Genomic DNA, 57,671 nt, shown 5'->3' with positions numbered 1-57,671 from the left:
GCGTGGCGGCGGTGCGCCGGTGAAACCAGCGCAGGTAGTGGGTGAGCAGCCGCGCCAGCAGCCCCAGGCCATATTGGCCGGAATACTGTGGGAAGTTGGTGTGGAAACCGCTGACCACCGCCACCCCCAGGCGCCTTGCTGCGCGCAGCGCGCTGAGCCCCAGCGGGCCTTCGGTGGCGATGTACAGCACATCCGGGCGCTGCTTGCGCCAGCGGCGCAGCAAACTGTGCATCGACACCTCGCCCCACTGCAGGCCGGGGTAGCCGGGCAGCGCCCAGCCACGGCAGAGCAGCAGCTGCTGGTCGTTATCCACAGGCGCCTCGCCCGCCTGGCGCGGCCGCACGATCTCCACGTGATGGCCACGCTGGCGCAGCCCCTCGCTCAGGCGGCCAAGGGTATTGGCCACCCCGTTGATCTCGGGTGGGAAGGTCTCGCTGACCAGGGTGATGCGTAGGGCAGGTGTATTCATGACAAAAAGTTTCCGCCCGCTGCATTGCGCACAAGTGACAGCCATGTGACGGGCAGATGACGCCTGCTTTCCGGCAGTTTCAGCGGTGTGAATATTTCCTTTCAAGCTGCTCAAGAAGTGCTGCCAGGCAGCCGATGAAGATGCATTCGATCAGGTGATGCGCTCCGGGAGAGCGGTAATGTTCAACAGCAAGCTCAAGAAAGAAATCCAGCAACTGCGTGAAGACCTGTGGTCCGTGGAACAGGTCAAGAGCAGCCTGGACAGCGAAATGCTGGTGCTGCAGCTCGATCCCCAGGGGCGTATCGAGGAGGTCAACGGCAATTTCGAGAAAGAGATGCTGTACCGTGCCAAGCAGCTGATCGGGCGCAACATCGAAGACATCGTGCCCGCCCACGTGAAGAAGCTCGACTTCTACCAGCGCATGAAAAGCGCCATCACCCGTGGCGAGCACCTCAATGGCGCGTTTCGCCTGCTGCGCGGCAATGGCGAAGAGGCCTGGCTGCGCTCCATCCTGCAACCGGTGAAGACCAGTGACGGGCGCATCAAGCATTTTTCCATGCACTCCAGCGACCTGACCCGCACCATCGAAACCTCGCGCGAGCACGAGAGCCTGATCAAGGCGCTGATGCGCTCCACCGCGGTGATCGAGTTCAACCTCGAAGGCCAGGTGCTGACCGCCAACGAGCGCTTCCTGCAGTCGGTGGGCTACAGCCTGGAGCAGGTGCGCGGCAAGCACCACCGCCTATTCTGCGAACCGGAAGAAGCCAATTCGATGGCCTACCAGGCGTTCTGGGACAAGCTGCGCCGCGGCGAGTACGTGGCCGACCGTTTCAAGCGCGTCGATGCCCATGGCCGCACGGTGTGGCTGGAAGCGTCCTACAACCCGATCTTCGATGCCCATGACGTGCTGTACAAGGTGGTCAAGTTCGCCACCGTCATCACCGACCAGGTCAACCAGGAACAGGCCGTGGCCCAGGCGGCCGACATCGCCTACACCACCTCGCTGGAAACCGACGACAGCGCGCGCAAGGCCACCGATGTGGTGACCCAGACCGTGGAAGTGATGCGCGGCCTGGAAGGCTCGATGCAGGACGCCGCCGAAGGCATCCAGGCGCTGGACAAGCAGTCGAAAGTGATTGGCGCGATCATCAAGACCATCAGCGACATCGCCGGCCAGACCAACCTGCTGGCGCTCAACGCGGCCATCGAGGCCGCCCGCGCCGGCGAGCAGGGCCGTGGCTTTGCCGTGGTCGCCGACGAAGTGCGCCAGCTGGCTTCACGCACCAGCAGCGCCACCGAGGAAATCGCCAAGGTGGTGCAGCAGAACGAGCAGCTGGCCCAGGCCGCGGTGGACATCATCGACACCAGCAAGCGCCAGGCCGAACAAGGGCTGGCGCTGGCGGCGGATACCGGTGGGGTGATCGTCGAGATCCAGGAAGGGGCGAAGAAGGTGGTGGATGCGGTGGGGCAGTTTTCCAGTCAGCTGAATCACTGATCGGCCATCGAAGGGGGCAAGGTCAACAACGCTGACCTTCCGGGCAAACGGGTTTATCAGGTGCGTTCCCGCACCCAGAACAACGTAGCCCCGGCGACCGCTGCGGGCATCATCAGCACGTTCACCCCCGGAATCATCAGCGCCAGGTAGGTGATGCCGCCAAAGCCCAGCGACTGCCAGCGCTTCTGGCGCAGCCAGGCGAGCATGTCCTGCCAGCTCATCTTGTTGTTGTCCGCCGGGTAGTCGATGTACTGGATGGCCATCATCCACACCCCGAACATCAGCCACAGCGGCGCGGCGATCACATTGACCACCGGGATGAACGACAGGATGAACAGGCCGATGGCCCGTGGCAGGAAGTAGCCGAGCTTGCGCATCTCGCGGCTGAGGGTGCGCGGCACCATGGCTGCCAGCTCAGCCCAGCTGAAGGCCGGGAAGTTGTCCTGGCCACGCACCACCACCTCGACCTTCTCCGCCAGAAAGCCGTTGAACGGCGCGGCGATGATGTTGGCCACCAGGGTGAAGGTGAAGAACACCATCAGCACCAGCAAGGCGACGAACAGCGGCCAGAGGATATAGCTGAGAAAGCTCAGCCAGCTGGGCAGGGTCGGCATCAGGGCGTCGAGCCACAGGCTGAACTGGTGCCCGGCGAAGTACACCAGGCCGCCGAACAGCAGCAGGTTGATCGCCAGCGGCAGCAGCACGAACAACCGCAGACCGGGGCTGAGCACCAGTTTCAGGCCTTCGCGCAGGTACTGGGGGCCAGAGAGGACAGGGGCTTGCATCGACACGCTCCGAACAGAAGGGAAAACGCGCTGACCTTACCGAGTTTGCCGCTCCGACGAAAGGCAGGTGATCATGAAGAAACCACCTGTAACAAATGCCATAGAGCGGTTTTACCCTGATGAAAATCCTTATATAGACGATGCCTATGAGGTGGATTGTCGAAGGATATTTCCTTAATCTCTGCCACCTCGCTACAGTGCGCTCAACTTTCCGCTTTCTGGGCCTGCGCGTTGTAGCCTTCCCCAAGTGCTGTGTGGGCCCTTTTTAAATTTCCTGCTGGCGCACCCGGTATCCCGATGCCGGCCTCTGCGGCCCGCTCGACAGGAGTTCGACATGTCTGAAGTACGTCATTCGCGCGTCATCATCCTCGGTTCCGGCCCTGCCGGTTACAGCGCCGCGGTCTATGCTGCCCGCGCCAACCTCAAGCCGCTGCTGATCACCGGCATGCAGGCGGGCGGCCAGCTGACCACCACCACCGAAGTCGACAACTGGCCGGGCGACCCCCACGGCCTGACCGGCCCGGCACTGATGCAGCGCATGCAGGAACACGCCGAGCGTTTCGAGACCGAGATCGTCTTCGACCACATCAACGCCGTCGACCTGGCCAACAAGCCCTACACCCTGCAGGGTGACAGCGGCAGCTACACCTGCGACGCGCTGATCATCGCCACCGGCGCCAGCGCCCGCTACCTGGGCCTGCCATCGGAAGAAGCGTTCATGGGCAAGGGCGTTTCCGCCTGCGCCACCTGCGACGGCTTCTTCTACCGCAACAAGCCGGTGGCCGTGATCGGCGGCGGCAACACTGCCGTGGAAGAGGCGCTGTACCTGGCCAACATCGCCAGCAAAGTGACCCTGGTGCACCGCCGCGATACCTTCCGCGCCGAGAAGATCCTGGTCGACAAGCTGCACGCCCGTGTGGCCGAAGGCAAGATCGAGCTCAAGCTCAATGCCACCCTGGACGAAGTGCTGGGTGACAACATGGGCGTGACCGGTGCGCGCCTGAAGAACAACGACGGCAGCAGCGAAGAAATCAAGGTCGACGGCGTGTTCATCGCCATTGGCCACACCCCGAACACCTCGCTGTTCGAAGGCCAGCTGACCCTGAAGGACGGCTACCTGGTGGTCAACGGCGGCCGTGAAGGCAACGCCACCGCCACCAACGTCGAAGGCGTGTTCGCCGCAGGTGACGTAGCTGACCACGTTTACCGCCAGGCCATCACCTCGGCAGGCGCCGGCTGCATGGCGGCGCTGGATGTGGAGCGCTACCTGGACGGCCTGGCCAACGCCTCGTTCTGATCCAAGCCCCATGAAAAAACCGGCCCTCTGGCCGGTTTTTTCATGGGTGGATTCTGCTGTGCCTGTTCAAAGGCTCAAGCGCATCGACAGGTCCACTGCCTTCACATCCTTGGTCATGGCACCAATGGAGATGTAGTCCACACCGGTCTCGGCAATCACCCGCAGGGTGCTCTCGGTCACCCCGCCACTGGCTTCGAGCTTGGCCTTGCCCGCCGTGATGCGCACCGCCTCGCGCATTTCATCCAGGCTCAGCTCATCGAGCATGATGATGTCGGCCCCGGCCGCCAGCGCCTGGCGCAGTTCGTCCAGGCTTTCCACCTCGATTTCCACCGGCTTGCCCGGCGCGATGCGGTGCGCTGCGGCCACGGCCTCGGCCACGCCACCGCTGGCGGCGATGTGGTTTTCCTTGATCAGGAAGGCATCGAACAGGCCAATGCGGTGGTTGTCGCAACCGCCGCAGGTCACTGCGTACTTCTGCGCCAGGCGCAGGCCAGGCAGGGTCTTGCGGGTGTCGAGCAGGCGCACCTGGGTGCCGTCCACCATGTCGGCTAGAAACCGCGCCCGGGTGGCCACGCCCGACAACATCTGCAGGAAGTTCAGCGCACTGCGCTCGCCGCTGAGCAGCGAGCGTGCCGGGCCTTCGAGGTGGAACAGCGCCTGGTTGGCGCGGGCACGGTCGCCGTCGGCCACCTGCCAATGCACCGCCACCCGCGGGTCGAGCTGGCGGAACACCGCATCGACCCAGGCAGTGCCGGCAATCACGCAGTCTTCGCGGGTAATGATGGTGGCCTTGGCCAGGCGCTCGGCGGGGATCAGCTGCGCGGTGATGTCGCCACTGCCAATGTCCTCCAGCAGCGCGCGGCGCACGTTGGCTTCGATCTCGGCGGTCAGGTCGGCAAGGCGTAGGTTCGGCATGGTCGGCTCCACAAGCAAGATGCCGGCGATTATAGGGCAGGGGGCCGGCGTGTACAGCGGCCTTGCCACTGACCTTTGGTCAGGCCGTCTGAGCATTTGCGGCAAATGCAGGTCTTTAACCCCGCCTACGAAGTGATGCTGGCAGCTGTCAGCTTTTTTACCGATAATGGCGCCTACTATTTGGCGTCATAGCTTTGACGATGCTTCGCCCCATCGCACATTACCCAGCAAGGAGTTCGGGATGCAGAAAGAAGGCAAGGTGGTGCCCTTGGCGGCCGCCATCGATCGAGGGGCACGCACGCCTCTGCCTTGCCTTCCGGTGCTGCTCCTGCAGGTGCGCGACAAGGCTGCCCTGCAATTGCGCCAGGGCCTGCAAGCCTTGTTCGACAATGCCGACGACACCCTCTTCGAGATGGCCGACAAGGCGCTCGACCGCTACGACCAGAACCTCTACTTCGAAGCCATGCGCGACCTGCGCCTGAAGCGCAAGTGCATCGAGCGCGGCTTTCTCGACACCTTCTACGACACCTTCGCACGCATCGGCCAGGCCGACCCGCTGGGCGAGGCCGACAGCCTGGGCAACAAGGCGCAACGCGAACGTGAAGCGGCCGTCGAGGGCATGGTCGCGCGCGTGCTGTCGCGTGACGGGCTGGCCCTCGAGCAACTGGGCCTGCGCTTGCAGAGCCTGCTCGAGCGGCCCTTCGGCGAGCGCCGCAACCCGCTGGGGCCTGCCGCGCTGTGCGGCTACTTTCTCGATGCCGGGCGCAACCTGGGCGTTGGCCTGCGGGTCAAGCTGATCCTGCTCAAGCTGTTCGAGCGTTATGTGCTGCGCGACATCGACGTGCTGTATGGCGAGGCCAACCAGTTGCTGGCCGCCGCTGGCGTGCTGCCCGAACTCAAGCCGGCGCCGCGCCGGCGTGCCGACGACCGGCGCCTGGGTACGCGGCGCATCGCCGACAATCTGCCGGCCGACGAGGCCATCGGCGCAGACAGCGCCGGCCAGGCCTTCATCGCCTCGATGCAGGTGCTCCTGGCGCCGACACGCGGGCGCATCGCGCCGCGCCTGCAAGCCCATGCCAGCGCCCAGCCGATCAATACCGCCGACCTCCTGCGCCTGCTCTCGCACCTGCAGCGCTACGTGCCTGCCACGCTCGAAGAGGATGATTTCGAGCTGGGCCAGCAGCTCGAGCAGTTGCTGCTGCGGGTCAGCGTGCGCAGCGGCACGCGCCGGCGCATCGCTGGCGCCGATGAAGACATGATCAACCTGGTCGGCCTGCTGTTCGAGTACATCCAGGCCGACGACAACCTGCCGCCGAGCCTGCGCACGCTGCTCGCGCGCCTGCACATTCCGCTGCTCAAGGTGGCGCTGGTCGACCACGGCCTGTTCAGCCGCGCCAGCCACCCGGCGCGGCGCCTGCTCAACGAGATCGCCGCCGTGGCGATCGGCTGGGACACCGCTGGCGAAGGCCTGCGCGACAGCCTGCACGTGCGCGTCGAGCGCATCGTCCAGCGCCTGCTCGATGACGGCTCGCAAGCCCCGGCACTGTTCGCCGAGCTGCTGGAAGACTTCCTTGCCTTCAGCCACGACGAGCGCCGGCGCAACGAACTGCTCGAACAACGCACCCGCGATGCCGAAGAGGGCCGCGCCCGCACCTTGCAGGCCCGCCAGCAGGTGCAGCAGGCGCTCAACCAGCGCCTGCACGGGCGTGTGCTGCCCCAGGCGGTGGTGCAGATGCTGGTGCAGGCCTGGAGCCAGGTGTTGCTGCTCGCCCTGCTCAAGCAGGGCGAAGCCTCCCAGGAGTGGCGCAACGCCCTGGCGACCATGGATACGCTGCTCGCCAGCATCACCCCGCACCCCGAGCCCCAGGCCCTGCTGCAGCAGGTGCCCGGCCTGCTCAAGGCGCTGCGCGAAGGCCTGGCCGGGGTGGCACTGGATTCGGCGGCCACGCGCGAATTCTTCCTGCAACTGGAGCAACTGCACCTGCGTGCGTGCGCGCCTTCGCCCTGGCCGGCGGGCGATGCCGAGCCTGCATTGGCAGAGGTGCGGGTGGCCGAGGAAATCGTCCTGGCCATCGCCGAGGAGCCGGCCTGCGCGCCGCTGCGCCCGCTCGACGAACAGGCCGCGCAATCGCGCATGGTGCGGCGCCTGCGTATCGGCGCCTGGGTCGAGGTGCTGGATGATGACGAGCCGCTGCGCTGTAAGCTGGTGGCCCGCATCGACAGCAGCGACCGCCTGGTATTCGCCAACCGCACCGGCATGAAGGTGCGCGAATGGAATAGCGCCGGCCTGGCCCAGGCCCTGCGCCTGGGTGAAGTGCGCCTGCTGGATGACGGGCTGCTGTTCGAACGGGCGCTGGAGGCCGTGCTCGATGGCCTGCGCCAGCAGCAGGTGCACTGAAGGCTGGTAGCCCACCGGCATTACAATGATTCACATGCAAAGCGCAGCCTGCGCAGGGCATACTGCCGTTCTGTACCGGCGCTTTTCAGGATCTGCCCCATGCTATTGGACCGTGCCACTGGCTGGTTCCACGGAAACGGAATCACCCACTGCCCCTCGCCGAACTTCAATGCGCGCCCCGAAGGCGAAGCGATCTCCCTGCTGGTGATCCACAACATCAGCCTGCCGCCCGCCTGTTTCGGCAGCGGCAAGGTCCAGGAATTCTTCCAGAACCGCCTCGACCCCGACGAACATCCCTACTTTGCCAGCATCAGCCACCTGACGGTTTCGGCGCACCTGTTCGTCGAGCGCGACGGCGGCGTCACCCAGTTCGTGTCGCTGCTCGAACGTGCCTGGCATGCCGGGGTCTCACGCTTCGACGGGCGCGAGGGCTGCAACGACTTTTCCATCGGCATCGAGCTCGAAGGCACCGATGACTTGCCCTACACCGATGCCCAGTACGCCGTGCTGGCGCAACTGACCCAGCACATCCAGGCGGCCTGGCCGGCCATCGACCAGCGCCGCATCCAGGGCCACAGCGACATCGCCCCGGTGCGCAAGACCGACCCCGGCCCGGCATTCGATTGGCCGCGCTACCGCGCCGCTGTGACGGACAACGAGGACAAGGCATGAGTTTTCTGGTGTTGATGCTGGCGCTGTGGGTCGAGAAGTTCTCGGCCCTGCGCCATCAGGTGCAACGCGATGGCTTCTTCCTGGGTGAGCTGGTGCGCCTGGAGCGCAGCGGCAAGGTGCACCCCTGGTGGACCCTGGCCATTCTGGTGCTGGCCCCGGTGGCGCTGCTGGCATTGCTGCTGCACGTGCTCGACCCGGTTGCCTATGGCTTGCTGGCCCTGCCGGTGCACCTGCTGGTGCTGATCTACAGCCTCGGCCGTGGCGACTTCAAGGCCTCGCTCGGGCCGTTTCGCGATGCCTGGCGGCGCGGCGACGAGCAGGGCGCGCTGCACGTGGCCGAGCGCGACCTGGGGCTGGCGGCCGACGAGCCGCACAGCTTGCTGGTGCGGGTACAGGGCAACCTCTTGTGGCAGGCCTACCAGGGCTTTTTCGCGGTGATCTTCTGGTACTTCGTGCTCGGCCCGGGCGCTGCACTGGCCTATCGCCTGCTGGCGTTGACCGCCGAGCACAGCGGCCAACCGGCGCTCAAGGCCCGCGCCGAACAGCTGCGCCATGTGCTGGACTGGCTGCCGGTGCGGGTGCTGGCCCTGAGCTTCGCCCTGGTGGGCAACTTCCTGGCGGTCACCCGGGTCATGCTGCACGAGCTGCTCAACTGGCATATCAGCGCCGCGCACCTGGTGGCCAGGGTCGGGCGAATTGCCGACGACATTCCTGAGCAGGAAGAGAGCCAGCGCGGCCTGGGCCGGCTGGACAGCCTGTGGGACCTGCTGCTGCGCTGCGCCGTGCTGTGGTACGCCGGCTTTGCCTTGTGGACGGTGCTGGTCTGAGCCCTCCCGCGAGGGGCGCTTAACCTTAAGTTACAAACCTCCGGTTCGAACTGCGCTATACAGGGTGGCCTAGTGCTACCCCTTGTAGAACAACAAGAATCCTTGGAGGTGCCCGTGAAGCGTTCGCTCTACCCGGCCATTGCACTGATGAACCGGCTGAGCTTCGGCCAGAAGTTCAGCCTTGTCAGCGTCCTGTTCTTCCTGCCCATGCTTGGCACCAGCACCTACCTGGTCCTCGATGCCTATCGGCAATTCCAGTTCACCCGCGCCGAACTGCAGGGCATCGGCCCGCTGAGCAGCAGCCTGGCCCTGCGCGGCGACCTGGAAACCCTCGGCAACCTGGTGCAGATCAATGTGGTGCTCGGCCAGTCCGGCCAGGCTGTCGACCTGGAATTGCGCATCGCGGCCCTGCAGGACAAGGTCCAGGCACAGCTTGCCGCGTTGAAGGGCGGCGAGGCCGTGCCGCAGGCCAAACTCGAAGAACTGGCGGGCGCATTCATCGCCGCACGCAGCGAAACCTCCCTGCTGAGCAAGGCTGCGTTGTTCGACAAGCTGCTGGCCCAGGCCCAGGTGTTGAGCAGGCAGGTCGCCAACCAGTCGGGGCTGAGCCAGGACAGCCAGGCCTCGGTGCGCCAGCTGAGCGAGTTGATTGGCGTGGCAACGGCGCAAGTCACCCAGAGCCTGGGCGAGGGGCGTGCGCTGGGGGCCGCGGCGTTGGGCCGGGGGTTCATCGACTCCTCCGGCAGTGCCCGTTTCGAAGATTTGCTGCAACGCCTGGAACGCCTGGCCGTGGATTACGCCATGCGCCTGGACGACGCGCTGGCCGCCGACCCGGCCGCCAAGGCTGCCCTGGGCAGCGCGGCGCAGGCCAGCGAGGCGACCGTCAAGCAAGCGGCGGCCTTGTTCGAGGACCGCGTGGTGGTGGCTGAAACCCTGGATGCGCCCTGGCCCGCCTTCTACCAGCAGGTGAGCGAGCTGATGGCCCAGACCTACCGCCTCAATGAGGCAGTGGTTGGCCATCTGCAGGGGCAACTGCAACAGCGCCTGGGCGAGCAGCGCTGGCGCATGATTGCCCTGGTCACGCTGCTGGCGGGTGTGTTTGCCCTGATCGTCTACCTCTACAGCGGCTTCTACGTCTCCACCCGAGCCACCCTGCGCAAGCTGGGCGGCGCCATGGGCAAGGTGGCGGCGGGGGACATGACGGTCAGTTTCCACGCCCACAGCCGTGATGAACTGGGCGAGCTGGGCCGGGATTTCAGTGAAGCCGTGCAGCGTATCCGCGGCCTGATCGACCAGGTCGGCCGCACCGTGGTGGCGGTCGAGGAGCAGGCCGGGCAGGTGCTGGCGGTGTCGACGCGCAGCAACCAGGCGGTCAGCGGCCAGCGTGAGCAGATCGAGCAAGTGGCCACGGCGATGAACCAGATGAGCGCCACCGCCCAGGAAGTGGCGCGCAGCGCGGCGCTGGCCGCCGACGGCGCGCAGCAGGTCAACCATGAAAGCGCCAATGGCCGCAGCCTGGTGGAAAGCCAGCAGGGCAGCATTGGCCGCCTGGCCGGTGAAATCGACCAGACCGTGCTGGCGATCAACCAGCTGGCCACCGACAGCCAGGCGATCGGCCAGGTGCTGGAGGTGATCCGCAGCATTGCCGAGCAAACCAACCTGTTGGCCCTCAATGCCGCGATCGAGGCAGCCAGGGCGGGTGAACAGGGCCGGGGCTTTGCCGTGGTCGCCGACGAGGTACGCACCCTGGCCCGGCGGACCCAGGACTCGACGGCGCAGATCGCGCAGATGATCCAGCGCCTGCAGGAGGGTGTTTCTGCCGCTGTGCGGGCGATGGGCAGCAGCCATCAGATGGCGGCGGCAACGGTGGATGAAGCGCGCCAGGTGCAGCAGGCGCTGGGCAACATCCTGGGGGCGGTGGGTGGGATCGTCGAGCAGAACCAGCAGATTGCGGCGGCGGTCGAGCAGCAGACGGCGGTGGCCCATGATATCGACCGCAACATCGTGGCGATCAACCGGGCGGCCCAGGACACCACCCAGGGCGCCTGCCAGACCGAGGATGCCAGCCGGGCGCTGTCGCAGCAGGTGGTGGAATTGAAGCGGATGATCGGGGCGTTCAAGGTCTAGGTGGGGGCAGTGCCGGCCCTATCGCCGGCAAGCCGGCTCCCACAGGGTCAGGTGGGAGCCTCTACCAACCAAACAGCTCACAGGCATTCTTGCTGCTGGCTTCAGCCAGGGCCTCTACCTCGACCCCCATCAACTCGGCCAACGCCCCGGAAATTTCCGGCAAGTGCTCCGGGCTGTTGCGCTGCCCGGCAAACATCGCCGGGGCCATGTCCGGCGAGTCGGTCTCCAGCACCACGCTCTCCAGCGGCAAGCGCGCCAGGGTCTTGCGCAACCGCAGCGCCTGCGGCCAGGTCGCCGCGCCGCCCAGCCCTAGCCGAAAGCCCAGCTTGATGTACTCGCGGGCCTCTTCGTAACTGCCGGCAAAGGCATGGATGACCCCCGCCCGCGCCGGCTTGTAGCGCTTGAGCGTGGCGATCACCTGGGCATGGCTGCGGCGCACATGAAGCAGCGCCGGCAAGGCGAAGTCGCAGGCCATCTGCAGCTGCGCCTCGAACAGCGCCTGCTGGCGCTGCTTGTCGAGGTCTTCGAGGTAGTAGTCCAGGCCGAACTCGCCCACGGCGCACAGCCGCGGGTCGCCGTGCAGGCGCTCCAGCCATTGGCGCAGTTGCACCAGGTGCTCGGGACGATGCTGCTCCAGGTACACCGGGTGCAAGCCCAGCGCCGCCTGTACGCTCGGCTCGGCGCAGGCCAGGTCCCACACCCGCTGGAAATTGGCCTCGTGCACCCCCAGCACCACCATTCGCTGCACCCCGCGCGCCGCCGCGTTGGCCAAGAGGCGCGGGCGGTCGGCGTCGAAGTCGGGGAAGTCCAGGTGGGTGTGGGTGTCGATCAGGCGCATGTTGAGCCTGCAGTGATGCGTTGCTTGAAGGTGCGGCCAATGGCGTGCACGCCGGGCTCGTAGCGTTTTTCCTCGATCGCGGCCAGGGCCAGCTCCAGTGCGGTGGCGGCGATCAGGCCATGCTGCTGGGCCATGGCGTTGACCGGCAGCGGCAGGAAGTCGAGCAGCTGGTTGTCGCCGAAGGTGCCCAGTTGCAGCTGGCGCGAATCGGCCGGGCGCGCCTGCAGGGTGTCGAACACCCCTTGCAGCAGCACGTAGGAGGTGGTCACCAGGGCATCCGGCAGCCCGCCCAGCTCGTCGATCAGTTGCTGCATCAGGCGCTGGCCGCATTCGCGGCTGAACGCTTCGCCCTGGTAGCGCCGCACGTCACCGGCAAACCCTTGCAGGGCCTCGTCGAAACCACCGGCGCGGGCCTGGCTGACCGACAGCTCCGGGCGTGCGCCGATCAGGGCGATGCTGCGTGGGGCGGTGACGAGCAAGCTGTCGGCCAGCTGGCGGCTGGCATCGCGGTCGTCGCTGATGACCGAGCAGAAGTGCGCCGGGTCCAGGCGCCGGTCGATGGCGATCACTGGCAGGCCTTTGTCCTGCAGTTCGCGGTAGCTGTCGTCTTCGGGCGGCAGGCAGCTGGCGACGAACAGCGCATCGCAGCGCCGGGCGCGGAACAGTTGCTGCAATTGGCGCTCGCTGTCTGGCTGGTCGTCACTGCTGGCAATCAGCAACTGGTAGCCACGGGCGCGGGCGCCCTGTTCCAGCTGCTTGGCGATGCGGGCGTAGCTGGGGTTCTCCAGATCCGGGAGAATGAAGCCCAGGGTGCGGGTGTGCCGGCTGCGCAGGCCAGCGGCCTGCGGGTTGGGCGTGAAGCCGTGGGCCTCGACCACCGCGCGCACGCGCTCGACAGTGCTGTTGCTGATGCGCTGCTGTTCAGCCTTGCCATTGATGACGTAACTGGCAGTGGTCACGGACACACCGGCCAGACGGGCGATATCGCTGAGTTTCACCGAATTTTCCTTGTTATTACCGGGGCTGATCGTGGGACAGGACCGAGTAGTTTGACCCGGCCAGGCTGCCACGCGCAGACGACCATTGTCGCAATTGTCCGACAGGATGGGGCTTTTTCCCCGGAAGATTATCGAGTAACGTGTCCGCTTGGTCAGGTTAAACGTTTCAGCTAAAAATTTTCTGCCGCCGCTGCCGTTCATGCGCAGCCGTTGAACTGGCTGAAAGCGCGAATTTCACAACAATACCTCAGTACCCGGCATTTATCGCCAAGGGGCTGCAAAAGGAGAAGGTCATGCTCGAGCTCGCCAAAGAGCAGATAGCCATGGGCCAGACGGCTGTCGACAAAGCCGAGGCCCTGCGCCTGCTGGCGCAGCGGCTGGTGGCCGACGGCCTGGTCGCCGACGGCTATCTGCAAGGCCTGCAAGCCCGCGAGGCGCAGGGTTCCACCTTCCTTGGCCAGGGCATCGCCATCCCCCACGGCACCCCGCAGACCCGCGACCTGGTGTTCGCCACCGGGGTACGCCTGCTGCAGTTCCCCGAGGGCGTCGACTGGGGCGACGGCCAGCGGGTGTACCTGGCCATCGGCATCGCCGCCCGCTCCGACGAGCACCTGCGCCTGCTGCAACTGCTCACCCGCGCCCTGGGCGAAACCGACCTGGCCGAAGACTTGCGCCGGGCAAGCTCCGCCGAGGCGTTGCTCAAGCTGCTGCAAAGCGCACCGCAGGAACTGGCCCTGGACGCGCAGCTGGTCGGCCTGAACCTGCCCGCCGAGGACTTCGACGAACTGGCCTGGCGCGGCGCACGCCTGCTGCAACGCGCCGGTTGCGTCGACAGCGGCTTTGCCGCCGTGCTCCAGCAGGCCGAGCCGCTGCCCCTGGGCGAGGGCCTGTGGTGGCTGCACAGCGAGCGCCAGGTACGCCAGCCGGGCCTGGCCTTCGTCACCCCGCAGCAGCCGCTGCGCTACCGCGACCAGCCGCTGAACGGGCTGTTCTGCCTGGCCAGCCTCGGCGCTGCGCATCAGGCGCTGCTCGAGCGCCTGTGCGAAGTGCTGATCGAGGGCCGTGGGCAGACGCTGTACCAGGCCACCAGCAGCCGCGCCGTGCTCGAAGTGCTGGGCGGCGAGGCGCCGGCTGACTGGCCCAGTGCGCGCATCGCCCTGGCCAACCCCCATGGCCTGCATGCCCGCCCGGCGAAGATCCTGGCGCAACTGGCCAAGGGCTTCCAGGGCGAGATTCGCCTGCGCCTGGTGGACAGCGCGCAGCCGGCGGTGTCGGTCAAGAGCCTGAGCAAGCTGCTCAGCCTGGGGGCCAGGCGCGGGCAAGTGCTGGAGCTGAGCGCCGAGCCGTCCATCGCCAGCGACGCCTTGCCGGCGCTGCTGGCGGCCATCGAACAAGGCCTGGGCGAGGAGGTCGAGCCACTGCCGGCCACCGCAAGCCCAGCAGCGCCACTGCCGGCCGAAGCCCTGCAGGCCCCGGCCGCAGGCAGCCGCATCCAGGCGGTAGGCGCGGCACCGGGCATTGCCAGCGGGCCGGCGCATGTCTGCGTGGAACGTGAAATCGACTACCCCCTGCGCGGCGAATCGCCCACGCAGGAGCGGCACAAGCTGCAGCAGGCCTTGGAAGTGGTCGGTAGCGACCTGCAAGCGCTGGTGCAGCGCAGCGACAAGGCCATTGGCGAGATCTTCGTCACCCACCAGGAAATGCTCGCCGACCCGGCCCTGAGCGACGATGTCGAGCTGCGCCTGGCCCAGGGCGAGAGCGCGCCGGCGGCGTGGATGGCAGTGATCGAGGCGGCCGCGCGCCAGCAGGAGGCGTTGCATGACGCGTTGCTGGCCGAGCGTGCCGCCGACCTGCGCGATGTCGGCCGTCGCGTGCTGGCGCAGTTGTGTGGCGTGCAGGCCCAGGCCGAGCCCGAGCAACCTTATGTGCTGGTGATGGCCGAGGTAGGCCCTTCCGATGTGGCCCGGCTGGACCCGGCGCGGGTCGCCGGCATCGTCACCGCCCATGGCGGCGCCACGGCCCACAGCGCGATCGTCGCCCGGGCCCTGGGCATTCCGGCGGTGGTCGGCGCGGGGGCGGCGGTGCTGCAGCTTGCAGCCGGCACCCCGCTGCTGCTCGATGGCCAGCGCGGAACGCTCAGCGTGGCGCCGCCGGCCGCCGAGTTGCAGCGTGCGCTGGCCGAACGCGACCAGCGTGAACAACGCCTGCAAGCCGCCTGGGCCGAGCGCCACGCGCCGGCCGTCACCCGCGACGGCCACGCCGTCGAAGTGTTCGCCAACATCGGCCAGAGCAGCGGCATCGACAAGGTGGTGGAGCAGGGCGCCGAAGGTGTCGGCCTGCTGCGCACCGAACTGTTGTTCATGGCCCACCCCCAGGCGCCGGATGTGGCCACCCAGGAGGCCGAGTACCGCCGCGTGCTCGATGGCCTGGGTGGGCGGCCGCTGGTGGTGCGCACCCTCGATGTGGGCGGTGACAAACCCTTGCCCTATTGGCCGATCGCCGCCGAGGACAACCCGTTTCTCGGCGTGCGCGGGGTACGCCTGACCCTGCAGCGGCCGCAGATCATGGAAGACCAGCTGCGCGCCCTGCTGCGCGCCGCCGACCAGCGCCCGCTGCGGATCATGTTCCCCATGGTCGGCCAGGTGCACGAATGGCGCGAGGCGCGGGCGATGGTCGAACGCCTGCGCGCGGAAATCCCGGTCGCCGACCTGCAACTGGGCATCATGGTCGAGGTGCCGTCCGCGGCGTTGCTGGCGCCACAGCTTGCGCGCGAGGTGGACTTCTTCAGCATCGGCACCAACGACCTGACCCAGTACACCCTGGCCATCGACCGTGGCCACCCGAGCCTTTCGGCCCAGGCCGACGGCCTGCACCCGGCGGTGCTGAGCCTGATCGACGTGACCGTGCGCGCCGCCCATGCCCAGGGCAAGTGGGTGGGCGTGTGCGGCGAGCTGGCCGCCGACCCGCAGGCGGTGGCGGTGCTGTTGGGGTTGGATGTGGACGAGTTGAGCGTGGCGGCGCGCAGCATTGCCGAAGTCAAGGCACTGGTACGCCAGGCCGATCACCAGACGGCCCGCGCCCTGGCGCGCGAGGCCCTGCAACAAGACAGCGCCGCAGCGGTTCGCGCGCTGGTGGAGCGTTATTGAATGGCCAAGATCCTGACCCTGACCCTGAACCCGGCGCTGGACATCACCGTCAGCCTCGACACCCTGCGCCCCGGGCTGGTCAACCGCGCCCACGAGCAGCAGACCCATGCTGCCGGCAAGGGCCTGAACGTGGCCCAGGTGCTGGCCGACCTGGGGCACAGCGTGACCGTCGGTGGTTTCCTTGGCCAGGGCAACCTGCAGCCATTCGAGGCGTTGATCGAGCAGCGCGGGTTCGTCGACTGCTTCGTCCGCGTGCCGGGCGAAACCCGCAGCAACCTCAAGCTGGTGGAGGCCGATGGCCGCGTCACCGATATCAATGGGCAAGGCCCGCAGGTCGATGACGCTGCCTGCGCAGCGCTGCTGCGGCGCTTGCAAGCGATGGCGCCAGGGCATGACGCGGTGGTGGTGGCCGGCAGCCTGCCGCGTGGCATCAGCCCCGAGTGGTTCCGCCTGTTGCTTGAGCAACTGAAGGCGCTGGGCCTGAAAGTTGCCCTGGACAGCAGCGGCGAAGCCTTGCGCGCCGGGCTGCAGAGCGCGCCGTGGCTGGTCAAGCCGAACACCGAAGAGCTGGGCGAGGTACTGGGACTGACCGTGAGCAGCGACGCCGAACAGCGCGCCGCGGCCGAGCGGCTGCTGGCCAGTGGCGTGGAGCATGTGGTGGTGTCGGCGGGCGAGCAGGGTGTCAGCTGGTTTGCCGCAGGCCAGGCGCTGCACGCGCGGCCGCCGCAGGTGCGCGTGGCCAGTACCGTGGGCGCCGGCGATTCGCTGGTGGCGGGCATGGTCCACGGCCTGCTGCTGGGCGAACCCGCTTCTCAGACCCTGCGCCGTGCCACCGCCATCGCTGCCCTGGCGGTGACCCAGGTCGGCTTCGGCATTGCCGACCCGCAACACCTGGCGCGCCTGCAAGGCGCCGTGCAACTGACAGAACAACAAGAGGGTTGCCGATGAACATTGCCATTGTCACCGCCTGCCCCAACGGCCAGGTGTCCAGCGTGCTGAGTGCGCGCCTGCTGGCCGCCGCCGCCCAGCGCCGCGGCTGGAAAACCTGCGTCGAAGTGGTGGATGCCGAGCATCCCGAGCGCCAGCTCAGCGCCGCGCAGATTGCCGAGGCCGACTGGGTGCTGGTGGTCAGCACCGGCCAGATCGACCTGGGCCGCTTCAGCGGCAAGCGCGTGTACCAGAGCACGCCGGCCGAAGCGCTGGCCGACCGCGAAGGGTTTCTCGACCGCGCGGCAGTCAATGCGCAGGTGCTCGCCGGCGCGCCCACTAGCGCCCAACCGGTGGCGGCCGTGCGCCTGGTCGCCGTCACCGCCTGCCCGACCGGCGTGGCGCACACCTTCATGGCCGCCGAGGCCCTGCAACAGGCCGCGCAGCAACTGGGCTATGCGCTGACCGTCGAAACCCAAGGCTCGGTCGGTGCGCGCAACCCGCTCTCGGCGCAGGCCATCGCCGAAGCCGACGTGGTGCTGCTGGCCGCCGACATCGAAGTGCCCACAGCCCGCTTCGCCGGCAAGCGCATCTACCGCTGCGGCACCGGCATCGCGCTCAAGCAGGCGCGGGCAACCTTGGACAAGGCGTTGGCCGAAGCCCAGGTCGAAAGCGCAGGCGATGCCGCGCCGGCTGCGGCCAAGGCCGAGAAGGCCGGGGTCTACAAGCACCTGCTCACCGGCGTGTCGTTCATGCTGCCGATGGTGGTGGCCGGCGGCCTGCTGATCGCCTTGTCATTCGTGTTCGGTATCGAGGCCTACAAGGAGCCAGGCACCTTGCCCGCCGCGCTGATGCAGATTGGCGGCGAGGCGGCGTTCAAGCTGATGGTGCCGCTGCTGGCGGGCTACATCGCCTGGTCCATCGCCGACCGCCCGGGCCTGGCGCCGGGCATGATCGGCGGCTTGCTGGCGAGCACCCTGGGCGCCGGTTTCATCGGCGGCATCGTCGCCGGTTTTCTCGCCGGCTACAGCGCCAAGGCGATCGCCCGCTGGGCACGCCTGCCCAGCAGCCTCGACGCGCTCAAGCCGATTCTGATCATTCCGCTGCTGGCCAGCCTGTTCACCGGCCTGGTGATGATCTACGTGGTCGGCCAGCCGGTGGCGGCGATGCTCGAAGGGCTCACGCACTTTCTCGACAGCATGGGCACCACCAACGCCATTCTGCTCGGCCTGCTGCTGGGCGGCATGATGTGCGTCGACCTGGGCGGGCCGATCAACAAGGCGGCCTATGCCTTCTCGGTGGGGCTGCTGGCGTCGTCGAGCTATGCGCCGATGGCCGCGACCATGGCCGCCGGCATGGTGCCGCCGATCGGCCTGGGCATCGCCACCTTCCTGGCCCGGCGCAAGTTCGCCCAGAGCGAGCGCGAGGCGGGCAAGGCGGCGTTGGCGCTGGGCTTGTGCTTCATCTCGGAGGGGGCGATTCCGTTCGCGGCCAAGGACCCATTGCGGGTGATCCCGGCGAGCATTGCCGGCGGGGCGTTGACCGGGGCGCTGTCGATGTATTTCGGCTGCAAGCTGATGGCGCCGCATGGTGGGCTGTTCGTGTTGCTGATACCCAATGCGATCAACCACGCGTTGCTGTACCTGCTGGCGATCGTGGCGGGGAGCTTGCTGACGGCGGTGGTGTATGCCGTGATCAAGAAGAGCGAGCGGGTGGAGCTGGCAGTGGCGCCGGTGAAAGGCTGAGGGGCCTCATCGCCGGCAAGCCGGCTCCCACAGGTACAGCGCATGCCTGAAGGCCTGTGTTTGCTGACGGCAGTGGTGCCTGTGAAGGGTTGAGGGCCTCATCGCCGGCAAGCCGGCTCCCACAGGGTAAACACAGGCCTTGAAGCCTGTGCTGTACCTGTGGGAGCCGGCTTGCCGGCGATAGGGCCAGAGCTGGCACCCCTCACTTGCGATGCTTCTGCCGCAATGGCACCAGCAAGTCCCCCAGGCCGTTATGGTCGACCTCGTGCATCAACGCCAGCAACCCACCCAGTTCCCCCGCCGGAAAGCCCTTGCGCGCAAACCAGGCCAGGTAGTCACCCGGCAGGTCGGCAATGATCCGCCCCTGGTATTTGCCAAAAGGCATCGTGCGCGTGACCAGCAGTTCGAGGGTTTCCGGTTTCATGGGTAAGGCCTGCAGGGAAAGTGCGCCGACCATACTGCAATCTGCACGAGCGCCCAAGCGGCAATCATGCATAACGCCGTTTCACACATTCCTGCATTTGATAGTAACTAATTGATTTTAAACGATTTTATTTTTGCGCAAGGCTTGGCACGAAGGCTGCTCCTGATTACATGACTATCACCTGCCAAGGAGTTAAACCATGAGCAACCCCAACAAAGACGTGATCGACGTACTCAACGACCTGATCGAGTACAGCAAGGACGGCGAAAAGGGTTTCAAGACTTCGGCCGATGATGTGAAGAACCCGGAACTCAAGGCCTTCTTCGTGCAGCGCGCCGGTGAATGCTCCAGCGCCGCCGCCGAGCTGCAAAGCGAAGTTCGCCGCCTGGGAGGTGACCCGGAAACCTCCACCAGCATCAGCGGCGACATGCACCGCGGCTGGGTCAACCTCAAGTCGATGGTCACCGGCAAGGACGAAGAAGCGGTGCTCAACGAAGTCGAGCGCGGCGAGGACCACGCCCTCAAGGCCTACAAGGAAGCCCGCGAAAAACTGGTCAAACTGGGCCGCGCTGCCAGCGACCAGAGCTATGCACTGGTCGAGAAGCAACTGCAAGGCGTGCAACGCAACCACGACCAGGTCAAGGCGCTGCGCAACGCTGCCCGCGCCCGCTCCTAAGGGGTTGGCCCCTCTACTCGGTTGCGGCCTTTGGCCTTGGCCCGGTAGAGGGCTTCGTCCGCATCACCCAGCACCCGGGTCAGGTCGTGCTGGGTGCCGGGGATGAACACGCCGATGCCGATGCTGACCGTCACCGCACGGGCATCATCGGCAAACGGCGCCAACCCTTCCACGCTGGCGCGAATGCGCTCTGCCAGCAACAGCGCACCCGGCAGCTCGGTCTCCGGCAAGATCACCTGAAACTCCTCCCCCCCGTAGCGCGCCGCCAGGTCGGCGGGCCGGCGCAGGCACTGTTCGATGGCCTTGGCCACCTCCCGCAGCGCATGGTCGCCACCGGCATGCCCATGGCGCTGGTTGAACGCCTTGAAATGATCCACATCCACCATCATCACCGCCAGCGGCTTGCGGTTGCGCTGGGCGCGTGCCCATTCCAGGCGCAGCACCTGGTCCAGCCGGCGGCGGTTGGCAAGGCCGGTGAGGCTGTCGGTGGCGGCCAGGGTCGCCAGGCTCTGTTCGGCTTCATGACGGCGCTGTAGCTCGCGGCCCAGCAGCAAGGTCAGCCAGAGGATGCCCACGCACAGCACGCCAGTGGCCACGCTGACCAGTATCGCGGTGCGCCGCCACGACTCGAACACCTCGTCGGCCGAGTGCACCACCATCACGATCAACGGCAGGTCGGCCACCCGGGCGAAGGTGAACATGCGCTGGTCCCCGGTGGTGCTCGAACGTGCCGTGAAGCTGCCGCTGCGTTCGCCGAGCATGCGCTTGAAGTTGGGCCGCTCGCGGTAGTTGCTGCCGATCAGCGGGTCTTCTGGCCGGGTAGGTTGCCGGGCGAGCAGTTGGCCATTGGCGTTGAACAGGTTGATGCTGCTGTCGTCGCCGATATCCAGGCGCTGGAACAGTTCGTTGAAATAGGAAAGGCGCAAGGCGCCTGCGGCCAAGCCTGCGAACTCGCCGTTCGGGCCGGAAATGCGCCGGCTGAAGCTGATGCACCAGTCCAGGTCGCCCAACCGCGCCTTGAACGGCGGGCCCACCAGCAAACCGAGGTTGGGGTCGTTCAGGTGCGCCTTGAACACGCCGGTGTCGGCGAAGTTGGCCTTGCGCGGCACGATGCTGGTGGAGTCGCCCACCACATTGCCGGCCTTGTCCAGCCACAGCACATCGCCGCGCTTCTTGTCGACGAAGGCTTCGTTGAACAGCAGGCGTTGGCGCAGCGCACTGGGGATCTCGGGCAGCTCCTTGCGGTTGACCGCCCAGATCAGGCCCTGCAGGGACTGATCGTAGAGTTCGGCATTGCGCAGGATGTCGCTTTCGATCAGCTGCACGATGTTGTTCGAGGCGCGGATGGCCGATTGCTCGACGCTGTCACGCTCGCGGGCCAGCAGGTAGCTGACGATGGCCACGATCGCGAGCACGGCAAGGCAACTGCCCAGGTTGAGGATCAGCTCGGGGTGCGACCTGTAGAGTGCGAGACGCGGTAATCGAGTGGGCATGCGCGCTACTGCTGAGGCAGGGCCATTTGCGGCGGCGACATTCTAGGGGTGCAGGGATTGTCGAACAAGATTTGTCCGACGGAATCGTGCGTGGGAGCGGGCGAACCCGCTCCCGCAAGGGTCAGAAGATGTTCACCGGATAATCGACGATCACCCGCAGTTCGTCGTTGTCGCTGTTGCTGTCGATCGACGCATAGCCCTGGCTGCCGCGGTGGGTGGCATAGCGCACCAACACCGACAAGTCCTTGAAGTCGCCTTCCTGGAACACGTATTTCACGTCCAGGTCGCGCTCCCAGTGCATGGCGTTCTTGCCATCGGCGCGGTAGTAGTCGTAGTGGCTGGTGTCGCGGCTGGCCTTGGTCAGGTCCGCCTCGCCGCGCGAGTACGACACGGTGGTGCTCAGGCCTGGGATGCCGACGCCGGCGAAGTTGTAGCCGTACTGCAGCTTCCACGAACGCTCGTTCGGGGCGTTGAAGTCCGAGTACATGCGCGAGTTGTCCAGGTACACGCTGTCGCCCAGGTTGATGTAGTCGAACGGCGTGTTGCCGTTGACGCGCTGGTAGGCGGCGGTGACGCTGTGGTAACCGGCATTGACCGTGAAGTGCAGGCTGTAGGTGTTGTTGTCGATCTTGCCCAGCAGCGCCTGGCCGGTGTCCTGGGTGTGGTAGAAGTGCACGCCCGGGTTCAGGCTGACCAGGTCGTTGACCACGTAGGTGTAGTCGAAGTCGGCGTAGTACTGGTTCCAGATGTCCTTCAGCTCAGCGGCGTAAAGGTTGGCGGTGATGTTCTCGGTGCCGCTCCAGGACGCGCCGGCCCAGTTCAGGTGCTTGCTCTTGTCGTGCTCGTCCAGCGCACCGTAGTAGGTGTCGATGCGGCGATGGCCGCTCTGGTTGTACGGGTGGGTGAAGCTGACTTGGCCGCCTTCGAGCAGCAGCCCGTCGATGCTGGTATTGGTCAGGCTCACGCCGCGGAAGGTCTGCGGCAGCATGCGGGTTTCACCGCCGGCGATCACCGGGTTGGTGAGGAACAGGTCACCAGCCTTGAGCTCGGTGTCGAACGCCTTGAGCTTGACCGCAGCGCCGGCCGTGGAGAACGAGTGCGGGGCGGCGCCCAGTTCACCGTCGTCCTTGTAGTGCGACGGCAGGATGCTGGTGCCGGCATGGCCGCCACCGCCGTCGAGCTTCAGGCCCAGCATGGCATGGGCGTCGAGGCCGAAACCCACCACCCCAGGGGTGTAGCCGGACTCGAAACGGGCGACTGCGCCCTGGCCCCACTCGCGCTTGTCGCGCACACCACTGTTGAGGTTGTTGCGGTTGAAGTAGGCATTACGCAAATGCAGGTTGAACGTCGAGCCTTCGATAAAGCCATCAGCCTTGTCTTCATCTGCCTGGGCGGCGAACGGCATCGTTGCAGTCAATGCAATGAACAACGGGGTAAAACGAAACGCGGAAGGCACCGGTACTAGCTCCTTTGGTCGGGCGGTGGGGCAGTTTTTATTTTTTGAATGTGCAACTTTCTTGTTAGAGACGTAACAACCGGGCTGATCGTTAAAGCACATAAAAAAAGCCGCTGATTGGCAGCGGCTTTAAAAGGCTAACATATCGGCACCGGTGGTGCCCATGGCGTAGCCGAGGGAAATCTGGAGCAGCGGCGAACAGCAATCAGCTGTCCGCGTTGGCATCGCTTTGAACTTTGGAAGCGGTCTGTTCCGAGGCTTTTACGGCGTCTGCCTGGTGGGCGACAGCTTCGCGGGCATCTTGGTGAACAGCGGCAAGCTCGGCATTACGGGCGACGAAGGCCGGCGACTCTTCAGCCATGGCCAGGGGCGACAACAACAGGGAAGACAGAACGAAAACGCTGGCAATACCCATACTGTTGGACATTTTGAAACTACCTTCTTGCGGTGCAAGTGCTAATGAGGACAGGGCTAAAGTTAGTCGTTTAATGGCCCTGGAAACAGCGTCCGTGGTGATAAGCACTGTTGCGCAAAAGGTAACGATCATCTGGAAAAGCAATTAGACTTTCGCCCCAAACCCGCGTGTTTGAGCGCTTGGCAGGCGAATGCCGAAGGTGTTGGCGCCGGCTTCGCTCTGCACGAAAACATCGCCCCCATGCATCAGCGCAATGGCTTTGACGATGGCCAGGCCCAAGCCATGGTTGCCGCCGCCACTGTTGCTGCGCGCCGCATCCACCCGGTAGAAACGCTCGAACAGCAGCGGCAGGTGGGCATCGTCGATGGCCGGCCCCGGGTTGCTCACGGCGATGCTGGCCTGTTGCGCCCCGGCATCGATATGCACGCGGATCACCTGGTTGGGTGCGGTGTGTTGCACGGCATTGTTCAGCAGGTTGATCAGCGCCCGGCGCAGCTGGGCTTTTTCGATCGGCGCCTGGGCGTCGCCGCTGACCGACACGCTGACCTGGGCGTCTTCGAGGATGTAGTCCAGGTAGTCGAGGGTGGTGGCGACTTCCTCGGCCAGTGACGCCTGGGTCAGGGCGGTGGCCTTGCTGCCCTGGTCGGCGCTGGCGAGGAACAGCATGTCGTTGATGATGCTGCGCAGCCGCTCGAGCTCTTCGAGGTTCGATTGCAGCACTTCGAAGTAGTGCTCGGCGCTGCGCCCGCGGGTGAGCGCGACCTGGGTCTGGCCGATCAGGTTGGTCAGCGGCGAGCGCAATTCGTGGGCGACGTCGGCGTTGAACGCCTCCAGCCGCGAATAGGCCTGGCTGACCCTGTCGAGGGCGGCGTTGAAGGCGCCGGCGAACTGCGCCAGCTCCGGCGCCAGGTCGTGGGTTTGCAGGCGGCCGTCCAGGCGCGGCGGAGCCAGCGCCTGGGCTTCGTTGGACAGCGCCAGCAGCGGGCGCAGGCCGATCCGGGCGACCCAGTACCCCAGCACCGAAGCCAGCAGCACACCCAGCACCGCCAGCCCGACGATGGCCACCAGCAAGCTGTGCTGCGCCTGCCAGAAGGTTTCCGTGTCGATGCCAATCAGAAAGCGCAGCGGCGGGCGCTCGGCCACGGCCGGCAGTTCGCTGACCAGCACCTTGTACGGGTAGGGGCGCTCGGGCAGGCGCAGGTCGCGCATGCCTTGCGGGCCTTCGGCGAACGCGCGTACCAGCTCGCTGGGGTGGCCGTATTCGAAGGCCGGATTGCTGCTCACCACCCAGAAGCGGATGCGTTTGTCTTCTTCGCTGAGCAAGTTGAGCTTGTTGCTGATCTTGGCCCAGTGCTCGGGCGTGCCGAAGCGGTTGAGGGTGGATTCGAGCACGCTGTAGCGCGCATCGAGCTCGGCCGCCGGCAGCAGGTCGAGGCTGCGGTCGACCTGGCGATACAGCGCCGAGCCGATCAGCACGAACACCCCCAGCGCCACCAGGATGAACAGCGCCGACAGGCGCAGGGCGATGGAGTTAACCGGCACGGTTTTCCAGGACATAGCCCATGCCTCGGATGGTGTGCAGCAGCTTGTTGTCGAATGGCCCGTCGAGCTTGGCGCGCAGGCGTTTGATGGCGACCTCGACGACATTCGCGTCGCTGTCGAAGTTGATGTCCCAGACCAGCTCGGCGATGGCGGTCTTGGACAGGATCTCGCCCTGGCGCCGGGCCAGCACGCTGAGCAGCGAGAACTCCTTGGCGGTCAGGTCCAGGCGGGTGCCGGCGCGGCTGGCCTTGCGCGCCATGAGGTCGATCCACAGGTCGCCAACCTGCACCTGCAGCGGCTCGTGGCTGCTGCTGCGGCGGGTCAGGGCCTGCAGGCGGGCAACCAGTTCGAGGAACGAGAACGGCTTGCCCAGGTAGTCGTCGGCACCTTCGCGCAGGCCATGGATGCGGTCTTCGACGCGCTCGCGGGCGGTGAGCATGATTACCGGCGTCTGCTTGCGCGCGCGCAGGGCACGCAGCACGCCGTAGCCATCCAGGCCCGGCAGCATCACGTCGAGCACGATCACCGCGTAGTCGCCTTCAAGGGCCATGTGCAGCCCGTCGATGCCGTCGCGCGCAAGGTCGACGGTGAAGCCTTGCTCGCTCAGGCCGCGATGCAGGTAGTCGGCGGTTTTTTCTTCGTCTTCGATGATCAGCACACGCATGGTCTTGTCTCAGCTGGCACTTGGCGCGGCCGCAGCGGCCGCCTGGCGGCGATGGAACAGGCGCTCCAGGGCCAAGTATATGACCGGGGTGGTGAACAGCGTCAGCGCCTGGCTCACCAACAGGCCGCCGACCACGGCGATACCCAGCGGCTGGCGCAGCTCGGCGCCGGTGCCGAAGCCGAACATCAGCGGCACCGCGCCGAGCAGCGCGGCCAGGGTGGTCATGATGATCGGGCGAAAGCGCACCAGGCACGCCTGGCGGATCGCCTGCTCGGGCGTCATGCCCTGGTGGCGCTGGGCTTCGAGGGCGAAGTCGATGAGCAGGATGCCGTTCTTCTTGACGATGCCGATCAGCAGCACCACGCCGATCAGGCCCATGATGCTGAAGTCCTGCCCGCTGGCCCAGAGCAGGATGATCGCGCCCAGGCCCGCCGAGGGCAGCGTCGAGATGATGGTCAGCGGGTGGACGAAGCTTTCGTACAGCACGCCGAGGATGATGTACACCGCCACCAGCGCGGCGAGGATCAGGTACGGCTGGCTCGACAGCGAGCTCTGGAAGGCCTGGGCAGCGCCCTGGAAGTTGCCGGCGATGGAGTCGGGCATGCCCAGTTCGCGCTGGGTGCGTTCGAGGATCTGCACCGCATCGCCCAGGGCCACGCCGGGCGCCAGGTTGAACGACAGGTTGGCGGCCGGGAACAGGCCGTCATGGCTGATCGACAGCGGCCCGGTGCTGGGCGCTGCCACGTGGGCCAGGGCCGACAACGGCACCATCTCGTTGGTCAGCGGCGAGCGCAGGTAGAAGAAGTTGAGGCTTTCGGCCTTGCCGCGCTGGCGCGCATCGAGCTCGAGAATCACCTTGTACTGGTTGGTCTCGGTCTGGAATTCGCTGATCTGCCGCTGGCCGAAGGCGTCGTACAGCGCCTGGTCGACGTCGGTGGTGGTCAGGCCGAAGCGCGCTGCGGCCTGGCGGTCGATGTCGATGCGCGTGACGCTGGCGCCCAGCTGCAGGTCGTTGGACAGGTCGCGAAATGCCGGGTTTTCCTTCAGGCGCTCGGTCAGGCGCTGGGTCCACAGGTTCAGGGCCACGCCGTCGTTGCTCTTGAGCACGTACTGGTACTGGGTGCGCGATGGCCCGGAGCTGAGGTTGATGTCCTGGCCGGCGCGCAGGTACAGGACGATGCCGGGTACCTGGGCCAGTTTCGGGCGAATGCGGTCGATCCACTCGCTGGCCGACACGTCGCGCTCGCCACGGGGCTTGAGCGAAATCCAGAAGCGGCCGTTGGCGATGGTCTGGTTGCTGCCGGTGACCCCGACCGAGTGCGAATAGGCGCGCACGGCCGGGTCATCACCGATGATCTTCGCCACCGCCAGGTGTTTTTCGATCATCGAGGGGTAGGAAACGTCTGCCGCCGCCTCGGTGGTGCCGAGGATGAAGCCGGTGTCCTGCAGCGGGAAGAAGCCCTTGGGGATGCCGATATAGCCGACCACCGCCAGCGCTAGGGTGATGCCGAACACGCCGAGGGTCAGGCGCCGGTGGGCCAGGGCGCGGTCCAGGCCCTTTTCGTACCAGCCCAGCAGGCGCGCGCCGAAACCGCCGCCGTGCTCGCTGGGTGGGCGGCGCATGAACAGGGCGGCGAGGGTCGGCGCCAGGGTCAGCGACACCACTACCGAGATCAGGATGGTGGCCGTGGCGGTCAGGGCGAACTCCTTGAACAGGCGCCCGACCACACCGCCCATGAACAGCAGTGGAATGAACGCGGCGATCAGCGAGAAGCTGATCGACACCACGGTGAAGCCGATCTCGCCGGCGCCCTTGAGCGCCGCCGTGCGGCTATCGTCGCCGGCCTCCAGGTGACGGTGGATGTTCTCCACCACGACGATGGCGTCATCGACCACGAAGCCCACGGCGATGACGATGGCCACCAGGGTCAGGTTGTTGAGGCTGAAGCCCAGCACGTACATCAGCGCGCAGCTGGCGATCAGCGACACCCCGAGCACGCTGGAGACGATGAAGGTGGCCGACCACTGGCGCAGGAACAGCGCCATCACCCCGATCACCAGCGCCACGGCGATCATCAGCGTCAGTTCCACTTCATGCAGCGATGCGCGGATGGTCTGGGTGCGGTCCTGCAGCGCCGACACCTCGACCGAGGCCGGCAGCATCTCCTGCAGGCGGGGCAGGGCGTCGAGCACCCGGTCCACGGTGTCGACGATGTTGGCCCCCGGCTGGCGGAAGATCACCAGGTTCAGCCCCGGCTGGTCGCCGGACCAGGCCTTGACGTAGGCGTTCTCGGCGCCGTTGATCACCTTGGCCACGTCGGCCAGGTGCACTGGCGCGCCATTGCGGTAGCTGACGATCAGCTTGGCGTAGTCCTCGGGGTGGAACAGCTGGTCGTTGGCGGCGATGGTCGACACGCTGTGCTCGCCGTACAGCGCGCCCTTGGCCAGGTTCAGGCTGGTTTGCTGGATGGCCAGGCGCACGTCGGCCAGGGTCAGGCCGATGGCCGCGAGTTTCTCCGGCTGCGCCTGCACCCGGATCGCCGGGCGCAGTTGCCCGGTGATGTTGATCAGGCCGACCCCGTCGATCTGGCTGAGCTGGCGGGCCAGCAGGGTTTCGGCGTAGTCGCTGAGCTCGTTGCCGGGCATTTGCGCGGAGCTGACGGTGAGGATCAGCACCGGGCTGTCGGCCGGGTTGACCTTGCGCCAGGTCGGCGGGCTCGGCAGGTCCTGGGGCAGGCGCGCGGTGGCGGTGTTGATCGCCGCCTGCACTTCCTGGGCGGCGGTGTCGATGTTCTTGTCCAGGGTGAACTGCAGGATCAGCGTGGTCGAGCCCAGGGCGCTGCTGCTGGTCATCTGGGTCATGCCAGGGATGGCGCTGAACTGCACTTCCAACGGCGTTGCCACCGACGAGGCCATGGTCTCGGGGCTGGCACCGGGCAGCTGGGCGGTGACCTGGATGGTCGGGAAATCGGCCTCGGGCAGCGGCGCCACCGGCAGGCGGGGGAAGGCGATGGCACCCAGCAGCACCAGGGCGAATGTCAGCAGCAGGGTGGCGATGGGGTGGTCGATGCACCAGGCCGAGACGCCATTGCGGGTGTTCATGGCTGGCTCCTGCGGTCGGCCATCTCGGCCGGTGCCGGGGCGTCTGGGGTGATCTCGACGCGGGCGCCGGGCTTGAGCCGCGACTGGCCGTCGAGCACCAGGCGATCACCGGCCTTGACCCCGGCGACGATGTTCAGCGTGCTGTCCTGGTACAGCACCTTGACCGGCACGCTGGTGACCTTGTCGCCCTCCACGCGGTAGACGAAGTGGCCATCGATGCTGCGCTGCACCACCGGCGGCGGCACCACCAGGGCGTTTTCGTCCAGCGCCGTGCGCAGGCGCACGGTGACCAGCTGGCCCGGCCACAGGCGGCCGTCCTTGTTGTCGAACTCGGCTTTCACCCGCACCGTGCCGGTGTTGGCGGAGATCTGGTTGTCGATCAGTGCCAGGCGGCCTTCGCCCAGCAGGCTGCGCTCGCCGTCGGCGTCCATGTAGGCCTCGACGTGCGCAGGTGTTGGCGCCTTGAGCAGGGTTTGCAAGGTCGGCAGCATCTGTTGCGGCAGGGAGAACTCCACGGCGATCGGGTCGATCTGGGTCACGCTGAACAGGCCCTGGGCATCGCTGGTGCGCACCAGGTTGCCGGGGTCGACGTTGCGGATGCCGACGCGGCCTGTAACTGGCGAGCGGATCTGCGTGTAGGAAAGCTGCACCTGGGCGTTGGCAATGGCCGCCTGGTTGCCCTTGACCGTGGCCTGCAGCTGGTTGACCAGCGCCTGTTGCTGGTCGAGGGTCTGCTTGGACACGCCGTCATCGGTGCTCAGCAGCTTGTAGCGCTTGAGGTCGACCCCGGCCACCTGGATCTGTGCCTGGCTCTGGCCGAGCTGGGCGCGGGCCTGGTCGAGCGAGGCGCTGATGCTGCGATCGTCGAGGGTGGCGAGCAGGTCGCCTTCCTTGACCCATTGGCCTTCCTTGACCAGCACCTGGGTCAGGATGCCCTCGACCTGCGGGCGCACCTCGACGCTGTGCAGCGACAGCACCGAGCCGATGGCACTGGCATAGCGCGGCACGTCCTGCTGGGCGACGCTGACCACGCGGACCGGGATGGCGGCTTGCGCGCGGCTGGCAGGCGCTTCGTGCCGTTGGCCGTACCAGATGCCCAATGCGGCCAGGGCGAGCAGTGCCGTGGTGGCCAGGAGGAGAGAGCGGGAAGGACGTCGCATCGGCGCGGGCACCTTGGCCAAGAGGGGGGGGAAATGGTTGTCTGTACTGAAGCTTATAGCCCCTGAACCGGGTCGGCAGCGTGACGGCTGGCTGACAGCGCTGACAGTTTCGCAGGGTGGGGGTGTCAGCACCGGCCCTATCGCCGGCAAGCCGGCTCCCACAGGTACAGCGCAGTTCTCGACATCTGCGGCGTTACCTGTGGGAGCCGGCTTGCCGGCGATAGGGCCGGTACTGACTACCTAGAACCCGATGAAGGCGTAGTACACCGGTGTTTCGCTGGTGGTCTGCAGGCCCAGCGCATGCAGCTCCCCTGCCAAGCCTTCATCGCTCACATGCAAAGTCCACGCTGCACCGTCGCCCACCGCCACCTGCTGCAACGCCGCCGCGAACGCCGCCATCTCCGGCAAATAAGCGGTAAACCCATTGCCCTTGAGCGCACTGCAGGTCATCCCCAACGCCTGGCACACCGCCACCTTGGCCGCGATATCGTCACGGTCGGCCTGGCGCGAGGCCTGCACCAGGGCGGCCAGCTGCGGGTCGACCGGCTGCGTGCCGTGAATCAGCTCAGGGCCTTGTTCCCAGGCTTCGGGCGGGCAGTCCTTGTTCTCGGGCCGCAGTGGAATGTGCGGGTTGATTTCCACCGGGTAGATACGGCAAACCAGCGGCCGGGTTTCATAGATGGTGCACAGGTCGTTGTCATCGAGGTTGCGGCAACGCCCGGGGTTGAACGCGGCGAAGGTCACCGCCACGCGCACCTCGCCCGCACCGCAAGGCACCGGGTGCGAGCGGCGCAGCACATGCTCGCGCTGGTCGGCCGGCATGCCCGGGCCATCGGCCACGAACGCTTCGATCAACACCACAACCTGGCCGCCGGCGGCTGCCCACTGGCGCGACTCGGCCAGGGTCAGCGGCACGTGGTGGCCGGTGCAGCACTTGCCGCAGCCGGTACAGGCAAAACGCAGGTTCTCGTTCACTTGGCGTCAGGATTCCATTCGCTGACGAAGGCGCGTTGCTGGCGGCGGTCGTACAGGCACAGCTCGGTGCCGGTGCGCTGCTGCATGTGCTTCTGTGGGTAGACGCCTTCGACCAGCAGGGCGCTGAAGCCGACCTGGTCATCGAATTCGGCTGGCTTGCCACGGGCGTGGGCATCCTTGAACTGGCTGGCGGCCAGGCAGGCCTTGAGCATCTGCTGGCGCTGCTCGTTCCAGGCCTGGCTGGTGGAGGCCTGGGCAATGCCGCTGAACAGTGCGCAAGCAATCAGGAGGGAGCTGTAGGACTTCATGACGCGGTTCCGACGAATGATCCGAGGGGCGCGAATTATGCCCGAGTCATCCCCGGCCGTGGGCCGAGGAGTTTGTCGCTGAATATAACAACACGGTTGTTCAGCGCTCGGCAAACACCACGGTGCGCGCGGCGACCACCAGGCAGTCGGTGAGCTCGGGCGAGGAGAACTTGGTGAGGATGGCATTGGCCCCGGCCAGGCGGGCCTTCTCGCCACTCATCACGCTGTCCAGCGAGGTGTGCAGGAGGATGTACAGGTGCTGGAAGTCCGGCGTCTCGCGCAGGGTGCGGGTGAAGGCGTAGCCATCCATTTCCGACATTTCGATGTCGGAGACGATGATGTTGATTTCCTGCGCGGTGCCTTGCAGCTCCAGCAGCACGTTGATCGCATCCTTGGCACTGCGTGCGGTGTGGCACTCGATGCCGAGGTTGCGCAGGGTGTGCACCGACTGCTGCAGGGCCACCTGGCTGTCGTCCACCACCAGGATATTGGCGGCAGCCAGCAGGCTGGCGTCCTCCTCGCCGAGTTCGCCAGGGTGCGCCACGGGCTGGGGCGGGGCGATGGCGTGGATGACTTTCTCGATGTCCAGCACCTGCACCAGGTTGTCGTCCACCCGGGTCACACCGGTGATGTACGAGCGGTTGCCCGAGCCAAAGGGCGGCGGTTTGATGTCGGTGCTCAGGCAGTGGACGATGCGGCTCACCGCCTGCACGTGCAGGCCTTGGCGCGAGCGGCTGATCTCGGTGACGATCAGGCAGCCGCCGTCGGGGTCGGCCAGCGGGCGTTCGCCGATGGCGCGTGACAGGTCGATCACCGACAGCGAGTTGCCGCGCAAGGTGGCCACGCCTTTCACATGCGGGTGCGATTCGGGCAACTTGGTCAATGGCGGGCAGGGGATGATCTCGCTGACCTTGAGCAGGTTGATTGCCATCAGCTTGCCGCTGCGCAGGGTGAACAGCAGCAGCGACAGCGAGTCCGCGCGAGCGTTTTGCGTGGCCATGGGGACCTTCGTGGTGGGGAACAGGGGATAACGGGTTATCGGCCTGTTTGCCTGGGGCTTTAGCGTGGTCGAGCCGTTGAGGGCCCTATCGCCGGCAAGCCGGCTCCCACAGGTACCGAGCACACCCCAATCCCTGTGGGAGCCGGCTTGCCGGCGATGGCCGCGCAGCGGCCCTCAGCGCTCGCGCAGGGCCTCGCGGGCGCGGTTCAGCGGTTTGATCAGGTAGTCGAGGATGGTCTTCTCGCCGGTGCGGATATCCACCGTGGCAATCATCCCCGGGACGATGGCAAAGCGCTTGCCGGCCTTGTTCTGCAGGCTGTCCTGCTCGGTGCGGATGAACACCCGGTAATAGTAGATTTCCGGTTTCACCTCATCTTGCAGGGTGTCGGGCGATATCCCCACCACCTTGCCGTCCAGCCCGCCATACACCGAATAGTCATAGGCACTGATCTTCACCTTGGCCGCCTGGTCGGGGTGGATGAAGGCGATGTCCCGTGGCGCGATGCGGGTTTCGATCAGCAGCCGCTCGTCCATCGGCACGATCTTCATCACCTGCCCACCCGGCTGCACCACGCCGCCCAAGGTGTTGACCTCGATGTCCTTGACGATGCCGCGCACCGGCGAGCGCAAGGTCAGGCGCGACAGCGAATCGCTGCGCCCGCGGATCACCTCCGACAGGCTGTCGGCCTCGGCGCTGGCCTTGGCCAGCTCTTCGCGGGCGCGCACCAGGTAGTCGGAACGGGCTTCGTTGGCCTTGAGCTCCAGCTCCGAGCGCTGGCGGTTCAGGCGGATCACCTCGACCCGGCTGGAAGCGCCCATCTTGGCCAGGTTCTCGGTGATCTTCAGTTCGCTGCGCACCAGCCGCAGCGAGTCCTCGATGCCTGCCAGGGTCTGCTCCAGGCCACGCCGGCGGGTTTCGTAGAGGGCGGTTTCGGCGTCGATCAGCTCGGGGGAATCGCGCAGGCTCTCGGGGAAGCTCAGCGGCTTGCCGGTGACCTCGGCGCGCAGCCGCGCCACGCTGGCCTTGGCCGCCCGGTACTTGGCCTCGCTCTCGCCGACACTGGAGGCGGTCTTGGTCGGGTCGAGCTGGGCCAGCACCTGGCCGCGCTCGACCAAATCGCCCTCGGCCACGTTCATCTCGGCGACGATGCCGCCCTCGAACGACTGGATCACCTGCTCGCGCGAGCTGGGGATCACCTTGCCGGTGCCGGTGGACACCTCGGTCACCTCGAACCAGGCGGCCCAGCCGAGGAACGCCGCCAGCATCAGCGCGCAGAGCAGGATGACCCGCCCGGCGCGCAGCACCGCCTGGTCATCCTGGCCGTCCAGGTAGGACGCGGGGAGTTCGTGGTTGCTCATGCCTGGCCTCCTTGCAGTTTTGCCAGGGCGGCTTCGCGGCTGTCGTCGATGACGATGCGCCCGCCATCCAGCACGATGATCCGATCGACCCGCTGCAGCACGCTCAAGCGGTGGGTGGCGATCACCAGGGTACGGCCTTGGCAGAAGCGGTCGAGGTTGTCGAGCAGCTTGCGTTCGGTCATGTCGTCCAGCGAGGCGGTGGGCTCGTCCAGCAGCAATACCTGTGGCTGGCGCACCAGCAGGCGTGACAGCACCAGGGCCTGGCGCTGCCCGCCCGACAGGCCTATGCCACCTTCGAGGATCAGGTGGTCCAGGCCCTTGGGCAGGCGCCGGACGAAGTCCAGGGCGCCAGTGGCGGCCAGCGCTGCCACCAGCTCCTGGTCGCTGGCCTGGCCGGCGCCGAGGGTGAGGTTTTCCCGCAGGGTGCCGTGGAACAGCCGTGCGTACTGGGGCAGCAGGCCGACGTCGCGGCGCAGGTCGGCCGGGTCGAGGTGGGCCAGGGCAATGCCATCGAGGGTGACTTCGCCCTCCACCAGGTCCATGGCCCCGCCCAGGGCCTGCAGCAAGGTCGACTTGCCGGCGCCGTTGCGCCCGAGCACGGCGATGCGTTCGCCCGGCTGGATGTCGAGCTGGCTGATGTTCAGCACCGGTGGCGCTTCGGCGTCGTAGCGGAAGTTGGCCTGGCGCAGGCTGTACTCGCCGCGGATGGCCGGCAGGTGCACGCGGGCTTCGCCTTCGGGGTGGTCGACTGGCGACTGCATCAGCTTGTCCAGGCCCTGCAGTGCCACCTTGGCCTGCTGCCAGCGGGTCAGCACATGGGTGAGCTGGGCCAGCGGCGCCATCATCCGCGACGACAGCATCGAGGCGGCCACCAGGCTACCGGTGGTGAGGTCGCCGGCGATCACCATGGGCGCACCGATGACGATCACCACGGCGAACACCGCGCCCTGTACGTTCTGGGTCCAGGTCACCAGGCCGTTGGTCAGGGTGCGCAGGCGCAGGTTGGTGTGGGCGCAGGCGGCGTTGTACTGGTTCCACTGCCGCTCGAAACGCGCTTCGGCCTGCAGCGCCTTGATCTCGTCCAGGCCCTGGATGCTTTCCACCAGCATGGCATTGCGCAGCGACGACTCGCGCATCGAGGCGTTGGCCAGGCGCGCCAGCCGGCGTTGCGCGAGTAGCCCCGGCAGCACCATCGCCAGCAGCGCCACCAGCGGGATCAGCACCAGCACCCCGCCAATCAGCCAGAACACGAACAGGAACAGCAGGAAGAACGGCAGGTCGGCCAGGGCCGTGGCGGTGCTGGAGGTGATCAGGTCGCGGATCGACTCCAGCTCGCGCAACTGCGAGATGAACGAGCCGGTGGATTTCGGCCGCGCCGAGTTGCGCAGGCGCAGGGCATGGCCGTAGACCAGGTCCGACACGCGCAGGTCGGCGCGCTTGCCGAGCAGGTCGGTAACCTTCAGGCGCAGCAGGCGCATGCTGAAATCGAACACCAGCGCCAGCACCACGCCGCCGAACAGCACATACAAGGTGGGCAGCGATTCGGCCGGGATCACCCGGTCGTACACCTGCATGGAAAACAGCACGCCCGCCAGGGCCAGCACGTTGGCCACCAGCGAGGCGACCATCACCTGGCCGTAAGGGCGCAGGTCGCGCAGCACGATGCGGGCGAACCAGTGGCGGTCGTAGGGGGCGGTGTAGTCGTCGGTGCGCACATCGCGCAGCGGCCGCGCCGGGCGCATCAAGGCCACCCGGTTGATACGCCCTTCGAGTGCCGAGCGGGGCAGGCGCGAGGTCAGCCGCTGGTCGCCGGCGAACACCACGGCCAGCTCGTTTTCCTCGGTCACCGCTTCGACCACGGCCAGCTGGCCGTCGTCGAGCTCCAGCACCAGCGGCGTGCGCCATTGCTTCAGGGCCTTGGCGTCGAAGCGCACGAAGCGCAGCGCCAGGCCCGCCTGGCGTGCCATGTGGCGCAGGATCTCGTCCAGCGGGCGGGCATCTTCCACGGCCGCCAGGCGAATGCGCTGGGGCGAGACGTCCAGGCGGTAGTGATGGGCGACCTGCAGCATCACTTCGAGCCACGGCCCGAGGTCGGGCCGGTGGGCCACCGCCTGTTCGGGGGGCTGCTGCTGACTGGCCTGGCTCAGATTGACGGTATCGTTCATGGCTCGATTTCCACCCCTTGCAGGTTGCGCCCTTCCAGGCCCAGGGCGCTGCGCAGGGCGCCCGTGTTGTACAGGCAGTCGACATCCAGGCGCAGCAGGTCGGAGCGCGTGCCGGCGAGTTCGAAGCGTGACTGGTAGATTTCCTGCTCGGCGTTGAGCAGGTCGAGCAGCGGCCGCGTGCCCAGGTCCAGGTACTGCCGGCCGTAGAGCATGCGCGCCTCCTGGATGCTGACCTGGCGCGCTTCCAGCGAATTGAGCCGGCGGCCCAGCCCGGAGGTCTGCGCCATGGCTTCGGCCAGGCCGCGGCGCGCCTGCAGGCGGGCGGCGTCTTCGGCCGAGTCGGCAGCGGTCAGGGCATAGCCTGCGGCGCGGCTGCGGGCACTGATGGCGCCGCCCTGGTAGATCGGCACTTCCAGGTTCAGGTAGATGCCCGCCTGGGTGCGGTCGAGGCTGCGGTTGTCGCGGTCGTAGTCGTTGTCCAGGTAATGGTTGACCTGCGGTTGCAGCGACAGGGTCGGGTAGGCCTCGGCCTTGGCCTGGGCCAGCTCCGCCTTGGACTGCGCGCGCAGGGCCAGGGCCATGAGCACCGCGGGCAGGCGGTCGTCGCCGGCGCCTGGGCGCTTGCAGGCCTGGTTCAGCTCGGGCGGGGTTTCTTCGGCCAGGGCCGGTGGCGACACGCGCCCCAGCAGGGCGGCGAGGATCGAGCGCCAGCGCTGGTACTGCGCCTGGTATTCCTCCAGGGTGGCCCGGGCGCCTTCCACCCGCGATTCGGCCTGGACCACATCTGAGCGGGTGCTGGCGCCCATGTCGCTGCGCTGGCGGGCCATGCCGGCGATGTCGTCCACGCCGCGGATCTGATCGCGGGCGATGACCATCAGCTGCTCGTAGCGGCGGGTTTCGATCCAGGCGTAGGCGGTGTCACGCGCCAGGTCGTCGACCACCAGCAGGATGTTGGCCTGGGCCCGGGCAGCGGCGGCGTGGGCGGCGTCGACGGCGCTGTCGACCTTGCCGAAATCGTAGAGCATCTGTTTGAGCGAGAGGTTCAGCGCCTGGCTGTTGCGATCACCGCCGTAGCCGGTGTCGTAACCGGTGCGGATGCCGCCGGAAATCTGCGGGTAGTAACCGGCCTTGGCAACGTTGATGCCTTCGCCCTGCTTGTACAGGTTGCCGATGGCCTCGGCGATGCTCGGGTGCCACTGGGCGGCGGCCAGCACCGCCTCGGCCAGCCCCAGCCGGTCGCCCGGGCTGCCAGCAAGGCCGGACGGCGGGCGGGCAGGGATGGCGTCGGGGGCATCGCGCAACAGCGATGGGCCGATGCTGCGCAGTGCGGGGTCTATGTCATCGGCTGCGTGGGCAACCGGGTGCAGGTTCAGTACCAGGAGCCCGAAGGCTCCCGTCATCAGTGGAGACAGCAGACTGCGTCGCTTCACGAAATTCCCTTACTGCCTGTTCGTCCTTGCCGCCGGGCGTGGCGCCCGGCGGGTTACTGCGGCCTCAGACGACATGGATGCCGTTTTGTACCCACAGGTGGTGGCTTGGGTCCTCCTGGGCCGTGTATTGGTTATAGTCGATGCCGTCGGCCACCTGGTTGCCGGTAAGCGCCCAGTTGTCCGTGAGGTGCACCGAATCCTTGTCATCGCCCTTGATGATCAGCGTGTCCTTGCCGGTTTCGGTGATGGCCACCACGTCCGCCAGGTTGAGGGTCAGCGCGACCGAGCTGGTGTCGTTGAGGTCGATGACTTCGATGTTGTGCACCCGCCCGACCAGGTTGCCCAGGTCGATGCTGGTATCGCCGCCACCCCACAGCAGGGTATCGGTGCCGGTGCCGCCGTCGACGCTGGCGAACTGCTGGTCGACCACCACCAGGGTGTCGTCGCCGGCCCCGCCTTGCAGGGTGATGTGGCCACCCTGGCTGCCCACCAGGTGGTCGTTGCCGTCGGTACCGGCGATGACGTCGCTGGCTGCGGCCGCCGCGGCCAGGGCCACGCCGTCGTCGAGGCTGTCGGCGAGCATCGAGGTGGTGGCGGTGAAGCCGGCCGCGTTGTCCAGGTTGATGGTCAGGGTGGCGGTGTCGCTGGTGCCGTTGGGGTGGGTCAGCTCATAGGTGAAGGTGTCGTGCTGGCCGATCACCGCCGAGGTGAGCCCACTGTTGAGGGTGTAGGTGTAGCTGCCGTCGGCATGCACCAGCAGCGAGCCATAGGTGCCGGCCACGGTGATGCCGTTGTAGCCCGGGATGGCGTAGGTGTTGCCGGCCACCAGCACGCTCAGCACGGTGAGCGACGAGCCGAGGTTGTCGGCCCCGTTGGGGTCGGTGATCAGGTTGCCACTGACGGCGGTGTAGTTGCTGACCACGAACTCGGTGAGGTGCGTGGTGGTGGCATTGAGGCTGGTGGTAATCGAGCTGAGCAGCCCGATACCGCTGGCGCTGACGCGCACCTGGTAGCTGCCGGCGCCCTGGCCGGTGAAGGTGTAGCCAGCGCCACCACCGAGCAGGGTCAGCAGCGAGCTGCCCGGTACCGACTGCACCAGCACGTACTGGCCGCTGGCATTGAGCTTGTACAGGGCGATGGTGGTACTGCCGAGCAGGGTCAGCAGGTTGGTGGAGTTGACCACCACTTGCAGGTCGGCGCTGGTGTTGGCGGCGACGGTGGTGTCGTAGTTGGCCTGGCGCCCGCCGATCAGCGGCAGGCTGAGCGTACCCAGGGTGCTGCTGCTGCTGTCGACCCGGTTGGCCAGGGTGATGTGGGTGCTGTCGACATCGTTGACCGCATCCACCACCGTGGCCGGCGCGCCGAGGTTGTTGCTGTTCCAGATCTCCGTGGCTTGCGGGCTGTCGATGCGCACATAGAGGGTTGCGCTATCGGACAGGCCGTTGCTGTGCACCAGCTGGTAGCTGAACACATCCACCTTGCCGACACTCGATGGCGTGCCGTTGGGGGTATAGGTGTAGGTGCCGTCGGCGCGGATCACCAGGGTGCCGTACAGGCCTTGCACTTCGGTGGCGCTGCCGGCGTTGACGTAGCTGCCGTTCTTCAATACCTGCAGCACGGCGCCGTTGTCCGGCCCACGGGAGTCGGTGCTGCCATCCACGCCTGGGTCGCTGATGACGTTGCCGGTCAGCGGCGTGCCGGTGCCGGTGAACTGCGTCAGGCTGGTGGTATCGATGTCCAGCGTGGTGGTGACGTTGGTTACCAGGCCAATGCCGCCGCTGCCGACGGTGAGGCGGTAGTCGCCGGCCTGCAGCACGCCGATATCGACGCGGATGCCCTGGCCCAGCGGCAGCAGGATCAGGTCCAGCAGGCCCTGGCTGTTGCCGGTGGCCAGGGTCACCCAGACGCCGGCGGCATTTTTCACCTGCAAGGTGAAGGTGGCGTTGTTGAGCAGCGCCAGGGCGCTGTTGGTGGTCAGGGTCAGGGTCGGGTCCACCGTGGTGCCGGCGCCCACCGTCCAGGTGTAGGTCTTGGTGAAGCCGGACAGCAAGGTGGTGAAGCTGTCGTTGTAGGTCTGGTGGCCGACCACCGGCGCCAGGTTGACCGTGGCGGTGGCCAGGTTGTCGCTGGCGATCACCGGCAGGTTGGCATCGACGTCGGGCGCGGTGATGTTGACGTTGCCGGAGACGTTGTTGCGTGGGTCGGTGAGGGTAATCGACAGCACCTGGCCGTTGTCCTGGGCTGGGCTCAGGGTCACGGTGAAGGTGCCGTTGCCTTGCACGGTCGCGGTCTGCAGCACGGTGCCGCTGGCGCTGCGCACGGTGACGGTGGCACCCGGCTCGCCGGTGCCGGTGAGGGTGCTGCCGTCGGCGCTGATCACCAGGTTGCCGGCGACTGCAGGCGGGGTGAGGTCGGGTGCGGTCAGGGCCGTGCCGGTCGAGACGTTCCCCGCACCGTCGGTGAGGGTGACGCTCAGCGCCTGGTTGTCGATCTGCGCCGCGGCCAGGCTGACCACGAACAGGCCGTTGCTGCCCACGATGGCGGTGCCGAGTACGGTGCCGGCACTGTTGCGCACGGTGACCGTGCTGCCGATCTGGCCGGAGCCGGTCACCGTGGTGCCGTTGGCGTTGATCGCTGCCACGGGGGCGGCGGGCGGGGTGGTGTCCGGCGCGGTGATCGAGGCACTGCCGGACTGGTTGCCAGCGGCATCGGCCTGGCGCACGGTGAGCAGTTGGCCGTCGTTCTGCGGGCTGCTGAGGGTGATGCTGAAGCTGCCGTTGGCTTGCACCACGGCGGTGCCCAGCGAGCCACCCGGGCCGGTCACGGTGACGGTCGCGCCCGGCTCGCCGGTCCCGGTCAGTACGGCGCCGCCGCCGCTGAGGATGAGGTTGCTCGGCGGGATCGGTGCCTGCACATCCGGTGCCGTGAAGCTGGTGCTGCCGGACACGTTCTGCGCGGCATCGGCCTGGCTCACGCTCAGCACCTGGCCGTTGAGCTGGGCGCCGTTGAGGTTGATGCTGAAGGCACCGCCCGCATTCACAACCCCTGTGCCCAGCACATTGCCGCCGGCATCGCGCACGGTGACCGTGGCGCCGGCTTCACCGGTACCGGTCAGCACCAGGCCGTTGGCCGACAGCGCCGTGACCAGCGGGTTGGCTGGCGGCGTGATGTCGGTGGCCACCAGGAACACCGGCTGCGATTCGCTGCCGAGCAGCGCCTGTGCGGTCACGGAAAGGTGCTGGCCGTTGAGCTGGGCGCTGCCCAGCGTGACGGTGAAGGCGCCACCGATGCCGGCAGTGGTAATGCCGATCTGCACACCCGACGAATCATAGACACGGACCGTTGCGCCAAGGACGGCGACGCCCGTCACCGTCAGGCCATTGGCGGCCAGCAGCACGTTGGTGGGTGGCTCCGGTGCTGCCACTACTGGGGTCAGGAAGGGCGTATCCACCGATACGTTGGAGGCCGCATCGGTCTGGTTCACGGTCAAGCTGGCCAGTGCACCCGGTGGTGGGCTCAGGGTGACCGAGAAATTGCCGGCAGCGTCGACCAGGGCAGTACCGAGCGTGGTGCCGCCGAGGGTGACCTTGACTGTCGCACCGGCCTCGCCGCGGCCGGTCAGGGTGGTGTTGTCGTGGCTGATGGCGAGGTTGGTGACGGCGGCGGGTGGCGAGGTATCGGTGGTCTGGTAGCTGGCCGGCAGCGAGACGTTGCCGGAGGCGTCGGTGGACACCACGCTCAGCAACTGCCCGTTGTTCTGCGGCGGGTTCAGGACCACGGTGAACTCACCACCCACTGGCACCGTGACGGTACCGACCACGTTGTTGCTCGGGTCGCGCACGGTGATGATGCTACCGACCTCGGCGGTACCGCTGAGCAAGGTGCCAGCGCCGGTCAGGGTCAGGTTGCTGGGCTGTGGTGGCGGGACGAGGTCCGGCGCGGTCAGCTGGAACGGCGCGGATGGGTTGCCCGCGGCGTCCTGGGCGATCAGGGTCAGGGCCTGGCCATTGATCTGCGGTGTGCCGAGGTTGAGCACGAAGGTGCCGTCAGCATCGACCACGCCTTGGCCGACCACGTCGCCGCGGTTGTTCATCACCGTGATGCGAGCGCCCGCTTCAGCTCGACCGGTCAGCTGGGTGCCGCTGGCGTTGAGCGAGGCAAGCGTGACGGTCGGTGGCGTGATGTCGACCGCCGTGACGGTGCTGATCGTCGAGACGTTGCCACTGGCGTCGGTCAGGCTCACTTGCAGCAGTTCGCCATTGAGCTTCGGTGTGTTGAGGTTGACAACGAAGGTGCCATTGGCGCCAACCGTGGCGGTGCCGACTTCCACGGCGCCGAGGTACACACGCACGGTGCTGCCGGCCTCGCCGGTGCCGCTGAGCTGATCGCCGCCAGCGTTCAGGTGCAGCCCCACTGCCGCAGCAGGCGGCGTCAGGTCCGGGGCATCGACCGTGACCGGCAGGCTGATGTTGCCGGGTGGGTCGGCCTGCTGCACCGACAGCACCTGCTGGTTGATCTGCGGCGGCGTCAGCTGGACGCTGAAGCTGCCATCGGCGAGCACCACGGTGGTGCCCAGTACCGCGCCTGCGGCATTGGTCACGGTGACGGTCGCACCCACTTCCCCGCGCCCGGTGACCACGCTGCCATCGGCGTTGATCGCCACATTGGTGAGCAGGGCCGGCGGGGTGAAGTCTGGGGTCTGCAAGGTCGCTACGGCCGACACGTTGCCGGCCGCGTCGGTCTGGGTAAAGCTCAGGATCTCGGCGTTGCCCAGTGCCGGGCTGAGGATGATGGTGAAGTGGCCGCTGGCATCGACCAGCGCCGTGCCGATCGGGTTGCCGGCTGGATCGCGCACGGTCACCAGCGCGCCCACTTCGCCGCGGCCGGTGAGGGTAGCGCCGTCGCTGGAAATCGCCAGCGCCGTTACGGCGGCGGGTGGCGTGGTGTCTGCCGCGGTGATCGGGCTTGGCAGCGACTGGTTGCCGGCGGCGTCGGTCAACACCACCTGCACTTGCTGGCCGTTGGCCTGGGGCGAGCCGAGGCTGACCTGGAAGGTGCCGTCGCCACGGACCACCGCCGTGCCCAGCACGCTGCCATCGGCGGCCAGCACTTTCACCGTGCTGCCGGCCTCGCCGGTGCCGTTGAGCAGGCTGCCGCCGGCACTGAAGGCAAGGTTGGCGGCGGGTGCGGGTGGCACGTGGTCAGGGGCGATGAGGCTGATGCTGTTCGACTCGTTGCCCGCGGCGTCGGTCTGGCTGGCGCTGAGCCGCTCGCCGTTGATCTGCGGGGTGCTCAAGGTAATGCTGAAATTGCCGTTGGCATCGACCACGGCGGTGCCAAGGTCGGCGCCGCCTTCACCGATCACGGTGACGGTGGCGCCCGCTTCGCCGCGCCCGCTGAGGGTCAGGCCGTCGCTGCCCAGCACCAGGTTGGTGAGCGGTTGCGGTGGGGTGATGTCCGGTGCCTGCAAGGTGGCCGGCAGCGAGGCGCTGCCGTCTGGGCCGGTGGCACTGACGGAGAGCACTTCGCCGTTGGCCTGGGCACTGCCGAGGGTGACGCTGAAGGTGCCGTCGTTGCCGACCGGCGCCGTGCCCAGCAACACGCCGCCAGGGCCATAGGCACTCACCGTGCTGCCCGGTGCCGCGCTGCCGGTGACCACCAGGCCATTGGCCGACAGCACCAGGTTGTCAGGGGCATCCGGCGCCAGGTTGCCGGGCGCGGTGACCGATTGCGGTGGCGACACGTTCTGGGCCGCATCGGTCTGGGTCACGCTGAGGTTTTCACCGGCAGACGCGGCCGGCGAGAGGTTGACGCTGAAGCGGCCATCGCTGCCGACCGTGGCGGTGCCCAGGGAGCTGCCGTCGGGCGCGCGCACGGTGACCGTGGCACCGGCTTCACCGGTACCGGTCAGGGTCGTGCCATTGGCCGCCACGGCCAGGTTGGCGACGGCGGCGGGCGGGGTGGTGTCGGCAGCGGTGTAGGGTGCGCTGGCCGATACGTTGCCGGCGGCATCGGTGGCGGTGACCTGCAAGGTCTGGCCGTTGGTCTGGGCACTGTTGAGGGTGACCTGGAAGGTGCCGTTGGCGTTGGCCACGGCGCTGCCCAGCAGGTTGCCTGCGGCGTCGCGCACGTTGACCGTGCTGCCCGCTTCGGCCTGGCCGCTCAGTTGCAGGCCGCTGCCGGCCAGGGCCAGCGCGGTTGGCGCGGCCGGTGGGGTGAGGTCCGGGGCGGTGACGGCGACGGCGGCCGAGGTGTTGTTGCCGGCGTCGGTCTGGGTCACGCTCAGGTGCTGGGCATTGAGCTGGGCACTGGTGAGGGTGAGGGTGAAGCTGCCGTTGGCGGCCACCAGGCCAGTGCCGATGATGGTGCCGTCCGGGCCGCGCACGGTCACGGTGGCACCGGCTTCGCCCAGGCCGGTCATGGTCAGGCCGTTGTTGTTGAGCGCCACGTTGGTCAGCGCCGCTGGCGGCGTCAGGTCTGGGGTGCTCAGGGTGAAGGCAGGCGAGGTGTTGCCGGCGGCGTCCACCTGGCTCACGCCAATTGCCTGGCCGCTGTTCTGCGGTGGGTCGAAGCTCACCGTGAAGCGCCCGTCGGCGCCCACGCTGGCGCTGCCGACCACATTGCCGGCGGCATCGCGCACCTGCACGGTGGCGCCCACTTCGCCGCTGCCGGACAACTGCTTGCCATCGGCGCTGAGGGCAACGTCGCTGACCGCTGCCGGTGGCGTGCGGTCGGGAGTCGCCACGTTGGCCGGGCCGGAGGTGTTGCCGGCGGCATCGGTCAGGGTGACTTGCAGCGCGCTGCCAGTAGTTTGTGCATTGGGCAGGGTGATCTGGAACTGGCCGCTCTGGTTGACCGTGCCGGTGGCCAGGATCGCGCCGCTGGCATCGCGGATGGTGACCGTCGCGCCCGCTTCACCCTGGCCGCTGACCACGGTGGCGGCGTTGTTCAGGCTAAGGCCTGTGGCCGCGTTTGGCGCTTGCAGGTCGAACGCCTGCTGGGTTGCGGCGAGCGAGACGTTGCCGGCCGCGTCGGCCTGGGTCACGGTGAGGGTCTGGCCATTGGCCTGCGGGGGTACCAGGCTGACGCTGAACAGCCCGTTGCTGCCCACGGTCGCGGTCCCCAGCACAGTGCCCTGGGCATCCACCACGCGCACGGTGGCGCCTACTTCGCCATGGCCGGTGAGGGTGCTGCCGACGCGGTCGATGGTCAGTTGGGTCGGTGCGTCTGGTGCGGTGGTGTCCGCTGCCACCACGGTGGCGGGCACCGAGGGCTTGCCGCTGAGTGCGTCGCGGGCGGTGACCTGCAGGGTTTGCGCGTTGAGCTGGGCGTTGCTGAAGAACACGCGGAAGAAGCCATCGCTGCCGACCACGGCGGTACCCAGCGTGGTGCCACCAGAGGTCACGGTGATCAGCGAGCCCACGGTACCTTCGCCAGTGAGCAGGAAGCCGTCGGCACTGATCTGCAGGTCGCTTGGCGTGGCCACTTCGTTGCCAGCAGGGCCGTTGAGATCGGTAGAGGAGTCCAGGCCGGCCTTATCGGTGACCACGACCTGCACGGTATCGCTGGTGACCAGCGGCGGATCGACGGCGATCACGAAGGTGCCGTCCGGGCCTGCCGTGGCAGTGCCCAGCACGACGCCGCCCTTCTCCACGGTGACGGTGCTACCGGGCTCGGCGGTGCCGCCGACGGTCTTGCCATCTGCACTCACGGTGAGGTTGCTGGCGGGGGCAGGTGGGGTGGTGTCGGGGGCATTGATGGTTGTGGTGGTGTCGTTACCGGCGGCATCCGAAACCACCACGGTGACGCTCTGGCCATTGGTGAGTGGCGGCGTCAGCGTCACGCTGAAGCTGCCATCGGCGTCCACCGGTACATCGGCGGTGGTGCCGTTGGGGCTGGTGATGGTCACCGTGCTTGCACCCGGTGCGCTGCCGCTGACGGTGGTGCCGTCCGGGCTGACGGTCACATCCACCAGGGCCGGCGGTGTGTGATCGGGAGCAGTGGCTTGGCCAGCGGTGGAAACATTGTTGGCCGCATCGGTCAGGGTGATCTGCAGTTGCTGGCCATCCACCTGTGCAGGCGCCAGTGTCACGGTGAAGTTGCCACCGGCAGGGACCACCACGGTGCCCAGCAAATCGCCATTGGCATTGCGCACCTGCACGGTCGAGCCGACTTCGCCGGTACCGTGCAGCTGGGTGCCATCGGCGCTGACCTGCAGGCCGGTCGGGGTGGTGGGCGCGGTGGTGTCGGCGGCGGTGATGGTGGCGGATGGCGAGTTGTTGCCAGCGGCATCCTGCAGCACCACCGACAGCGCTTGGCCGTTGGCCTGGGCCGGTGTCAGGGTAATGCTGAAGGTGCCGTCCGGATCGACCGTGCCGCTTCCCAGCACTTGCCCGGCGGCGTTGCGAACGGTCACCGTGGCGCCGGCTTCACCCTGGCCGCCGAGCACTGAGCCGCCAGCGCTCAGGGCCAGGTCATGGGCAATTTCGGGTGCCTGCAGGTCGTTGGCGGTCAGGGTGCCGGCACCGGAGAGGTTGCCGGCGGCGTCTGCCTGGGTAACCGACAAGGTCTGGCCGTTCAGCTGCGCAGGGGTGAGGGTGACGTGGAAGCTGCCATCGGCCGCCACCACGGCGGTGCCCAGCAGCACGCCGCCGGTGCCGGTGACTTGCACCCGGGCGCCGGGTTCGCCGCTACCGGAAACGACCGTGCCGTCGGCCGACAGGCTCAGGCCGCCAGGGGTGCCGGGCGCCACGCTGTCCGGCGCGGTCAGCGCGGTAGACGCAGAGACGTTGCCGGTAGGGTCTTTCTGTTCAACGGTCAATGCCTGGCCGTTGGTCTGTGGTGTAGCGAGGGTAACGCTGAAGCTGCCGTCGCCTGCGACCTGCGCAGTGCCCAGCACGCTGCCGTCGGGGCCGCGCACGGTGACGGTGGCGTTCGGCTCGCCGGTGCCGGTGACGGTGGTGCCGCTGGCATTGATGAGTGGATCGACCACGGCTTGCGGCGGGGTGCTGTCCGGCGCTGTGAAGCTGACCGGGCCGGCGCTGTTGCCGAGGCTGTCGGTGGCGTCCACGCTCAGGCTTTCGCCATTGCGCTGGGGTTGGTTGAGGGTCACGTCGAAGCGCCCGTCGGCGCCCACCACGGCAGTGCCCAGCACGCTGCCATCGGCGGCGCGCACGGTGATGGTCGAGCCCACCTGGCCAACGCCTGTGAGGTGCAGGCCGGCCGTGTCGATGGCCAGCGCCGAGGGTTGCAGCGGGCCGTCCAGGTCGGGGGCGGTGAGGTTGGCGGTGGAGCTGTTGCCGGCGCCGTCAGTGAGGACAATGTCCAGCACCTGGCCGTCGGTCTGCGGCGACGTCAGGGTGAGGGTGAATACGCCGTTGGCGCCGACCACGGCGACGCCCAGGAAGTCGCCCTGGGCATTGCTGACGTGCACGGTGGCGCCGGGTTCGCCGCGGCCGGTGAGGGTTACCCCATCGGCGGCAAGCTGCAGGTTGGTGGCGGCATTGGGCGGGGTGATGTCGGGCGCCGTGGTCGGGGTCGGCAACGAGGTGCTGCCGCCGACGATGGCGACCACATCGAGCACTTCGCCGTTGGCCTGGGGTGGGTTGAGCACGATGCTGAAGCGGCCATCGGCGCCCGCCTGGACGCTGCCCAGCAGGTTGCCGGCGGCATCGTGTACTTCTACCAGGCTGTTGGCCGGGGCGCTGCCGCTGATGCTGGAGCCGTCGGCGGCCACGGTGAGGTCGGCAGGGCTTTGCGGCAGTGGGGTGATCGGCACGATGACGCTGGCGCCCACGGAGCTGTTGCCAGCGGCGTCGGTTTGCACCAGGACCAGGACCTCACCGGCACTGACAGGGCCGTCGAGGTCGATGTGGAAGGTGCCGTTGGCGTTTACCGTACCGGTGCCGAGGAGGTTGCCGTCGGTATCGCGCACTTCAACCTTGGCCCCCGCTTCGCCACGGCCGGCAAGCGCCACGCTGCCGGCGCCGACTACCACGTCGGTGACCAGCCCTGGCGGGGTGATGTCCGGGGCGGTGTAGCTCAGCGGCGCCGAGCTGTTGCCCGCCGCATCGATCACGCGGATGTCCAGGATCTCGCCATTGGCCTGGGCCGGGTTGAGGGTGAGGCTGAAGGTGCCGTCTGCAGCAACGATGGCGCTGCCGATCAGGGTGCCGTTGGCGTCACGTACCTCGACACGGGCGTTGCCTTCGGCGTTGCCCGCCAAGGTGAGGCCGTCGGTCAGGCTGAGGCCGCTGGGTTGGCCAGGGGCTATCAGGTCCGGGGCGGTCAGCGGGCTGGGGAGCGAGACATTGCCGGCGGCGTCGGTCAGGGTCACTTGCAGCGACGAGCCATTCACCACCGGGGCAGTCAGTTGCAGGTTGAAGCTGCCATCTGCCTGCACGGTACCGGTGCCTATCACCTGGCCCTGGTCGTCGAGCACCTTGACCGTGGCGCCGATTTCGCCCCGGCCCGACACGGTACGCCCATCGGCGCTGATCACCAGGTTGCTGGCCGGCGCAGGCGGGGTGGTGTCGCCACCGCCGGCGTCGATGTCCGGCGCGGTGACGTTGCCGGCCGTGGAGGTATTGCCGGCGCCATCGGTAGCGGTCACCTGCAGTTGCTCGCCATCGACCTGCGGCGGGGTGAGGGTGATGCTGAAGGCGCCATTGGCGCCCACTACGGTACTGCCCAGCACGGTGGTGCCGTCGGCAGCCAGCACGCGCACGGTGCTGCCCGGCTCGGCGCGGCCACTGACCACGCTGCCGTCGGCGCTGACCGTGAGGTCGGCCGGGGCGGCGGGGGCGGTGATGTCGGGTGCGGACACCGGCACCGGCAGCGAGGTGGCGTTGCCTTCGACCGCGACCACGTCGAGCAGTTGGCCGTTGGCTTGCGCCGGGCTCAGTGCGACGGTGAAGGTGCCGTCGGCACCCACTACGATGCTGCCGACCACGTTGCCGTTGGCGTCATGCACTTCCACCCGGCTGCCGACCGGGGCACTGCCGCTGATGCTGCTGCCGTCAGCGGCGATGACCAGGTTGCTCGGGCTGTCGGGGGTTGCTGCCAGCGGCACTTGGTAGTCCAGCACGGAGGAGCTGTTGCCGGCGCTGTCGATCTGCACCAGGTCCAGTTGCGCGCCCGGCTGCACGGCCGGGTCGAGGTCGATCAGGAAGGTGCCGTTGGCAGCGACCACGCCACTGCCGATCAGGTTGCCATCGGCATCACGCACCTCGACCGTGGCACCGGCTTCGCCACGGCCGGCCAGTTGCAAGCCGCCGCTGCCGACCACGATATTGCTGACCAGGCCCGGCGCGGTGATGTCCGGGGCTTGGAAGTCGAGCGCGGCAGAGCGGTTGCCGGCGGCATCGACCAGGCGTATGTCGAGGGTTTCGCCATTGGCCTGGGCGGGGTTGAGGGTGAGGCTGAAGGTACCGTCGGCACCGACCTGGCCGGTGCCGATCAGGGCGCCATTGGCATCATGCACCTGCACGGTTGCGCCGGGCTCGCCACGGCCGCTGAGGGTGACCCCGTCGACCAGTGCCAGGTCGCTCGGTTGCGCGGGCGGCTGCAGGTCGCTGGAGGTCACCGGGGCGGGCGACGACACGTTGCCCGCCGCATCGACGAGCACCACCTGCAAGGTGCTGCCGTCGTTCACCGGCGGGGCAAGGGTGAGCTGGAAGGTGCCGTCGGCGCCCACTGTGCCGGTGGCGATCAGGTTGCCGCCGGCATCGCGCACCTGCACGGTGCTGCCCACTTCGCCGCGGCCGCTGAGTTGAGCGCCAGCCAGGCCGATCACCAAATTGCTGGCGGCATCGGGCGGGGTGGTGTCGCCGCCGTCGATGTCCGGTGCGGTGACGTTGCCGGCCGTGGAGATATTGCCGGCAGGGTCGGTGGCGGTCACTTGCAGGTGTTCGCCGTCGACCTGCGGCGGGGTCAGGGTGATGCTGAAGGCACCGCTGGCACCGACCACCGCGCTGCCCAGCACGGTGGTGCCATCGGCGGCGAGAATGCGCACGGTGCTGCCCGGTTCGGCGCGCCCGCTGACGACGCTGCCGTCGGCGCTGATGGTCAGCTCGGCGGGGGTGGCCGGGGCGGTGATGTCCGGTGCGGACACCGGCACCGGCAGCGACGAGGCGTTGCCTTCGACCGCGACCACGTCGAGCACCTGGCCATTGGCTTGCGGGGGTACCAGGGCAACGGTGAAGGTGCCATCGGCGCCCACCACGATGGTGCCCACCAGGGTACCGTTGGCGTCGTGCACTTGCACCCGGCTACCGGCCGGGGCATTGCCGCTGATGCTGCTGCCGTCGCCGGCGATGACCAGGTTGCTCGGGCTGTCGGGGGTTGCCGTCAGCGGCACCTGGTAGTCCAGCACGGGGGAGCTGTTGCCGGCGCTGTCGATCTGCACCAGGTCCAGTTGCGCGCCCGGCTGCACGGCCGGGTCGAGGTCGATCAGGAAGGTGCCGTTGGCACCGACCACGCCACTGCCGATCAGGTTGCCGTTGGCATCGCGCACCTCCACGGTGGCGCCGGCTTCGCCACGGCCGGCCAGTTGCAGGCCGCCGCTGCCGACCACGACATTGCTGACCAGGCCCGGCGGGGTGGTGTCCGGGGCTTGGAATTCAAGTACGGCGGAGCGGTTGCCGGCGGCATCCACCAGGCGAATGTCGAGGGTTTCGCCGTTGGCCTGGGCGGGGTTGAGGGTGAGGCTGAAGGTGCCGTCGGCAGCGACCTGGCCAGTGCCGATCAAGGTGCCATTGGCATCGCGCACCTGCACGGTCGAGCCCGGCTCGCCATGGCCGCTGAGGGTGATGCCGTCGGTCAGTGCCAGGTCGGTCGGTTGCGCGGGCGGCTGCAGGTCGCTCGACGTAATCGGCGTGGGCGGTGATACGTTGCCCGCCGCATCGACCAGCACCACCTGCACGGTGCTGCCATCGTTCACCGGCGGGGCAAGGGTGAGCTGGAAGGTGCCGTCGGCGCCCACCGTGCCGGTGGCAATCACGTTGCCAGCGGCGTCACGTACCTGCACGGTGCTGCCGGCTTCGCCGCGCCCGCTCAGTTGTGCACCGGCCAGGCCGAGCACCAGGTTGCTGGGGGCATCGGGGGGCGTGGTGTCGCCGCCGTCAACATCAGGGGCGGTGACGTTGCCTGGCACCGAGGTATTGCCGGCAGCGTCGGTTGCGGTCACTTGCAGCTGTTCGCCGCTGACCTGAGGCGGGTCGAGGGTGACGCTGAACTCACCGTTGGCACCCGCCACGGCGGTGCCCAGCACGGTGGTGCCGTCGGCAGCGATGATGCGCACGGTGCTGCCAGGTTCGGCGCGCCCGGTGAGCACGCGGCCGTCGGCGCTGACCGCAAGCCCGGTCGGCGCATCGGGCGCGGTGGTATCGGGAGGGTTGCCGATCCCGTCATCCGGTGCGCTGACTCCTGCTGGCGCCGAGGTGTTGCCGGCAGGGTCCTGGGCGGTGACCTGCAGGGCCTGGCCATCGGTCTGCGGTGGCTGCAAGGTGACGCTGAAGGTGCCGTCGGCGCCCGCAACGCCGGTGCCCAGCAGCGTGCCGTCGGGGCCGCGCACTTGCACGCTGGCGCCGGGTTCGGTGCGCCCGGTGAGGGTGGTGCCTTGCGGGTTGATCGTCAGGTCACTGGGCGGTTGTGGTGGCGTGGTGTCCGGCGCGGCAATGACGCCCACCTGCGAGCTGTTGCCGGCGCCATCGGTGAGGGTGACGCCAAGGTTTTCGCCATTGAGCTGGGGCGTGCTCAGCGGCACGTTGAAGGTGCCATCGGCACCCACCGTGCCGGTGCCGATCACATTGCCCGCTGCATCGCGCACCGTGACCGTGGAGCCTGCTTCGCCGCGCCCGGTGATGCGCAGGCCATCGGCTGAAACCAGCAGGTCGATGGCGCTGGCCGGTGGCGAGGTATCGCCAGAGCCACCGCCGCCACCGCCACCACTGCTGTGGTCGGCCGCCGCGGCCGCACCGCCGACGCCAAGCAGGCTGAGGCCGGCAATGGCCCAGGTGGGCGTGGCACTGCCGGCCACACCGATACCGGCCACCAGCTCATCGAGCGAGGACACTTCGTCGAAGGTGAAGCCGGTGAAGGCGGTGGCGTCATAGTTGGCGTGCCACAGGGTGCCGTCTTCGCCGACGAACACCATGTCGCTGCCCACGCCCGCCTGGTCCATGGCGAAGAAGTTGCCGACGGTGATTTTTTCCCCGGACTTGAGCGTGACGATCAGGTCCTGGCCATGCCGGGTGACGGTGGCCACCTGGTCGGGGGCCACCGGCATCTGCACGACACCTGGGCTTTTCAGTGTGATGTTGCCCCAGGCGTTCTGGGTGGCGACGGCGGATTGCTTGTCGGCGACGACGATGTTGTCCATGGATGCTCCCTGCTGATGTGCGGTACGGATCGCTTCTGCGACCCCGGCTGGCGCACCCTGCCCTGCGAGTGGGGCTGGGTGCGCGCAGCTTGGCCGTGTAACGGCCCTGCTACCGGTGTTTAGGGAGATATAGCAGCCCGGTGGGAAGCAACCAGAGGCTTTATGGGTTAATCCTTTGGTACGAAAGTACTAGCGAAGGCCCAGGCGCCGGGCCAGGCGGCTGAGGTTGGCGCGGTCCAGGCCCAGCTCGCGGGCGGCGGCTGCCCAGTTGTCCTGATGACGCTGCAGGCAGGCGTCGATCACCTGGCGCTGGTAGGCGTCGACGGCTTCGCGCAGGCCACCTTCGGGCAGGGTGGGCTGCGCTGCGGCGAGGGCGGGGGAGGGCGGCGCCGTCAAGACGGGGGTGGTGCGCAGGTCGAGGTCGCTGGCCTCCAGGGTGAGAATGCGCGGGCGCTGCGGGTGTTGGCCCATGGCCTTGAGCGCCGAACGGCCGATCAAGTGTTCCAGCTCGCGCACGTTGCCGGGCCAGTCGTAGGCCAGCAGCGCGGCCTGGGCTTCGCTGCTCAGGCGCAGGCTGTTGAGCCCCAGGCGCGATCGGTTCTGTTCGAGGAAGTAGCCGGCCAATAGCAGCACGTCACGCCCACGTTCGCGCAAGGGCGGCACCTGCAGCGGATACACGCTCAGGCGGTGGTAGAAGTCGGCGCGGTAGTTGCCGTTGCGCACTTCCGCGGCCAGGTCGCGGTTGGTGGCGGCGATCAGGCGCACGTCGACCCGGTGCTCGCGGTCCGAGCCAAGGCGCTGCAGTTGCCCGCTCTGCAACACGCGCAGCAGCTTGGCCTGCACGGTCAGCGACAGCTCGCCCACTTCATCGAGAAACAGCGTGCCGCCGTTGGCCAGTTCGAACTTGCCCCGGCGCTCGCCATGGGCGCCGGTGAAGGCACCACGCACATGGCCGAACAGCTCGCTCTCGACCAGGGTGTCGGGCAGGGCGGCGCAGTTGAGGCTGACCAGGGGTTTGTCGGCGCGGCTGCTGGCCTGGTGCAGGGCCTGGGCGACCAGCTCCTTGCCCACGCCGGTTTCACCGGTGATCAGCACGGTCAGGTCGCTGCCGCCGACCAGGCGGATTTCTTCCACCAGCTGCTTGTGCGCCTTGCTCTGGCCGATCAGCTCTCGGTCCTGGCCGCTGGCCTGGCGGTAGATTTCGGCGCGGTGGTGTTCGTCCTCGGCGCGCAGGGCCAGGTGTTCGATGCGCTCGGCCACGGTCACGGTGGCGGCGGCCAGGCTGGCGAAGGCCTGCAGGGCATCCAGCTCCATGCTCTGAAACTGGCCGGGGGTGAGGGCGTCGAGGGTCACCAGGCCCCAGGGGCGCTCATCGACCATCAGCGGGCAGCCCATGCAGTCGTGCACTTCGAGGTCGGCATCGGGGGCGTTGACCAGGCCGTCGTAGGGGTCGGGCAGCTCGGAGTCGCTGGCAAAGCGAGTGGGCTCCGGGCGGCTGAGCAAAATCTGGAAGCGCGGGTGCTCGCTGACCTTGAAGCGCCGGCCCAGGGTGTCGGGCGACAGGCCATCGACCGCCAGCGGCACCAGCCATTCGCCGTCCAGGCGCAGCAACGCGGCGGCGTCGCACGGCAGCAGGCCGCGCATGGCCTGCAGCAGGCGCCGGTAGCGCTCCTGGTCGGGCAGGTCGCGGGAAAGGTCGCTGACCAGGGGCAGCAGTGCGGTGAGCAAGGGCTTTGCGGTCATAAAGACTCCTGTTGGTCGTTATGACTATACATCCGTCTTGGTCGTTTTGACATGGTTGGCGTCAAGCCCCTGATTTTGCTGGAGTAAAAAGTTGGCACGATTGCTGAATTGCTTACTGCAACTTTTCAAGCCTCAGGTTCAGGAGTCGTGCAAATGCTCAATGCCGAACAACGTGCAATCATCAAGGCCACCGTCCCCCTGCTGGAAACGGGCGGCGAAACCCTGACCACCCACTTCTACAAGATGATGCTCGACGAGTACCCCGAGGTACGCCCACTGTTCAACCAGGCCCACCAGGCCAGCGGTGACCAGCCACGGGCACTGGCCAACGGCGTGCTGATGTACGCGCGCCACATCGACCAGCTGGAGCAGTTGGGCGGCCTGGTCGGGCAGATCATCAACAAGCATGTGGCCTTGCAGATTCTGCCGGAGCATTACCCGATCGTCGGTAGCTGCCTGTTGCGCGCCATCGAAGAAGTGCTCGGCAAGGAAATCGCCACCCCCGAGGTCATTGCTGCCTGGGGAGCTGCCTACGGCCAGCTGGCCGACATCCTCATCGGCGCCGAGGAAGGCCTCTATAAACAGAAGGAAGAAGCGGCCGGTGGCTGGCGCGGTACCCGTGAGTTCCGCCTGGTACGCCGCGAGCAGGAAAGCAGCGAGATCGTTTCCTTCTATTTTGCCCCGGTCGACGGTAAACCGGTGCTCAAGGCCGAGCCTGGCCAGTACATCGGCTTGCAGCTGTTCATCGACGGTGCCGAGCAGCGTCGCAACTATTCGCTGTCGGCGCTCTGCGATGGCCAGCAGTACCGCATCAGCGTCAAGCGCGAGGCGGGCGGCAAGGTTTCCAACTACCTGCATGACCAGCTGATGGTCGGCGAAACGCTGCAGCTGTTCCCGCCTTCCGGTGACTTCACCCTGGCCGCCAGCGACAAGCCGCTGGTGCTGATCAGCGGCGGGGTGGGGATCACGCCGACGCTTGCCATGCTCGAGGCGGCGCTGCAGACCGAGCGGCCGGTGCACTTCATTCACTGCGCCCGCAATGGTTCGGTGCATGCGTTCCGCGATTGGATCGATGGGTTGGCCGCGCGTCATCCTCAGCTCACGCGCTTTTATTGCTATGCCGAAGAGGAGGGCGCGGACGGTGCCCACGCGGTGGGCCTGCTGAGCCAGGAGCTGCTGGGCGAGTGGCTGCCGGGTGAGCGTGACGTGGATGCGTACTTCCTGGGGCCGAAGGGGTTCATGGCGGCGATCAAGCGGCAACTGAAGGCGCTCGGGGTGCCTGAGGCGCAAAGCCGTTACGAGTTCTTCGGGCCGGCGGCTGCTCTGGAATGATGGGGTGACGGTACGGGCCCTATCGCCGGCAAGCCGGCTCCCACACGAGGTTGTGGGAGCCGGCTTGCCGGCGATAGGGCCGGTACCTGCGCCTTCTATATATAAGGAAAGATGAACCGCAACGGCCATCTTTCACCTTTAATCCTCCTTTAATCACTGTATCCTTCACTCCCGGGTGTCGAGGGGCTTGCTCCTGCGCGGCACCTGGGCAGCCGCTTTTTACTGGCCGACGTTGAACCGACGTCGCCGCAGCCGGTCTGAAGCCAGCTCCGGATAGCTCAGCTGCGTGCCACCTCCTCGACACGCAACGAGGTTCTGCCTGCGTGTAGACTTGCGCCAGGCAGGCAAAGCACGCTGCCCTCTATCCATCGAAGGAATCGGCAATGAACGAACAAACATCGCGCCTGAATCGGGAACGGCGCTTTCTGGTGCTGCTGGGGCTGATATGCGTGGCCATGCTCGGCGGCGCGTTGTACATGCAAGTGGTGCTGGGCGAAGCGCCATGCCCGCTGTGTATCCTGCAGCGCTATGCCTTGCTGTTCATCGCGATCTTCGCCTTCATCGCCGCGGCGATGCCCGGCAAGCGCAGCCTGACCTTCTTCGAGTGCCTGGTGGTGCTGAGCGCAATTGGCGGAATCGTTGCGGCTGGCAACCATGTGTATATACTCGCCAACCCCATGGTCAGTTGCGGCATCGACACCCTGCAGCCGATCGTCGATGACCTGCCCCTGGCCAAGCTCTGGCCACTGGCCTTCCAGGTCGACGGCTTCTGCAGCACGCCATACCCGCCGCTGCTCGGCCTGTCCCTGGCGCAATGGGCTCTGCTGGCGTTCGTGCTGACGGCCATCCTGGTACCGCTCGGCATCTATCGCAACCGCCGCCAGCGTTAGACGTTAGTCCCGATTTCAGTGGGGGCTTTTGCACCCACAGAGAAGAGGGAAAAGTCCCCTCCCGCTTGATCCAGATCAATCACGAAGCCTTGCGGCATGCGGCTTTGAGGGCTAGCAAGCGGGGTGCGACAAACTGTCGCGAAGTTGATTTCCCACCCTTGATTGTTACGTATTCTGTAAAAGACTGTTGCTCAATAAGTCATAGTCAAGGGTTGGCGACCTCACTACAATCGCCCCCAATTTCCGTTCGGCACTGCTTGCGAGTCGCAGGATTGAAGGAAGCCTCAGCGCTTTCTTTTGCTGACTTCGTCAAGTTTCGCCCAGCGGCGATACCGGGCGGATACCCCTCCGCGTTTTCCCGCACCAAATGGACTTGGTCTGAAGTACAGGCCTGTTGCCTACGAAACCATAAGCACCGCTAACCCGCTTGAGCCAAGGTCCTGCAGTCAGACCCCAGGCAGGAGCGAGTACGGGCGTGAATTGCCTCACTTGGCAGGACGAAGTGTTGGCCACCAAAACACAAATTGCATTGAAGCAAGCTGATCTAGAGGTCGTGAGATGAGTAAAAAGCGTTACCCCAGACTGTTTGGCATATTGCCCTTTTTAGGCATGCTTTTACTCAGTGGGTGCAACTGGACCCTGCTCGACCCGAAAGGTCAGGTCGGCATTGAGCAAAAGAACCTCATCCTCATCGCTACCGGCCTGATGCTGCTGGTGGTGATCCCGGTCATCATCATGACCGTGGCGTTCGCCTGGAAGTACCGTGCTTCCAACAAGGCGGCCACCTACACCCCCGACTGGTCGCACTCGACCAAGATCGAGGCCGCGGTGTGGATCATCCCGATCATCATCATCATCGCCCTGGGTTATGTCACCTACCACTCCACCCACAAGCTGGACCCATACCGTCCACTGGACTCGGACGTCAAGCCGATCCAGATCGACGTGGTCGCACTGGACTGGAAGTGGCTGTTCATCTACCCGGAGCAGGGCATCGCGACGGTCAACAAGATCAACTTCCCGGCTAACACCCCGGTCAACTTCCGCGTCACTTCCGACGCCGTGATGAACTCGTTCTTCATCCCGGGCCTGGGCGGCCAGATCTACGCCATGGCCGGCATGACCACCAAGCTGCACCTGATCGCCAACGAAAACGGCGAGTTCGACGGTATCAGCGCCAACTACAGCGGCGCTGGCTTCACCGGCATGAAATTCAAGGCTACTGCAACTTCCCAGGAAGACTTCGACAAGTGGGTCGCCGAGGTCAAGCAGTCGCCGTTGAAACTGGGCGAGGCCGAGTACCAAGCACTGGCCAAACCTAGCGAATACAACCCAGTCGCGCTGTACAGCGAGGCACCAGCAGAGCTGTTCCAGTCGATCGTCGACAAGTACGAAGGCATGAACCGCGGCAAGCCGGTCCACGAAGAAGCAGGCAGCAAAGATCTGGCCACTACCAAGGGTGTGGAATCGAGTATGCAACCAGCTGCCGGGGCAGAGGAGTAAGAGATGTTCGGTAAATTAAGCCTGGAGGCGATACCCTATCACGAGCCGATAGTCATGGTGACGCTTGCCATGATCGCGCTCGGTGGTATCGCTGTCGTCGGTCTAATCACCTATTTCCGCAAGTGGACCTACTTGTGGACCGAGTGGCTGACCACGGTCGACCACAAGAAAATCGGGGTGATGTACATCATCGTCGCGATGATCATGCTGCTGCGCGGCTTTGCCGACGCCATCATGATGCGTACACAGCTTGCAGCTGCTACCGGCGGCTCCGAAGGCTACCTGCCGCCTGAACACTATGACCAGATCTTCACCGCTCACGGTGTGATCATGATCATCTTCATGGCGATGCCGTTCTTCACCGGCCTGATGAACCTGGCGGTTCCTCTGCAGATCGGTGCACGTGACGTTGCCTTCCCGTTCCTGAACTCCCTGAGCTTCTACCTGCTGCTGGCAGGCGTGCTGCTGGTCAACATCTCCCTGGGCGTCGGCGAATTCGCCAAGACCGGTTGGGTTGCCTATCCGCCGCTCGCGGGTATCCAGTACAGCCCTGGGGTGGGTGTCGACTACTACATCTGGGCGCTACAGCTATCCGGATTGGGTACGACGCTTACCGGTGTGAACTTCCTCGTCACCGTGATGAAGATGCGCGCACCTGGCATGAAACTGATGGACATGCCGATCTTCACCTGGACCTGCACCTGGGCCAACGTCCTGATCGTCGCCTCCTTCCCGATCCTGACCGCTGCACTCGCACTGCTGACCGTTGACCGTTATCTGGACTTCCACATCTTCACCAACGAGCTTGGTGGGAACCCGATGATGTACGTCAACCTGTTCTGGGCGTGGGGCCACCCTGAGGTCTACATCCTGATCCTGCCGGCCTTCGGCGTGTTCTCGGAAGTGACTTCGACCTTCTCCGGCAAGCGTCTGTTCGGCCACCACTCGATGATCTACGCATCGGGCGCGATCGCCATCCTGGGCTTCGCGGTCTGGCTGCACCACTTCTTCACCA

35 protein-coding genes and 1 pseudogene (1 of these 36 running past the window's edge) are annotated in these 57,671 nt (G+C 66.9%); 15 read left to right on the top strand and 21 right to left on the bottom strand.

What is annotated here, in order from left to right; translation table 11 throughout:
* A protein-coding gene (locus tag B3E94_RS12495; RefSeq protein ID WP_236237857.1) for a glycosyltransferase family 4 protein crosses the window boundary here: on the bottom strand, window positions 1–469 show its beginning. It extends 746 nt beyond the left edge of the window; only the first 469 of its 1,215 coding nucleotides appear in the window; the start codon lies at window positions 467–469; the stop codon falls past the left edge of the window.
* Window positions 470–647: 178 nt separating this feature from the next.
* Between B3E94_RS12495 and B3E94_RS12490 the strand changes: the two genes are divergently transcribed.
* The gene (locus tag B3E94_RS12490) at window positions 648–1,964 is read left to right on the top strand and encodes a methyl-accepting chemotaxis protein (RefSeq protein ID WP_286913734.1); all 1,317 of its coding nucleotides are present in this window, start codon (window positions 648–650) and stop codon (window positions 1,962–1,964) included.
* A 56-nt stretch (window positions 1,965–2,020) separates the two neighbouring features.
* On the opposite strand, the gene cysZ is transcribed toward B3E94_RS12490, so the two are convergent.
* The gene (cysZ, locus tag B3E94_RS12485; RefSeq protein ID WP_286913733.1) at window positions 2,021–2,749 is read right to left on the bottom strand and encodes a sulfate transporter CysZ; all 729 of its coding nucleotides are present in this window, start codon (window positions 2,747–2,749) and stop codon (window positions 2,021–2,023) included.
* 334 nt (window positions 2,750–3,083) lie between these two features.
* Between cysZ and trxB the strand changes: the two genes are divergently transcribed.
* On the top strand, window positions 3,084–4,046 hold the full coding sequence (trxB, locus tag B3E94_RS12480) for a thioredoxin-disulfide reductase (protein WP_286913732.1): 963 nt from the start codon (window positions 3,084–3,086) through the stop codon (window positions 4,044–4,046).
* Window positions 4,047–4,112: 66 nt separating this feature from the next.
* On the opposite strand, the gene nadC is transcribed toward trxB, so the two are convergent.
* The gene (nadC, locus tag B3E94_RS12475; RefSeq protein ID WP_286913731.1) at window positions 4,113–4,961 is read right to left on the bottom strand and encodes a carboxylating nicotinate-nucleotide diphosphorylase; all 849 of its coding nucleotides are present in this window, start codon (window positions 4,959–4,961) and stop codon (window positions 4,113–4,115) included.
* 241 nt (window positions 4,962–5,202) lie between these two features.
* Between nadC and B3E94_RS12470 the strand changes: the two genes are divergently transcribed.
* The 5 genes and pseudogenes from B3E94_RS12470 to B3E94_RS25585 all read left to right on the top strand — a co-directional run bounded on the left by B3E94_RS12470 (window position 5,203) and on the right by B3E94_RS25585 (window position 10,985).
* On the top strand, window positions 5,203–7,359 hold the full coding sequence (locus tag B3E94_RS12470; protein WP_286913730.1) for a DUF1631 domain-containing protein: 2,157 nt from the start codon (window positions 5,203–5,205) through the stop codon (window positions 7,357–7,359).
* 99 nt (window positions 7,360–7,458) lie between these two features.
* Window positions 7,459–8,031: a 1,6-anhydro-N-acetylmuramyl-L-alanine amidase AmpD gene (ampD, locus tag B3E94_RS12465; RefSeq protein WP_176516855.1), complete on the top strand. Its 573-nt coding sequence runs from the start codon at window positions 7,459–7,461 to the stop codon at window positions 8,029–8,031.
* Entirely contained in the window at window positions 8,028–8,858 is an 831-nt protein-coding gene (ampE, locus tag B3E94_RS12460) for a regulatory signaling modulator protein AmpE (protein ID WP_286913729.1), read from the top strand. The genes ampD and ampE overlap by 4 nt, the downstream gene beginning before the upstream one ends.
* Before the next feature lie 147 nt (window positions 8,859–9,005).
* Window positions 9,006–10,127, top strand: a pseudogene (locus B3E94_RS25590) (HAMP domain-containing protein); the annotation flags it as partial.
* A gap of 144 nt (window positions 10,128–10,271) precedes the next feature.
* Window positions 10,272–10,985, top strand: a complete 714-nt coding sequence (locus tag B3E94_RS25585) for a methyl-accepting chemotaxis protein (RefSeq protein ID WP_373876240.1) — start codon at window positions 10,272–10,274, stop codon at window positions 10,983–10,985.
* Window positions 10,986–11,046: 61 nt separating this feature from the next.
* On the opposite strand, the gene B3E94_RS12450 is transcribed toward B3E94_RS25585, so the two are convergent.
* Both B3E94_RS12450 and cra read right to left on the bottom strand, forming a co-directional pair.
* Window positions 11,047–11,823, bottom strand: a complete 777-nt coding sequence (locus B3E94_RS12450; protein WP_286913726.1) for a TatD family hydrolase — start codon at window positions 11,821–11,823, stop codon at window positions 11,047–11,049.
* Window positions 11,814–12,821, bottom strand: coding sequence for a catabolite repressor/activator (gene cra, locus B3E94_RS12445; RefSeq protein WP_286913725.1), 1,008 nt, complete (start codon window positions 12,819–12,821; stop codon window positions 11,814–11,816). The genes B3E94_RS12450 and cra overlap by 10 nt, the downstream gene beginning before the upstream one ends.
* A 293-nt stretch (window positions 12,822–13,114) precedes the next feature.
* Here cra and ptsP point away from each other — a divergent pair, with 293 nt between their 5' ends.
* Genes ptsP through B3E94_RS12430 form a run of 3 tightly spaced genes read left to right on the top strand, consistent with a single transcriptional unit; the run spans window position 13,115 to window position 18,639 of the window.
* Window positions 13,115–15,967 carry a phosphoenolpyruvate--protein phosphotransferase gene (gene ptsP / locus B3E94_RS12440; protein ID WP_286913724.1) on the top strand — a complete coding sequence of 951 codons (2,853 nt, stop codon included), beginning with the start codon at window positions 13,115–13,117 and terminating at the stop codon, window positions 15,965–15,967.
* On the top strand, window positions 15,968–16,915 hold the full coding sequence (gene pfkB / locus B3E94_RS12435) for a 1-phosphofructokinase (RefSeq protein ID WP_286913722.1): 948 nt from the start codon (window positions 15,968–15,970) through the stop codon (window positions 16,913–16,915).
* Window positions 16,912–18,639, top strand: coding sequence for a PTS fructose-like transporter subunit IIB (locus tag B3E94_RS12430; RefSeq protein WP_286913720.1), 1,728 nt, complete (start codon window positions 16,912–16,914; stop codon window positions 18,637–18,639). Before pfkB ends, B3E94_RS12430 begins: the two co-directional genes overlap by 4 nt.
* Before the next feature lie 202 nt (window positions 18,640–18,841).
* Here the strand turns inward: B3E94_RS12430 and B3E94_RS12425 are convergent, their stop codons facing one another.
* Window positions 18,842–19,063 carry a DUF3820 family protein gene (locus B3E94_RS12425; protein ID WP_176516870.1) on the bottom strand — a complete coding sequence of 74 codons (222 nt, stop codon included), beginning with the start codon at window positions 19,061–19,063 and terminating at the stop codon, window positions 18,842–18,844.
* Window positions 19,064–19,262: 199 nt separating this feature from the next.
* Here B3E94_RS12425 and B3E94_RS12420 point away from each other — a divergent pair, with 199 nt between their 5' ends.
* Window positions 19,263–19,739 carry a ferritin-like domain-containing protein gene (locus tag B3E94_RS12420; RefSeq protein WP_176516871.1) on the top strand — a complete coding sequence of 159 codons (477 nt, stop codon included), beginning with the start codon at window positions 19,263–19,265 and terminating at the stop codon, window positions 19,737–19,739.
* On the opposite strand, the gene B3E94_RS12415 is transcribed toward B3E94_RS12420, so the two are convergent.
* From B3E94_RS12415 to norR, 15 genes are all read right to left on the bottom strand, one after another.
* The gene (locus B3E94_RS12415; protein ID WP_286913719.1) at window positions 19,736–21,232 is read right to left on the bottom strand and encodes a diguanylate cyclase domain-containing protein; all 1,497 of its coding nucleotides are present in this window, start codon (window positions 21,230–21,232) and stop codon (window positions 19,736–19,738) included. The two genes, B3E94_RS12420 and B3E94_RS12415, sit on opposite strands and share 4 nt — an antisense overlap.
* A 121-nt stretch (window positions 21,233–21,353) precedes the next feature.
* A complete protein-coding gene (locus B3E94_RS12410) occupies window positions 21,354–22,688 on the bottom strand; it encodes an OprD family porin (RefSeq protein ID WP_286913718.1) in 1,335 nt (444 codons plus the stop codon).
* A gap of 205 nt (window positions 22,689–22,893) precedes the next feature.
* Window positions 22,894–23,115 (bottom strand): hypothetical protein, encoded by a 222-nt coding sequence (locus B3E94_RS12405; RefSeq protein WP_176516902.1) that lies wholly within the window; start codon window positions 23,113–23,115, stop codon window positions 22,894–22,896.
* A gap of 132 nt (window positions 23,116–23,247) precedes the next feature.
* Window positions 23,248–24,660, bottom strand: a complete 1,413-nt coding sequence (locus tag B3E94_RS12400) for a heavy metal sensor histidine kinase (RefSeq protein WP_286913716.1) — start codon at window positions 24,658–24,660, stop codon at window positions 23,248–23,250.
* Window positions 24,635–25,309: a heavy metal response regulator transcription factor gene (locus B3E94_RS12395; protein WP_176516880.1), complete on the bottom strand. Its 675-nt coding sequence runs from the start codon at window positions 25,307–25,309 to the stop codon at window positions 24,635–24,637. The genes B3E94_RS12400 and B3E94_RS12395 overlap by 26 nt, the downstream gene beginning before the upstream one ends.
* A 9-nt stretch (window positions 25,310–25,318) precedes the next feature.
* Window positions 25,319–28,411 carry a multidrug efflux RND transporter permease subunit gene (locus tag B3E94_RS12390; RefSeq protein WP_286913715.1) on the bottom strand — a complete coding sequence of 1,031 codons (3,093 nt, stop codon included), beginning with the start codon at window positions 28,409–28,411 and terminating at the stop codon, window positions 25,319–25,321.
* Window positions 28,408–29,571 carry an efflux RND transporter periplasmic adaptor subunit gene (locus B3E94_RS12385; protein ID WP_236237752.1) on the bottom strand — a complete coding sequence of 388 codons (1,164 nt, stop codon included), beginning with the start codon at window positions 29,569–29,571 and terminating at the stop codon, window positions 28,408–28,410. The genes B3E94_RS12390 and B3E94_RS12385 overlap by 4 nt, the downstream gene beginning before the upstream one ends.
* A gap of 240 nt (window positions 29,572–29,811) precedes the next feature.
* Entirely contained in the window at window positions 29,812–30,546 is a 735-nt protein-coding gene (locus B3E94_RS12380) for a YkgJ family cysteine cluster protein (RefSeq protein ID WP_286913714.1), read from the bottom strand.
* Window positions 30,543–30,854: a hypothetical protein gene (locus tag B3E94_RS12375; protein WP_176516888.1), complete on the bottom strand. Its 312-nt coding sequence runs from the start codon at window positions 30,852–30,854 to the stop codon at window positions 30,543–30,545. Before B3E94_RS12375 ends, B3E94_RS12380 begins: the two co-directional genes overlap by 4 nt.
* Window positions 30,855–30,954: 100 nt before the next feature.
* Complete coding sequence (locus tag B3E94_RS12370; RefSeq protein ID WP_176516890.1) at window positions 30,955–31,854, bottom strand: chemotaxis protein; 900 nt, start codon at window positions 31,852–31,854, stop codon at window positions 30,955–30,957.
* A 174-nt stretch (window positions 31,855–32,028) separates the two neighbouring features.
* Window positions 32,029–33,213, bottom strand: coding sequence for an HlyD family type I secretion periplasmic adaptor subunit (locus B3E94_RS12365; protein ID WP_176516892.1), 1,185 nt, complete (start codon window positions 33,211–33,213; stop codon window positions 32,029–32,031).
* The gene (locus B3E94_RS12360; protein ID WP_286913712.1) at window positions 33,210–35,378 is read right to left on the bottom strand and encodes a type I secretion system permease/ATPase; all 2,169 of its coding nucleotides are present in this window, start codon (window positions 35,376–35,378) and stop codon (window positions 33,210–33,212) included. The genes B3E94_RS12365 and B3E94_RS12360 overlap by 4 nt, the downstream gene beginning before the upstream one ends.
* A complete protein-coding gene (locus B3E94_RS12355) occupies window positions 35,375–36,808 on the bottom strand; it encodes a TolC family outer membrane protein (RefSeq protein ID WP_286913711.1) in 1,434 nt (477 codons plus the stop codon). Before B3E94_RS12355 ends, B3E94_RS12360 begins: the two co-directional genes overlap by 4 nt.
* 64 nt (window positions 36,809–36,872) lie before the next feature.
* A complete protein-coding gene (locus B3E94_RS12350; RefSeq protein ID WP_286913710.1) occupies window positions 36,873–51,188 on the bottom strand; it encodes a BapA/Bap/LapF family large adhesin in 14,316 nt (4,771 codons plus the stop codon).
* A gap of 189 nt (window positions 51,189–51,377) precedes the next feature.
* Window positions 51,378–52,931 carry a nitric oxide reductase transcriptional regulator NorR gene (gene norR, locus B3E94_RS12345; RefSeq protein ID WP_286913709.1) on the bottom strand — a complete coding sequence of 518 codons (1,554 nt, stop codon included), beginning with the start codon at window positions 52,929–52,931 and terminating at the stop codon, window positions 51,378–51,380.
* A 153-nt stretch (window positions 52,932–53,084) separates the two neighbouring features.
* Between norR and hmpA the strand changes: the two genes are divergently transcribed.
* The 4 genes from hmpA to B3E94_RS12325 form a co-directional block, all read left to right on the top strand.
* Window positions 53,085–54,263, top strand: coding sequence for an NO-inducible flavohemoprotein (hmpA, locus tag B3E94_RS12340; RefSeq protein WP_286913708.1), 1,179 nt, complete (start codon window positions 53,085–53,087; stop codon window positions 54,261–54,263).
* Window positions 54,264–54,646: 383 nt separating this feature from the next.
* Window positions 54,647–55,153, top strand: a complete 507-nt coding sequence (locus B3E94_RS12335; protein ID WP_176515285.1) for a disulfide bond formation protein B — start codon at window positions 54,647–54,649, stop codon at window positions 55,151–55,153.
* Between the two features lie 558 nt (window positions 55,154–55,711).
* A complete protein-coding gene (gene cyoA, locus B3E94_RS12330; RefSeq protein ID WP_176515286.1) occupies window positions 55,712–56,656 on the top strand; it encodes a ubiquinol oxidase subunit II in 945 nt (314 codons plus the stop codon).
* A gap of 3 nt (window positions 56,657–56,659) precedes the next feature.
* Window positions 56,660–57,671 (top strand): cbb3-type cytochrome c oxidase subunit I (locus tag B3E94_RS12325; protein WP_286913707.1); only part of this gene is annotated, 1,012 nt, incomplete at its 3' end.

The sequence above is a fragment of the Pseudomonas sp. UBA6315 genome (genome assembly GCF_002438125.1).
GTDB classification, from domain to species: Bacteria; Pseudomonadota; Gammaproteobacteria; order Pseudomonadales; family Pseudomonadaceae; genus Aquipseudomonas; species Aquipseudomonas faucium.
This window is presented reverse-complemented; position numbering and strand designations above follow the sequence as displayed.

What these genes read in the sequence shown, in the direction of transcription:
- B3E94_RS12405 (WP_176516902.1), bottom strand. Translation starts at nt 23,115, where the DNA reads ATGTCCAACAGTATGGGTATTGCCAGCGTTTTCGTTCTGTCTTCCCTG.
- B3E94_RS12470 (WP_286913730.1), top strand. Translation starts at nt 5,203, where the DNA reads ATGCAGAAAGAAGGCAAGGTGGTGCCCTTGGCGGCCGCCATCGATCGA.
- B3E94_RS12430 (WP_286913720.1), top strand. Translation starts at nt 16,912, where the DNA reads ATGAACATTGCCATTGTCACCGCCTGCCCCAACGGCCAGGTGTCCAGC.
- B3E94_RS12395 (WP_176516880.1), bottom strand. Translation starts at nt 25,309, where the DNA reads ATGCGTGTGCTGATCATCGAAGACGAAGAAAAAACCGCCGACTACCTG.
- norR (WP_286913709.1), bottom strand. Translation starts at nt 52,931, where the DNA reads ATGACCGCAAAGCCCTTGCTCACCGCACTGCTGCCCCTGGTCAGCGAC.
- B3E94_RS12390 (WP_286913715.1), bottom strand. Translation starts at nt 28,411, where the DNA reads ATGAACACCCGCAATGGCGTCTCGGCCTGGTGCATCGACCACCCCATC.
- trxB (WP_286913732.1), top strand. Translation starts at nt 3,084, where the DNA reads ATGTCTGAAGTACGTCATTCGCGCGTCATCATCCTCGGTTCCGGCCCT.
- B3E94_RS12425 (WP_176516870.1), bottom strand. Translation starts at nt 19,063, where the DNA reads ATGAAACCGGAAACCCTCGAACTGCTGGTCACGCGCACGATGCCTTTT.
- B3E94_RS12490 (WP_286913734.1), top strand. Translation starts at nt 648, where the DNA reads ATGTTCAACAGCAAGCTCAAGAAAGAAATCCAGCAACTGCGTGAAGAC.
- ampE (WP_286913729.1), top strand. Translation starts at nt 8,028, where the DNA reads ATGAGTTTTCTGGTGTTGATGCTGGCGCTGTGGGTCGAGAAGTTCTCG.
- pfkB (WP_286913722.1), top strand. Translation starts at nt 15,968, where the DNA reads ATGGCCAAGATCCTGACCCTGACCCTGAACCCGGCGCTGGACATCACC.
- B3E94_RS12370 (WP_176516890.1), bottom strand. Translation starts at nt 31,854, where the DNA reads ATGGCCACGCAAAACGCTCGCGCGGACTCGCTGTCGCTGCTGCTGTTC.
- B3E94_RS12450 (WP_286913726.1), bottom strand. Translation starts at nt 11,823, where the DNA reads ATGCGCCTGATCGACACCCACACCCACCTGGACTTCCCCGACTTCGAC.
- B3E94_RS12365 (WP_176516892.1), bottom strand. Translation starts at nt 33,213, where the DNA reads ATGAGCAACCACGAACTCCCCGCGTCCTACCTGGACGGCCAGGATGAC.
- B3E94_RS12400 (WP_286913716.1), bottom strand. Translation starts at nt 24,660, where the DNA reads ATGTCCTGGAAAACCGTGCCGGTTAACTCCATCGCCCTGCGCCTGTCG.
- nadC (WP_286913731.1), bottom strand. Translation starts at nt 4,961, where the DNA reads ATGCCGAACCTACGCCTTGCCGACCTGACCGCCGAGATCGAAGCCAAC.
- ampD (WP_176516855.1), top strand. Translation starts at nt 7,459, where the DNA reads ATGCTATTGGACCGTGCCACTGGCTGGTTCCACGGAAACGGAATCACC.
- B3E94_RS12335 (WP_176515285.1), top strand. Translation starts at nt 54,647, where the DNA reads ATGAACGAACAAACATCGCGCCTGAATCGGGAACGGCGCTTTCTGGTG.
- B3E94_RS12415 (WP_286913719.1), bottom strand. Translation starts at nt 21,232, where the DNA reads ATGCCCACTCGATTACCGCGTCTCGCACTCTACAGGTCGCACCCCGAG.
- ptsP (WP_286913724.1), top strand. Translation starts at nt 13,115, where the DNA reads ATGCTCGAGCTCGCCAAAGAGCAGATAGCCATGGGCCAGACGGCTGTC.
- B3E94_RS12420 (WP_176516871.1), top strand. Translation starts at nt 19,263, where the DNA reads ATGAGCAACCCCAACAAAGACGTGATCGACGTACTCAACGACCTGATC.
- cyoA (WP_176515286.1), top strand. Translation starts at nt 55,712, where the DNA reads ATGAGTAAAAAGCGTTACCCCAGACTGTTTGGCATATTGCCCTTTTTA.
- cysZ (WP_286913733.1), bottom strand. Translation starts at nt 2,749, where the DNA reads ATGCAAGCCCCTGTCCTCTCTGGCCCCCAGTACCTGCGCGAAGGCCTG.
- B3E94_RS12375 (WP_176516888.1), bottom strand. Translation starts at nt 30,854, where the DNA reads ATGAAGTCCTACAGCTCCCTCCTGATTGCTTGCGCACTGTTCAGCGGC.
- hmpA (WP_286913708.1), top strand. Translation starts at nt 53,085, where the DNA reads ATGCTCAATGCCGAACAACGTGCAATCATCAAGGCCACCGTCCCCCTG.
- B3E94_RS12360 (WP_286913712.1), bottom strand. Translation starts at nt 35,378, where the DNA reads ATGAACGATACCGTCAATCTGAGCCAGGCCAGTCAGCAGCAGCCCCCC.
- B3E94_RS12350 (WP_286913710.1), bottom strand. Translation starts at nt 51,188, where the DNA reads ATGGACAACATCGTCGTCGCCGACAAGCAATCCGCCGTCGCCACCCAG.
- B3E94_RS25585 (WP_373876240.1), top strand. Translation starts at nt 10,272, where the DNA reads ATGAACCAGATGAGCGCCACCGCCCAGGAAGTGGCGCGCAGCGCGGCG.
- B3E94_RS12385 (WP_236237752.1), bottom strand. Translation starts at nt 29,571, where the DNA reads ATGCGACGTCCTTCCCGCTCTCTCCTCCTGGCCACCACGGCACTGCTC.